General features: G+C 67.7%; 51 protein-coding genes, 9 pseudogenes and 1 riboswitch (2 of these 61 running past the window's edge). Of the genes and pseudogenes, 30 read left to right on the plus strand and 30 right to left on the minus strand.

Annotation, left to right across the window (positions count from 1 at the left end; all coding sequences use genetic code 11):
- Positions 1–628, plus strand: a pseudogene (gene intI1 / locus AAEM63_RS07220) (class 1 integron integrase IntI1); its annotated part reaches 128 nt to the left of the window's first position; the annotation flags it as partial.
- A 54-nt stretch (positions 629–682) separates the two neighbouring features.
- Here the strand turns inward: intI1 and AAEM63_RS07225 are convergent.
- The 9 genes and pseudogenes from AAEM63_RS07225 to AAEM63_RS07265 all read right to left on the minus strand — a co-directional run.
- Positions 683–1,447, minus strand: a complete 765-nt coding sequence (locus tag AAEM63_RS07225; RefSeq protein ID WP_001389365.1) for an IS6-like element IS6100 family transposase — start codon at positions 1,445–1,447, stop codon at positions 683–685.
- Positions 1,448–1,479: 32 nt separating this feature from the next.
- Positions 1,480–1,674 carry a hypothetical protein gene (locus AAEM63_RS07230; RefSeq protein ID WP_341360888.1) on the minus strand — a complete coding sequence of 65 codons (195 nt, stop codon included), beginning with the start codon at positions 1,672–1,674 and terminating at the stop codon, positions 1,480–1,482.
- A 696-nt stretch (positions 1,675–2,370) separates the two neighbouring features.
- Entirely contained in the window at positions 2,371–3,117 is a 747-nt protein-coding gene (locus AAEM63_RS07235; protein ID WP_341360889.1) for a site-specific integrase, read from the minus strand.
- A 76-nt stretch (positions 3,118–3,193) separates the two neighbouring features.
- Positions 3,194–3,364 (minus strand): hypothetical protein, encoded by a 171-nt coding sequence (locus tag AAEM63_RS07240; protein WP_229730356.1) that lies wholly within the window; start codon positions 3,362–3,364, stop codon positions 3,194–3,196.
- 185 nt (positions 3,365–3,549) lie between these two features.
- The gene (locus AAEM63_RS07245; protein ID WP_280802507.1) at positions 3,550–4,818 is read right to left on the minus strand and encodes an MFS transporter; all 1,269 of its coding nucleotides are present in this window, start codon (positions 4,816–4,818) and stop codon (positions 3,550–3,552) included.
- The gene (locus tag AAEM63_RS07250) at positions 4,815–6,470 is read right to left on the minus strand and encodes an ABC-F family ATP-binding cassette domain-containing protein (protein WP_280802508.1); all 1,656 of its coding nucleotides are present in this window, start codon (positions 6,468–6,470) and stop codon (positions 4,815–4,817) included. Before AAEM63_RS07250 ends, AAEM63_RS07245 begins: the two co-directional genes overlap by 4 nt.
- Before the next feature lie 910 nt (positions 6,471–7,380).
- Positions 7,381–7,581 carry a hypothetical protein gene (locus AAEM63_RS07255; RefSeq protein ID WP_341361413.1) on the minus strand — a complete coding sequence of 67 codons (201 nt, stop codon included), beginning with the start codon at positions 7,579–7,581 and terminating at the stop codon, positions 7,381–7,383.
- A gap of 159 nt (positions 7,582–7,740) precedes the next feature.
- Positions 7,741–8,025: pseudogene (locus AAEM63_RS07260) on the minus strand (integrase core domain-containing protein); the annotation flags it as partial.
- A gap of 259 nt (positions 8,026–8,284) precedes the next feature.
- Positions 8,285–8,551, minus strand: a pseudogene (locus AAEM63_RS07265) (leucine zipper domain-containing protein); the annotation flags it as partial.
- Positions 8,552–8,889: 338 nt separating this feature from the next.
- Between AAEM63_RS07265 and AAEM63_RS07270 the strand changes: the two are divergent.
- The 5 genes and pseudogenes from AAEM63_RS07270 to AAEM63_RS07290 all read left to right on the plus strand — a co-directional run.
- The gene (locus AAEM63_RS07270; protein ID WP_341360890.1) at positions 8,890–9,126 is read left to right on the plus strand and encodes a helix-turn-helix domain-containing protein; all 237 of its coding nucleotides are present in this window, start codon (positions 8,890–8,892) and stop codon (positions 9,124–9,126) included.
- Between the two features lie 6 nt (positions 9,127–9,132).
- On the plus strand, positions 9,133–9,936 hold the full coding sequence (locus AAEM63_RS07275; protein WP_341360891.1) for a hypothetical protein: 804 nt from the start codon (positions 9,133–9,135) through the stop codon (positions 9,934–9,936).
- Positions 9,830–12,916 carry a MobF family relaxase gene (mobF, locus tag AAEM63_RS07280; RefSeq protein ID WP_341360892.1) on the plus strand — a complete coding sequence of 1,029 codons (3,087 nt, stop codon included), beginning with the start codon at positions 9,830–9,832 and terminating at the stop codon, positions 12,914–12,916. The genes AAEM63_RS07275 and mobF overlap by 107 nt, the downstream gene beginning before the upstream one ends.
- A gap of 1,375 nt (positions 12,917–14,291) precedes the next feature.
- Positions 14,292–14,510 (plus strand): transposase, encoded by a 219-nt coding sequence (locus tag AAEM63_RS07285; RefSeq protein WP_341360893.1) that lies wholly within the window; start codon positions 14,292–14,294, stop codon positions 14,508–14,510.
- Between the two features lie 349 nt (positions 14,511–14,859).
- A pseudogene (locus AAEM63_RS07290) lies at positions 14,860–15,030 on the plus strand (IS3 family transposase); the annotation flags it as partial.
- A gap of 27 nt (positions 15,031–15,057) precedes the next feature.
- Here the strand turns inward: AAEM63_RS07290 and AAEM63_RS07295 are convergent.
- Positions 15,058–16,272 carry an IS110 family transposase gene (locus AAEM63_RS07295; RefSeq protein ID WP_341360894.1) on the minus strand — a complete coding sequence of 405 codons (1,215 nt, stop codon included), beginning with the start codon at positions 16,270–16,272 and terminating at the stop codon, positions 15,058–15,060.
- Positions 16,273–16,485: 213 nt separating this feature from the next.
- On the minus strand, positions 16,486–16,779 hold the full coding sequence (locus AAEM63_RS07300) for a hypothetical protein (protein ID WP_341360895.1): 294 nt from the start codon (positions 16,777–16,779) through the stop codon (positions 16,486–16,488).
- A 794-nt stretch (positions 16,780–17,573) separates the two neighbouring features.
- Between AAEM63_RS07300 and AAEM63_RS07305 the strand changes: the two genes are divergently transcribed.
- Both AAEM63_RS07305 and AAEM63_RS07310 read left to right on the plus strand, forming a co-directional pair.
- Positions 17,574–18,167, plus strand: a complete 594-nt coding sequence (locus AAEM63_RS07305) for a hypothetical protein (protein ID WP_341360896.1) — start codon at positions 17,574–17,576, stop codon at positions 18,165–18,167.
- Entirely contained in the window at positions 18,164–18,505 is a 342-nt protein-coding gene (locus AAEM63_RS07310) for a hypothetical protein (RefSeq protein ID WP_341360897.1), read from the plus strand. Before AAEM63_RS07305 ends, AAEM63_RS07310 begins: the two co-directional genes overlap by 4 nt.
- A gap of 64 nt (positions 18,506–18,569) precedes the next feature.
- Here the strand turns inward: AAEM63_RS07310 and AAEM63_RS07315 are convergent, their stop codons facing one another.
- Complete coding sequence (locus tag AAEM63_RS07315; protein ID WP_341360898.1) at positions 18,570–19,202, minus strand: hypothetical protein; 633 nt, start codon at positions 19,200–19,202, stop codon at positions 18,570–18,572.
- Positions 19,203–19,500: 298 nt separating this feature from the next.
- Here AAEM63_RS07315 and AAEM63_RS07320 point away from each other — a divergent pair, with 298 nt between their 5' ends.
- Positions 19,501–19,878 (plus strand): GrpB family protein, encoded by a 378-nt coding sequence (locus AAEM63_RS07320; protein ID WP_341360899.1) that lies wholly within the window; start codon positions 19,501–19,503, stop codon positions 19,876–19,878.
- Between the two features lie 188 nt (positions 19,879–20,066).
- Here AAEM63_RS07320 and AAEM63_RS07325 read toward each other — a convergent pair whose 3' ends face one another.
- From AAEM63_RS07325 to AAEM63_RS07340, 4 genes are read right to left on the minus strand one after another with little or no spacing between them, the layout of a single operon-like run.
- Entirely contained in the window at positions 20,067–20,534 is a 468-nt protein-coding gene (locus tag AAEM63_RS07325; RefSeq protein WP_341360900.1) for a hypothetical protein, read from the minus strand.
- Positions 20,531–20,794 carry a hypothetical protein gene (locus AAEM63_RS07330; protein WP_341360901.1) on the minus strand — a complete coding sequence of 88 codons (264 nt, stop codon included), beginning with the start codon at positions 20,792–20,794 and terminating at the stop codon, positions 20,531–20,533. The genes AAEM63_RS07325 and AAEM63_RS07330 overlap by 4 nt, the downstream gene beginning before the upstream one ends.
- On the minus strand, positions 20,758–21,282 hold the full coding sequence (locus tag AAEM63_RS07335; protein ID WP_341360902.1) for a hypothetical protein: 525 nt from the start codon (positions 21,280–21,282) through the stop codon (positions 20,758–20,760). The genes AAEM63_RS07330 and AAEM63_RS07335 overlap by 37 nt, the downstream gene beginning before the upstream one ends.
- A complete protein-coding gene (locus AAEM63_RS07340) occupies positions 21,282–21,611 on the minus strand; it encodes a PadR family transcriptional regulator (protein ID WP_341360903.1) in 330 nt (109 codons plus the stop codon). Before AAEM63_RS07340 ends, AAEM63_RS07335 begins: the two co-directional genes overlap by 1 nt.
- A gap of 608 nt (positions 21,612–22,219) precedes the next feature.
- Between AAEM63_RS07340 and AAEM63_RS07345 the strand changes: the two genes are divergently transcribed.
- The 9 genes and pseudogenes from AAEM63_RS07345 to AAEM63_RS07385 all read left to right on the plus strand — a co-directional run.
- On the plus strand, positions 22,220–22,828 hold the full coding sequence (locus tag AAEM63_RS07345) for a PadR family transcriptional regulator (protein ID WP_341360904.1): 609 nt from the start codon (positions 22,220–22,222) through the stop codon (positions 22,826–22,828).
- 47 nt (positions 22,829–22,875) lie between these two features.
- Complete coding sequence (locus AAEM63_RS07350; RefSeq protein ID WP_341361332.1) at positions 22,876–23,640, plus strand: ABC transporter ATP-binding protein; 765 nt, start codon at positions 22,876–22,878, stop codon at positions 23,638–23,640.
- A complete protein-coding gene (locus AAEM63_RS07355) occupies positions 23,640–26,375 on the plus strand; it encodes an ABC transporter permease (RefSeq protein WP_341360905.1) in 2,736 nt (911 codons plus the stop codon). The genes AAEM63_RS07350 and AAEM63_RS07355 overlap by 1 nt, the downstream gene beginning before the upstream one ends.
- Before the next feature lie 700 nt (positions 26,376–27,075).
- Entirely contained in the window at positions 27,076–28,596 is a 1,521-nt protein-coding gene (locus AAEM63_RS07360) for an IS1634 family transposase (protein WP_211338818.1), read from the plus strand.
- Between the two features lie 973 nt (positions 28,597–29,569).
- Entirely contained in the window at positions 29,570–30,142 is a 573-nt protein-coding gene (locus AAEM63_RS07365) for a hypothetical protein (RefSeq protein ID WP_341360906.1), read from the plus strand.
- Between the two features lie 53 nt (positions 30,143–30,195).
- Positions 30,196–31,227, plus strand: coding sequence for a peptidoglycan-binding domain-containing protein (locus AAEM63_RS07370; RefSeq protein ID WP_341360907.1), 1,032 nt, complete (start codon positions 30,196–30,198; stop codon positions 31,225–31,227).
- Positions 31,218–31,871 (plus strand): ATP-binding cassette domain-containing protein, encoded by a 654-nt coding sequence (locus tag AAEM63_RS07375; protein ID WP_341360908.1) that lies wholly within the window; start codon positions 31,218–31,220, stop codon positions 31,869–31,871. Before AAEM63_RS07370 ends, AAEM63_RS07375 begins: the two co-directional genes overlap by 10 nt.
- Positions 31,868–32,929 (plus strand): hypothetical protein, encoded by a 1,062-nt coding sequence (locus AAEM63_RS07380; protein ID WP_341360909.1) that lies wholly within the window; start codon positions 31,868–31,870, stop codon positions 32,927–32,929. Before AAEM63_RS07375 ends, AAEM63_RS07380 begins: the two co-directional genes overlap by 4 nt.
- Positions 32,930–33,260: 331 nt before the next feature.
- Positions 33,261–34,098: pseudogene (locus tag AAEM63_RS07385) on the plus strand (IS5 family transposase); the annotation flags it as partial.
- A gap of 35 nt (positions 34,099–34,133) precedes the next feature.
- Here AAEM63_RS07385 and AAEM63_RS07390 read toward each other — a convergent pair.
- On the minus strand, positions 34,134–35,771 hold the full coding sequence (locus tag AAEM63_RS07390; protein WP_341359225.1) for an IS1634 family transposase: 1,638 nt from the start codon (positions 35,769–35,771) through the stop codon (positions 34,134–34,136).
- 107 nt (positions 35,772–35,878) lie between these two features.
- Here AAEM63_RS07390 and AAEM63_RS07395 point away from each other — a divergent pair.
- Together AAEM63_RS07395 and AAEM63_RS07400 are read left to right on the plus strand one after the other, a co-directional pair.
- A pseudogene (locus AAEM63_RS07395) lies at positions 35,879–36,040 on the plus strand (transposase); the annotation flags it as partial.
- Positions 36,041–36,112: 72 nt separating this feature from the next.
- Positions 36,113–36,709 carry a hypothetical protein gene (locus tag AAEM63_RS07400; RefSeq protein WP_341360910.1) on the plus strand — a complete coding sequence of 199 codons (597 nt, stop codon included), beginning with the start codon at positions 36,113–36,115 and terminating at the stop codon, positions 36,707–36,709.
- A gap of 280 nt (positions 36,710–36,989) precedes the next feature.
- Here AAEM63_RS07400 and AAEM63_RS07405 read toward each other — a convergent pair.
- Positions 36,990–37,538: pseudogene (locus AAEM63_RS07405) on the minus strand (transposase); the annotation flags it as partial.
- A gap of 55 nt (positions 37,539–37,593) precedes the next feature.
- On the opposite strand from AAEM63_RS07405, the gene AAEM63_RS07410 reads away from it, so the two are divergent.
- The 3 genes from AAEM63_RS07410 to AAEM63_RS07420 all read left to right on the plus strand — a co-directional run bounded on the left by AAEM63_RS07410 (position 37,594) and on the right by AAEM63_RS07420 (position 40,884).
- Positions 37,594–37,905, plus strand: a complete 312-nt coding sequence (locus AAEM63_RS07410; RefSeq protein WP_341360911.1) for a transposase — start codon at positions 37,594–37,596, stop codon at positions 37,903–37,905.
- 316 nt (positions 37,906–38,221) lie between these two features.
- Complete coding sequence (locus AAEM63_RS07415) at positions 38,222–39,484, plus strand: IS110 family transposase (RefSeq protein ID WP_341358670.1); 1,263 nt, start codon at positions 38,222–38,224, stop codon at positions 39,482–39,484.
- Positions 39,485–39,579: 95 nt separating this feature from the next.
- Positions 39,580–40,884 carry an IS256 family transposase gene (locus AAEM63_RS07420; protein ID WP_341360912.1) on the plus strand — a complete coding sequence of 435 codons (1,305 nt, stop codon included), beginning with the start codon at positions 39,580–39,582 and terminating at the stop codon, positions 40,882–40,884.
- A gap of 68 nt (positions 40,885–40,952) precedes the next feature.
- Here AAEM63_RS07420 and AAEM63_RS07425 read toward each other — a convergent pair whose 3' ends face one another.
- Positions 40,953–42,215, minus strand: a complete 1,263-nt coding sequence (locus AAEM63_RS07425; RefSeq protein ID WP_341358670.1) for an IS110 family transposase — start codon at positions 42,213–42,215, stop codon at positions 40,953–40,955.
- Positions 42,216–42,807: 592 nt separating this feature from the next.
- Between AAEM63_RS07425 and AAEM63_RS07430 the strand changes: the two are divergent.
- Both AAEM63_RS07430 and AAEM63_RS07435 read left to right on the plus strand, forming a co-directional pair.
- Positions 42,808–43,459 (plus strand): annotated as a pseudogene (locus tag AAEM63_RS07430) (DDE-type integrase/transposase/recombinase); the annotation flags it as partial.
- 169 nt (positions 43,460–43,628) lie between these two features.
- A pseudogene (locus AAEM63_RS07435) lies at positions 43,629–43,835 on the plus strand (transposase); the annotation flags it as partial.
- Positions 43,836–43,842: 7 nt separating this feature from the next.
- Here AAEM63_RS07435 and AAEM63_RS07440 read toward each other — a convergent pair.
- Positions 43,843–44,325, minus strand: a complete 483-nt coding sequence (locus tag AAEM63_RS07440) for a hypothetical protein (RefSeq protein WP_341360913.1) — start codon at positions 44,323–44,325, stop codon at positions 43,843–43,845.
- A 1,233-nt stretch (positions 44,326–45,558) separates the two neighbouring features.
- Between AAEM63_RS07440 and AAEM63_RS07445 the strand changes: the two genes are divergently transcribed.
- The 3 genes from AAEM63_RS07445 to AAEM63_RS07455 all read left to right on the plus strand — a co-directional run bounded on the left by AAEM63_RS07445 (position 45,559) and on the right by AAEM63_RS07455 (position 47,874).
- Positions 45,559–46,377, plus strand: a complete 819-nt coding sequence (locus AAEM63_RS07445) for an amino acid ABC transporter substrate-binding protein (protein WP_341360914.1) — start codon at positions 45,559–45,561, stop codon at positions 46,375–46,377.
- A 19-nt stretch (positions 46,378–46,396) separates the two neighbouring features.
- A complete protein-coding gene (locus tag AAEM63_RS07450; RefSeq protein WP_341360915.1) occupies positions 46,397–47,062 on the plus strand; it encodes an amino acid ABC transporter permease in 666 nt (221 codons plus the stop codon).
- 62 nt (positions 47,063–47,124) lie between these two features.
- A complete protein-coding gene (locus AAEM63_RS07455; protein ID WP_341360916.1) occupies positions 47,125–47,874 on the plus strand; it encodes an amino acid ABC transporter ATP-binding protein in 750 nt (249 codons plus the stop codon).
- Between the two features lie 55 nt (positions 47,875–47,929).
- Here AAEM63_RS07455 and AAEM63_RS07460 read toward each other — a convergent pair whose 3' ends face one another.
- The 7 genes from AAEM63_RS07460 to AAEM63_RS07490 all read right to left on the minus strand — a co-directional run bounded on the left by AAEM63_RS07460 (position 47,930) and on the right by AAEM63_RS07490 (position 53,666).
- Positions 47,930–48,478, minus strand: a complete 549-nt coding sequence (locus AAEM63_RS07460) for a peroxiredoxin family protein (protein WP_341360917.1) — start codon at positions 48,476–48,478, stop codon at positions 47,930–47,932.
- 62 nt (positions 48,479–48,540) lie between these two features.
- Complete coding sequence (locus tag AAEM63_RS07465; protein WP_341360918.1) at positions 48,541–49,518, minus strand: cytochrome c biogenesis CcdA family protein; 978 nt, start codon at positions 49,516–49,518, stop codon at positions 48,541–48,543.
- Positions 49,519–49,520: 2 nt separating this feature from the next.
- Positions 49,521–49,814, minus strand: coding sequence for a glutaredoxin family protein (locus AAEM63_RS07470; protein ID WP_341360919.1), 294 nt, complete (start codon positions 49,812–49,814; stop codon positions 49,521–49,523).
- A gap of 219 nt (positions 49,815–50,033) precedes the next feature.
- A complete protein-coding gene (locus AAEM63_RS07475; RefSeq protein ID WP_341360920.1) occupies positions 50,034–50,672 on the minus strand; it encodes a DUF3105 domain-containing protein in 639 nt (212 codons plus the stop codon).
- A gap of 64 nt (positions 50,673–50,736) precedes the next feature.
- Positions 50,737–51,420, minus strand: a complete 684-nt coding sequence (locus AAEM63_RS07480) for a C40 family peptidase (RefSeq protein ID WP_341360921.1) — start codon at positions 51,418–51,420, stop codon at positions 50,737–50,739.
- Between the two features lie 129 nt (positions 51,421–51,549).
- Positions 51,550–51,710, minus strand: a riboswitch (cyclic di-AMP (ydaO/yuaA leader).
- Between the two features lie 205 nt (positions 51,711–51,915).
- The gene (locus AAEM63_RS07485) at positions 51,916–53,397 is read right to left on the minus strand and encodes a multicopper oxidase family protein (protein ID WP_341360922.1); all 1,482 of its coding nucleotides are present in this window, start codon (positions 53,395–53,397) and stop codon (positions 51,916–51,918) included.
- A 2-nt stretch (positions 53,398–53,399) separates the two neighbouring features.
- Positions 53,400–53,666: an SHOCT domain-containing protein gene (locus AAEM63_RS07490; RefSeq protein ID WP_341360923.1), complete on the minus strand. Its 267-nt coding sequence runs from the start codon at positions 53,664–53,666 to the stop codon at positions 53,400–53,402.
- Between the two features lie 341 nt (positions 53,667–54,007).
- Here AAEM63_RS07490 and AAEM63_RS07495 point away from each other — a divergent pair, with 341 nt between their 5' ends.
- On the plus strand, positions 54,008–54,724 hold the full coding sequence (locus AAEM63_RS07495) for a response regulator transcription factor (protein ID WP_341361333.1): 717 nt from the start codon (positions 54,008–54,010) through the stop codon (positions 54,722–54,724).
- Positions 54,721–55,854, plus strand: coding sequence for an ATP-binding protein (locus AAEM63_RS07500; protein ID WP_341360924.1), 1,134 nt, complete (start codon positions 54,721–54,723; stop codon positions 55,852–55,854). The genes AAEM63_RS07495 and AAEM63_RS07500 overlap by 4 nt, the downstream gene beginning before the upstream one ends.
- Here AAEM63_RS07500 and AAEM63_RS07505 read toward each other — a convergent pair.
- The 3 genes from AAEM63_RS07505 to AAEM63_RS07515 all read right to left on the minus strand — a co-directional run.
- Complete coding sequence (locus AAEM63_RS07505; RefSeq protein ID WP_341360925.1) at positions 55,838–56,167, minus strand: DUF2933 domain-containing protein; 330 nt, start codon at positions 56,165–56,167, stop codon at positions 55,838–55,840. The two genes, AAEM63_RS07500 and AAEM63_RS07505, sit on opposite strands and share 17 nt — an antisense overlap.
- On the minus strand, positions 56,164–56,340 hold the full coding sequence (locus tag AAEM63_RS07510; RefSeq protein WP_341360926.1) for a hypothetical protein: 177 nt from the start codon (positions 56,338–56,340) through the stop codon (positions 56,164–56,166). Before AAEM63_RS07510 ends, AAEM63_RS07505 begins: the two co-directional genes overlap by 4 nt.
- A gap of 71 nt (positions 56,341–56,411) precedes the next feature.
- A protein-coding gene (locus AAEM63_RS07515) for a prolipoprotein diacylglyceryl transferase family protein (protein ID WP_341361334.1) crosses the window boundary here: on the minus strand, positions 56,412–56,676 show its 3' end. Its footprint extends 515 nt past the window's final position; 265 of the gene's 780 nt are visible here — the last part of the coding sequence; its start codon lies beyond the right edge, outside the window; the stop codon is at positions 56,412–56,414.

The following is a 56,676-nucleotide window of genomic DNA, read 5'->3' on the forward strand; positions in this document are numbered from 1 at the left end:
CTTCATCCGTTTCCACGGTGTGCGTCACCCGGCAACCTTGGGCAGCAGCGAAGTCGAGGCATTTCTGTCCTGGCTGGCGAACGAGCGCAAGGTTTCGGTCTCCACGCATCGTCAGGCATTGGCGGCCTTGCTGTTCTTCTACGGCAAGGTGCTGTGCACGGATCTGCCCTGGCTTCAGGAGATCGGAAGACCTCGGCCGTCGCGGCGCTTGCCGGTGGTGCTGACCCCGGATGAAGTGGTTCGCATCCTCGGTTTTCTGGAAGGCGAGCATCGTTTGTTCGCCCAGCTTCTGTATGGAACGGGCATGCGGATCAGTGAGGGTTTGCAACTGCGGGTCAAGGATCTGGATTTCGATCACGGCACGATCATCGTGCGGGAGGGCAAGGGCTCCAAGGATCGGGCCTTGATGTTACCCGAGAGCTTGGCACCCAGCCTGCGCGAGCAGCTGTCGCGTGCACGGGCATGGTGGCTGAAGGACCAGGCCGAGGGCCGCAGCGGCGTTGCGCTTCCCGACGCCCTTGAGCGGAAGTATCCGCGCGCCGGGCATTCCTGGCCGTGGTTCTGGGTTTTTGCGCAGCACACGCATTCGACCGATCCACGGAGCGGTGTCGTGCGTCGCCATCACATGGGCTCTGTTGCAAAGATTGGCGGCAGTCAGAGGTAGGCTGTCGCTCTGCGCCGATCAGGCGGCTGCTGCGAAATGGTGGTTGAGCATGCCCATGGCCTCCGTCAGCGCCGAGGGCCCAATGCCAAAAGCTCTCTCCACAAGGCGCACCTCGCCCCTGATGCCGGGCTGCAGGCACCAGGGGCGAGCCTGTCCTTTGCGCAGGGCTCGCATGACTTCGAATCCCTTGATCGTGGCATAGGCCGTGGGGATCGATTTGAAACCGCGCACCGGCTTGATCAGTATCTTGAGCTTTCCGTGATCGGCCTCGATCACGTTATTGAGATACTTCACCTGCCGGTGGGCCGTCTCCCGGTCCAGCTTTCCTTCGCGCTTCAATTCGGTGATCGCTGCACCATAGCTCGGCGCTTTGTCGGTATTGAGCGTGGCAGGCTTTTCCCAGTGCTTCAGGCCTCGCAGGGCCTTGCCCAGGAACCGCTTCGCTGCCTTGGCGCTGCGGGTCGGCGACAGGTAGAAATCGATCGTGTCGCCCCGCTTGTCGACTGCCCGGTACAGGTAGGTCCACTTGCCCCGCACCTTGACGTAGGTTTCATCCAGGCGCCAGCTCGGATCAAAGCCACGCCGCCAGAACCAGCGCAGCCGCTTCTCCATCTCCGGGGCGTAGCACTGGACCCAGCGATAGATCGTCGTATGGTCGACCGAAATGCCGCGTTCCGCCAGCATTTCCTCAAGGTCGCGATAGCTGATCGGATAGCGACAATACCAGCGCACCGCCCACAGGATCACATCACCCTGGAAATGGCGCCACTTGAAATCCGTCATCGTTCCGTCCGTCCAATCTCCGCCAAGCATGCTCAAGCTTCACGATTTTTGCAACAGAGCCCGCTGACGAGGCAACCATCCGCATCAAGCACTTCGATGTCCACTACATCGTCCCTGCCTTCAACGCGGATCTGATGCTCGGGATACTGCTCGACGACTTCGATGGCGAGGTGGATGGCATGCGCTTGCTGGTATGCGATCCCGCGAATCGTATCAGTGCCTGCCATATGTCCTCCTGGTTACGACATTACGGGACACCTCTGACAGTGACGGGGTAGCTGCTGGCGAAAACATCGCGAGCGCCAGGTCTCGGAGTTCAGTAAGTTGCGTCACGGTGGTCGAACGAAGTGGGTGGCCGTGGCGCTGACGCTCGTTGAACTCGTGCGCGGGGCGCTCGGGGAATGATTCCGCGAGTCTAAGTAAGCGGACCAATTAGGTAACCAACGCGCTGCAAAACCTGCAAAATCTGACGCGCAGAGCACGCTCCTGAACCATAAAATCACTTGGTCAGGTGAGGTATGAACTTTGTTCCTGTCACTTGGGGGCTAGGGGGACCAAAAGGGGACCAGAACCACGCAAATCCTGCATTTCGTGACGTGCTCTGCATGATCTGATCCGCAGAAACACGCGGTTTTTGATGATATTTGAGCCGTTTGGACGCCTGGGGGTCAGGGGGTCGCAGGTTCAAATCCTGTCAGCCCGACGTAAAAGCCCAGGTGAGAGTAGGTTTCTCGCCTGGGCTTCTTCATGTCCGGGGGTCGTTTTCCGTGGTCCCCCCTCTGGTCCCCCCGGCGCTCTCGCTGGTGGTCGACTGTGGACGAACGGACCGCCCTGGACCTGCTTCCTGTGGATAAGGGGACCAGAAGGGGACCAAAAGGGGACCAGAACGCCTCCGGGAGCACTCCCGCGGGGGTGGGAGCGCATCACAGGCCCCTGGTCGCGGGGCTGCTGCGCCGGGTGTGCTTGCGTTGTCCGGCGGCGGAGAGGAAGGCGTTGGCCTGCTCAGCGGCGGAGGCGAGGTGGCGGTCGTCGGGGTGCAGGTAGCCGCGGGTGGTCTCCATCGACGCGTGCTTGAGGATGTATTGGAGGACGTGCAGCGGGATGCCAGCGTCGGCCATCCAGGTCGCCCCGGTGTGACGTAGCCCGTGCCGGGTGAGGTCGGGCAGGCCGAGCTTCGCGACGATGCCGTCCCAGTTGGTGGCGTCGCGGACGGTCGCGGTGGTGAGGTAGCCGCCCTTCGGGCCGACCAGTAGCGAGTCCTCGGGCTCCTTGCCGTCGGTGAGGCGTTCCAGCACGGGCCGGAGAGGTTCGAGGATCGGCACGCGGCGTTCTTTGCGGCTCTTGGTCGGCTTGGTGACCAGTCCGCCCTTGCCGGGGAACACCTGCCGGCGGATCACCACGAGGTTCTTGTCGAAGTCGACGTCCCCGACCTGCAACCCGGAGACCTCCGAGGATCGGGCCGCGAGCAGCGCGGCGAGCATCACGAAGTCGCTGTAGGACTGATGGACCTTCCCACACGCCCTGGTGAGCCGGTTGAGGGTCTTCATGTCGGGGATCGCGTGCGCCCGCGGGGAGGCGTGTTCGGCGGACTGGCCGCGGAAGGCGTTGCGGTTCAGGCTCCGCTTGGCACGGTTCTTCGCGGGGTTGATCTGGATCAGTCCGTCCCGCACGGCTTCATCGAGCACCCGGACGAGCGGGGCGATGGTGTTCTTGATGGTCGAGGCACCGTGGCGCTGTTCCCACTCATCAATGGTGCGGATCGATGATCCCCGCGGTGATCTGGGTGACCGGCAGATGCCCGAGCGCGGGCAGCACCCGCAGCTTCAGCCCGTACCCGTAGGTCTCACCGGTGGAGGTCGGGTCCAGGCCACGCGCCCACCGGTCGCCGATGGAGGTGACGAACTCCAGCAGCGTCATGGACACTTCCATGCCCTTGGTCGAGGAGCCGCGGACCCAGAGCGGACGATGACAACCTTGATGCAGTCATACGCCACCGGACCGATCGGACGATGCTCGGTCCGGGTCAAGGCCGTGATGGGTGAGCGCAGGCCTTGTTCGTCTGCCTCGAATCCCAACATGTTCTTGACCCGGACAGTCGCGTCTCAGCGTTCGTCCAGTGAGCGTTCCATCTCGCTTTCGCGCATCCGCCCCGCCAGCAGAGCGATCAGCGCAAGGGCGGGTGGCGCGATGCCGGCAATGACGAAGATCACGGGGATGGGCACGAGCAGTGAGAGCGGGCCTGCGATGGCGATCGAGACCGGCATGAAGGCGATCGAGACGAAGAAGTCGAGGCTCGCGACTCGGCCGATCATGTCGAGCGGCACCAGACGTTGCAGCAGGGTTCCCCAGATGACGACACCGGCTCCGGTCGCCGCGCCGACGATGAACAGTGCTGAGAGCATCAGAATCAGGTTGTCGGCGACGCCGATGACCGCAAGGGGGAGGGTTCCGCCGCCCCAGCAAGCGATCATGAATGTGAGGTAGCGGCGCGGGAGTTTCAGCGATGACACAACGAGTGAGCCGATCGCCCCGCCGATGCCGAATGCGGCAAGGAGGAAACCGAACGTCGATTCGGCGTCCTCGAACCTGTCGCGGGTGATGAACGGCAGCAGCACTTCGATCGGTCCCTGGATGATGAGGGCGAGAGAGGAGCCGAAGATCAGAGTCCAGAGCAACCAGCGAGTGCGAGCCACATAGTTGACGCCTGCTCGAAGGTCGCCCCACACACTCGTGCGCTGCTCCGGAGAAGTGACCGTGGTCAGTTCGTCGCGTCGACTGAGGAACAGAGTGAGAATGAACGCGATCGCGTACGACGCTGCGACGATCATGGCCCCGATGGCGGGAAAGAACGTGCCGACGACGATTCCGCCGAGGGCGGGACCGAGGCCTTGCCCCATCGAGGGTCGGAGAGCGCCTTCGAGCCCGTTCGCGGCGAGGAGCTGCTCAGACGGAAGCACCTGGGGCAGATACGCGCTGTAGGCGGGGTAGAAGAACGCGCTTCCTGCGCCCATCGCGAAGGAAGCGGCGCCGACATGCCACAGTTCGATCGTCTCGGTGAGGGACAGGACTGCCACCACGGTCATCACAGCCGCGGTGCATCCCTGCACGGTGATGATGATGCGTCGTTTGGAGAACCGATCGGCGACAACGCCACCCAGGATCGAGAAGGCGAACAGGCCCAAGCTCATCCCTGTTGCGACCGCTGAGAGCGCGAGCGGGCTGTCATCGAGCGCGAGGACTTGGAAGACCATCACGATGGTCCACATCCCGGTGCCGAAGACCTCGATGCCGACTGCGGCGAACAGGAGCCGATAATCCCGCGAACCCAGTGGCCGCAGGGCACGTATCCGGTTGAGGTTCTTCTCGCTCATACCAGCGCCTCGCCTTCGACCATCGAAGTCAGTTCGAGGCTCGGCCATTCGTCAACGTCACGGAGCAGCTGCCGGTCGTGCGTTGACAGGACGACCGCCGCTGCGGTCGCTCCGAGCGCGTCGGTGAGTTCGTCAACGAGCGCGATTGAAAGGTGGTTGGTGGGTTCGTCCAGGAGCAGCACATGCGGGCGCATCGCGAGCACGAGTGCCAGATCGAGCCGGCGCTGTTGCCCCATCGAGAGCTCGCCCACTCGTTTGCCCGCCTCGCGCGGGCGCAGGAGACCAAGCTGGGAGAGGCCGATCGCATCCGATTCCTGCAAGGTACCTTCGGACACGAGCGCGCCGACGTGCGTGGCGTACACCTCGCTCGCTCTCCGATCGGGCGGCAGGGTCGTCTCCTGATGGAGAAAGCCGAGGCGCGTGCTCCGAGGCATCCGAACCGCTCCGGTGTCCGGCGATAGCTCACTACCGACCACGCTCAGCAGTGTGGACTTGCCAGCACCGTTCGGGCCGGTCACAACGAGACGGCCGCGGTGGGAGAGTGAGAACGACACTGGCTGGCTCAGCCGCCCGGCGACGCTGACGTGATCGACGCTGAGGAGAACCGCGCCGGTTCTTGTGGGGAGTTCGGGGAACCGGAAGAGCTGAGGCGGTTCCGGCACGGTGACGGCGTGGGCTTCGAGTGCTTCCTGGCGTCGGTGCACGTTCTGCACAAGCCCGCCGGCCCGGGTGGCGCGCCCATGCTTGTTGGTGCCCTTCTCTGGTCTCCACCCCGAGACGAGTCGGTTCTGCGCGGCGCTGAGACTGTCCTGTAGCCGAGCATGCTCGGCCTGCTGGTGGTCATAGTCCTGTTCCCAGCGTTCCCGCTCGGCCAGACGTCCCTCCCGGTAGCCGGCATAGCCGTTCCCGTACACGCGCGGCCGATCGTCCGGCGTCGGGTCCAGGTCGACGATGGTCTCCGCGATGTCGGACAGCAGCGCGCGATCGTGGCTGACGACGACAACACCCCCGCTCCGCGCTCGGAGCTGCGCGGTCAGGAACTCGAGCCCGCTTCGGTCGAGGTGGTTGGTGGGCTCATCAAGCAGGAGGAAGTCGTGATCGGCGCCCAGGAGGCACGCCAGCCGTACCCGATAACGCTGTCCCACCGAGAGGTCTGCGAGAAGCCTGGTCGAGTCCGTCTCCGCGTCGAGTGCTTCGAGCGCGATCTGCACGCGCCGTTCGGCATCCCACGCATCGAGCGCTTCGGCATGTTCCAACGCGGCCGTGTACTGCTCCTCCGCCCGGTCCGTGTTGTCCGCGAGAGCGAGAGCGGCCGCGTCGAGCGCCGCCAACGCGGCCAGTGGTTCGGCGATCGCCTCTGCGACCGCTTGCCCAACAGTTCGACTGTCAGCGGCGGTCATCTCTTGCTCGGCCACAGCGATCGTGCCAATGCGCTGGACTGTTCCGCTGTCCGGGACCAGGACGCCAGCGAGTACCTGCAGGAGGGTCGATTTCCCTCGCCCGTTCTCTCCCACGATCGCGACACGCGATGAGGAAGTGAGGGTGAGGTCGACATGATGGAGGACGGGTGTGGCTCCGCGCATCAAAGACACGTCGGAAGTGATGAGTTGCGCGCGATGGCGCGCCGGATGACGGTTCGTCGGGGTAAGCATTGAAGTCCTTCGAGACGACGCACCACCAGCCACGGACAGGCAGATAGGTACGCAAATGACGGCGACCCAGAAGGGTCAGAACGAGCGGTCGCCGCAGTCTCGGATTTCTCAACGAGCGCGGTAGGCCTGCTCAACCGTCACAGGAAGTACAAATGCATGGACTCGATTCTACCGCATGACACCGCCGGCTGGCGACTCTGCCTCGCTGCCGACCTCCTCCGCGACACCGGCGCGACGGTCGCCCATCAAGTCGACTCCTCCAACGCGTTCGTCCTCAGTACCGCCTTCGCCCGACAGTTCGGTCACCGGGCTCCGAACACCGACGCCTCCACAAGCGGTATCGATTTTGAGAACGTCAGCGAGAGCGACCTGCGAAGCATCAACCTGCTCGGTGCGATGCTCTATCACGGGGTCAACACCGAGGCAGGCGTGGTGATGCGGATGAGTTCAGTTCCGAGAACGGCAGCTAACTCGCTCGGGGCGGAGTTCGCACAGGGCCACGAACCAGGATCCCTTCGTCCGTCAGAGGCGCGTGAGTTCCTTTCGCAACTGTCTGACGCTGATTGGGGTCGGCACGTTCCGCGCGGGTCAGACCTCGCCGGTTCTGACCTGAGGGACCTGTGGCAAGTGCACTCAGGCAGCACCGCTGATCCCGGCGCTCGGTCTGCGGTTCGCACCGCGGAGCAACCTCGTTCAGGATCTTCGTGATTGATGAGGGGGACCAGAAGGGGACCAGAACCGTGCAAACCATGCATCTCGTGACGTGCTCCGCATGATCTGACGCCCGGAATCACGCGGAATCCGGTCCGGCCGAAGCCGTCTGGACGCCTGGGGGTCAAGGGGTCGCAGGTTCAAATCCTGTCAGCCCGACCGATGTGATGTCGCAAGACATCCGCGACAGGCCGAACCCTCATTTTGAGGGTTCGGCCTTTGTCGTTGTTCGGGGTTGGTAGTCGCGTGTGGGGTCGAGGGTGAGCTTGCGGATGATCTCGCCGGTGTCTTTGGCGGCGATGACGATGTGGCGGTCCTGGATGACGATGACGACGGGGGTTCGGGCGTGGGTTCGTCCGACGCCGATGTGGTGCAGGCGGCCGTTGTAACGCAGGGTCACGGAGCCTTGCCCGTCGACCTTGTCGTGGCGGACGCGGTTGTCCTTGCCGGCGGGTGATCCGATCGGGATGGCTTTGGGTGTGGCGATGTACGCCGCTCGTGGGGTGCGCCCGCCGAGGGAGCGGTGCGGGCGGGTGGTGTTGTAGTAGGTGACGAAGGCGTCGATCTGGGCCTGGAGCTCGGCGATGCTGTCCGCGGGCGCTCTGGTGGCGAGGTGCTTTTTGAGGGTCTGCTGGAAGCGTTCGACCTTGCCCTGGGTCTGGGGGTGGTTGGGGGCGCCGTTCTTCTGGTGGATGCCGAGCTTGTGGAGCAGTCGCTGGAAGCTGTTGCGGGCCTTGAGCGAGTGGGTGGTGTAGACGAGGCCGTTGTCGGTCAGGACGGTGGCGGGTAGGCCGTGCTCGGCGGCGGTGGTCTGGAAGGTGGTGGTGACGGTCTGACCGGTGATGACGGTTGTGGGCGGTGACGGACAGGGCGTAGCGGGAGTGGTCGTCGAGCCAGGTGATGACTTCGGTGTCGGTGCCGCCGGCGAGGCGGACGTGGGTGAAGTCGGACTGCCAGCACTCGTTCGGTGCGGATGCCTGGAACCGGATGTAGGAGGCTTTCGGGCGTTTCTTCGGCTCGGGGCTGATCAGGGCGTGCCGGTTCAGGGTCCGCCAGATCGTCGCCACGGACACGGTGAGGCCGCGGCGGGTCAGGTGCTCGGCGATGGTGGCGGGGCCGGCGTCGTGCCCGGCGGTGGTCAGCTCCTCGCGCAGGGCCAGGATCGCCGTCACCTTCTCCGCGCTGGTCGCTGTGGGGACGGTCTTGGGACGGCGTGAGCGCGGCTCGAGCGCTGCCTCGCCGTCCTGGGCGTACCGGCGCACGAGCCGGTAGACCCACGAACGGTGGACACCGTAGGTCGCGGCGACTTCGGCGACCGGGCGGTTCTGATGGACGACGGCGGTGATGACCAGGCGGGCTGTCGAGGACATGACCGAGCCCTACTGGGTCCGAGCGGTGTCGCGGATGTCTTGAGAGACGTGTCGCGCATGTCTTGAGACATCTGTCGCCTATGTGTTGAAACAGGACACTGTCAGCCCGACCGAGTGAGATGGCCTCGGACTTGCGAACGTGCAGGTCCGGGGCCATATGCGTCTCCCGAGCGGGACTGGTGACCGTGACCGAAAGGTTGCCAGTTTTGATTCATGGGGCATTTATGGGGCATAAACCCCTCGCCCGAGGCCCGCAGTGGCCGCAGGTCCACGCCGCGCTGCGATCGGTGGTCCGAGCAGGGCTGAGCGAGGTGGACGGCGCCGCGCACCTGAGGTGCATGACGACCAACTCCACGCCTGGCGGCGGGCTTGAGCCGCTGATGAGCATCGACGCGCTCTCCGAGCTGCTCGGGGTGCCGGTCAACACGATCAAGGACTGGCGCACCAAGGGTCAGGGACCGGTTGCCTACAAGATCGGCAACCACCTGCGCTACGCCGCCCAAGACGTGCGGGCCTGGTTGGAGCGTTGCCGCGAAGAGTCGGCCGGTGTCGCGCCGCCACCCGGGCGGCGGTGACCGGCGATGGCACGACCGCGCACCCCGATCGGCACCTACGGCGACCCGTACTACGAGGAGACCGACGGCGGCCGGCAGATCGCCGTCGTCAGGTTCCGCGACTTCGACGGCCGCACCCGCAAGATCAAAGCCGTCGGCCGGTCCAAGGCCGAGGCACTGCGCCGGCTCAAGAAGAAGATCGCCAACCACGAGGCGGCCAGCGTCGGCGAGGAGGACCTCACCGCGGACTCGCTGTTCGTCGACCTCGCCGACGCCTGGCTCCAGTCGCTCGACGACACCAAGCGGCTCGCCCCCAGCACCCGCTACCGATACGAGCGTGACCTGCGCACCCTCGTGCTCCCGGCATTCGTTTCGACTTCACACCGGCAGAGGCGGCCCGAAGCGGGCCCGGGGCCGTGGTGGCCACTCGTGGTCCTCACACCTCTGGCACCCGAGGCGCACCTGGTGGGTGTGACGGTCTCGATGCGGGTGGTCTCGGCGGGCAAGGGGTACGGGTACCTGCTGCGGTCGGTCGTGCAGGGCGACGGCGACGCCACGCAGGCGAGCGGGTTCACGCGGTACTTCACCGATGCCGGCACGCCGCCGGGGGTGTGGCTGGGCAAGGGCGTCACGTTCTTCGGGGCGGGGGAGCTGCGCCCGGGCATGACGGCAGGCGGCCCGTGGGTCACAGACGGCGACGGCGGGGTTCGATCTGACGTTCTCGGTGCCCAAGTCGGTGTCGGTGCTGTGGGGTCTGGCGGACGCGAACACTCAGGAGCTGATCGTCGAGGCCCACCACGCCGCCGTCGCGCAGGTGCTGGATTTCTTTGAGCGGGAGGTTGCGGCCACCCGCACCGGGCACGCCGGGATCGCGCAGGTGCCGGTCGTCGGGGTCGCCGCGACGGCGTACGACCATTGGGACTCACGCGCGAACGACCCCCAGCTCCACACCCACGTGGTGGTGTCGAACAAGGTGATGGCCGCCCATGACGGGCGGTGGCGGACCCTGGACTCCCGGGCCGTCCACCACGCGGTCGTGGGCCTGTCCGAGCACTACAACGCCGTCCTCGCCGACCGGCTCACCGGCACGTTCGGGCTGTCGTGGGAGCGGCGCGACCGCGGTGAGGACCGCACCGCACAGTGGGAGATCCGCGGCGTCGGCGAGGACCTGATCGCCGCGTTCTCCAGCCGCGCCCGGGCGATCGACGTCGCCACCGACGCGAAGATCGCCGCCTACGTGACCAAGCACGGCCACCGCCCCACCGGCCGGCGGATCGTGCAGCTGCGCGCCGAGGCCACCCTCGACACCCGCCCCGAGAAGACCATCCGCGCCCTGTCCGACCTGACCGCCGAGTGGCGGACACGCGCCCGCGACCTGGTGGGGGGCGACCCCACGGAGTGGGCACGCACCCTCACCACCAGGCAGCCCGCGCACGCGCTCACCGGGGAGTCCGTACCGATGTACCTGATCGACCAGGCCGCCGCCGACGTCGTGGCCGCGGTGTCGGAGCGGCGGTCGACTTGGCGGCACTGGAACGTGTGGGCCGAGGCCTCGCGCCGCACGATGGGGTGGCGCTTCGTCACCGCCGTCGATCGCGAACAGGTGGTCGCGCTCATCGCCGACGCCGCCATCCGGCGGTCGGTCCGGCTCACCCCGGGCGAGGTCGCCACCACCCCGGCGGGGATGCGGCGGGGCGACGGCACCAGCACTCTGCGGCCCCGGCACTCCACGTACTACTCGAGCGAGCGTCTGCTCGGCGCGGAGGACCGGCTGCTCGCCCTGGCCGAGGACCGCACCACGACGCTCGTCATCCCGCAACGAATCGTAGAGACCGTTCCCGGTTCCCGGGGCGACGGCGTGGTGGTCGACGGCGAGCAGGCCGCCGCCATCACGCAGATCCTCACCTCGGGGCGGCGGCTGGACGTTCTGGTTGGTCCGGCCGGGACGGGGAAGTCCACGGCGATGGCCGGCCTGGCCGGTGCCTGGACCACGGCGCACGGGCCCGGGTCCGTGGTCGGGATGGCGCCGTCAGCCGCCGCCGCCCAGGTCCTCGCCCAGGACATCGGCATCGGGTGCGACAACACCGCCAAGTGGGTCCACGACCACGCCCGCGGCAGGGCGGACTTCCGCCCGGGCCAGCTCATCATCCTCGACGAGGCCACCCTCGCCTCCACTCGCACCCTGGAGACCATCGCCAACCGCGCCGCCGAGGTGGGGGCGAAGGTCGTGCTCGTCGGGGACCCGGCCCAGCTGCAGTCCGTCGACGCCGGCGGTGCGTTCAACATGCTCGTCCAGGCCCGCGGCGGCGACCTGGCCCGGCTGGTGGAGGTGCGGCGCTTCGTCCACGTCTGGGAGAAGGACGCGTCTCTCGCCCTGCGCGACGGCGACCCGACCGCGATCGACGCCTACGCCGGCCGCGGCCGGATCGTTGAGGGGACCACCGAGGCGATGGTCGACGCCGCCTACGTGGCGTGGCAGCACGACCTGCAGACGGGGATTTCGTCCATCCTGGTGACCGAGGCGGCGGAGTCGGTGCGGCAGCTCAACGAGCGGGCCCGCGCCGAACGCATCCAGGCTGGCCTGACCGACACCGGCCGGGAGGTCCGGCTGCGCGAGGGGGCCCGCGCATCGGTGGGTGATGTGGTCATCACGCGCCGCAACGACCGTCGCCTCCGCACCGGCCCCGGCACCTGGGTTCGCAACGGCGACCGCTGGACCGTGACCCACGTCGGAAGCGACGGGACGCTCGACGTCCGCCGGCCCGGCGACGGCGCGAGCGTGAGGCTGCCGGCCCGGTACGTCGTCCGGCACGTCGACCTCGGTTACGCCGTCACCGCGCCCCGCGCGCAGGGCATGACCGTCGACGCCGCCCACGTGGTCGTCTCGCCGTCGACTACCCGCGAGAACCTGTACGTGGCCATGACCCGCGGCCGACGCGCCAACACCGCCTACGTCGCCCTCGACCAGCCCGACCCCCTCCACGGCACCCCCGCCGAGACCGACACCACTGCACGGACCGTGTTGTTCGGTGTGCTCAACCACTCCGGCCTCGAGCTCTCCGCGCACCAGACCATCACCGCCGTGCAAGAGAGCTGGACCGGCATCGCCCAGCTCGCCGCCGAGTACGAGACCATCGCCACCACCGCCCAACGGGGCCGCTGGACCCGGCTCGTCATGGACGCGCTTGTCCGGGCGGGCGGGCTCACGATGTCCGAAGCCGACCAGGTCACCTCGTCCGAGGCCTTCGCCGTCCTCACCGCGGAGCTGCGCCGCGCCGAGGCAAACCACCACGACCTCGACACCCTCCTGCCACGCCTGGCCGCCCAACGCACCCTGCTCGACGCCGACGACATTGCCGCCGTCCTCACCGCCCGCCTCGCCCGAGCCACGGCACGGCCCGCACCCGGCACGACCCCGGACCTCGTCGCCGGACTCATCCCCGCCGCTAGCGGCCCGTTGCCGGCCGACGCCGCCCGCGCGCTGGCCGAACGCCGCCAACTCATCGAGACCCGCGCCCACACCCTCGCCGAGACCGCTGTCCGCGACCGGGCACCCTGGGTGTCCCACATCGGCGAACGGCCGCACAGTGCCGGCGACCGGGAACGTTGGCTGGCCGAGCTGGCCGTCGTCGCCGCCTACCGCGACCGGTACGCCATCACCTCCGCCGCACCACTCGGCGCCTCCCCCCAGACCCACGTCCAGGAACGCGACCGCCACCGAGCCACCGACGCACTGCACCGTGCCCAGGTCACTGCCCAGACCCGCAAGACTGACGCGGCCAGGGGGCGTACCCACGGGCGCAGCATCTAGGACAGGTCTTGGACACGCTCGTGCGCGCCTTCGTTGACACGTCATAACGGGGAAAGGACGCTCGACGCCCCGTTCGAGTTGGGACGTCGAGCGCCTTCCGTGTCTTGTCCACGCGGCCGATCACCGCCCCGTGGCGGCCCTGTGGGAGAACGGTTAGGACTGGTCTTGGGTTTCGGTAGTCCCGCCAATGCCCCTGAAGACCTTCGTGTGCTCGCGAAGGAGCTCCGGTAGTGCTGGGTCAACTCGTGGCTTGTCAATGAGCATGACCATGGGCTGATACCACATGTGCACGCACCAGGAATTGAGGCGGCCGAAGGCGAGTTCGTCCTCGACCGAGAGAGGCTCCCCGTTCACCAATCTAACAAGAGCGTCCCGCGCACGAGCGGACTTGATGATCAACTCGGCGTCGATTCCAGTCGCAACTGGTCCTGATGAGCTCCAATCACGGAGAGGTTCTCCAGGCCGATAGTTCGATGACTCGGATGTGATGCTCAAGACCCTTGCAGCCCCTTCCCTAGAATCAGCAGGTGTCGGTGTCGGAGCCAGTAACCCCGGCAATCTTGGCAGTGATCGTGACACTGGTGGTCCCCGTTCCTGCGTTACCATAGTAGGTACTTGACGACCCGATGCCGTACCGACCGGTTGTCAAGTTGCCAGCGTAGATCCAGTTGAAACTGCCCCCACCTCCGGTTGGGGAGGAATGCTTCCACTGGTAGTAGACGCTGTACGTCGTGTAAGACGAAGCATCCGTCATCGTCGCGTTCCAGGCGTAGCGACCGTCCGATTGGCAGGACACGCTCACAGTCACCTGTGTCGCCTGGATGGAGTACAGATCCTCCACCCTCATGTCTCTGACGGAAGTGGCGCCCGCTGGAACTCCCCCGGCAAGCAGGATCGCGGTCGCCGACAGGACTGCTAGAAGCGACACCCACATCCGGCGAATCGCCGTTTGCTGGCCTCCTCCGGTCCTGGCGTCGGACCGCTGGGTCGTGATTGGCCCATCGCGGAGCGTAACCGAGGGTTCGCTGCTGGACGACATGAGAATCTCCCTTGACTTCCATGTGAAGGACGACGCGTCCAGGCGCCAGATTCAGGTCGCCTCCACGCAAATGTTTGTCTCTTCTAAGTCCCGCCTCGTCAGAATTGATTGGCCGGAAGGTGTCATGGCCCAAAGAGGACAGGTTTGGAGGGTGATGCGGCGACGGAGATATATGACGCCGCTCAGGGTTTCGGTGCCGCCGTTTGAAGAGCGGTGGGTTGTGGTGGCGTAACTGAGGAGCTGTCTCCTCTGATATAGAGGGCCCTGCTGTCAAGCGGGCATGGTGAGGCGCCGCCGGCAGGTCAGGGCACGCAGCGGCGCGCCGACCAGGGGGCCGTGGCCCGCACCGGCGCCGGGGACGAGGCGGTCCGGGCGGCGGTGCAGCGTCATGCGCTGGCGCACCCGGTGTGGGGGCACCGCAAGGTCTGTGCCCTGGTGCGTCACGACGGGATCGCGGTGTCCGAGGCCAGCGTGCTGCGCATCATGCACGAGCTTGGCCTGTGCTGCCGGCCGGACCAGAAGGAGCGGCGCCAGCTAACGACCAAGGGTCGCTAGCCGTCGCGCGCAAGGCCGCCTTCTCTGCCCCGCCGACTGGGCCGGGCCAGGTCTGGCAGCTGGACTTCAGCGAGTTCGAGACCACCAGCGGCGGGGTGTGGCGGATCGCCGCGTGCCGGGACTACTGGTCGAAGTACGAGTACGCCCCGCACGTGTCCCTACGGCGAACCAGCACGACGCGATGGCCGCGGTCGAGGCGGCCCTGGCGGAGTACGAGGTCCTGCACGGGCGCCGGCCCATCGAGGACTGCGACGTTGACGAGGACGGGAACGTCCTCGCGCGCCTGACGCTGGTCACCGACAAAGGCGGCCCGTTCCGCTCGGCGCGGTTCGAGGCCTTCATCGTCGCTCGCCCCGAGCTGCGTCTGGACATCATCGAGCACCGCACGAGCGACGGCAAGCTCTACCTCTGCGCGATCGAGGACGTCTACTCCAACAGGATCGTGGGGTACTCCTTCGACTCGAGGATGAAGTCACGCCTGGCCGTAGCCGCACTGAACAACGCCGTGGCACGCCGCGGTGACACCGGTGGATTCTCACTGACTTTGTCAAGCCGTTTGGGCCATCGGTTCTCGCGAGGGTGGGGCGAGTTCGAAGGGTCGGTTGTCGCGGAGCAGGGCCCATAGGACGTCGACGCGTCGGCGCACCAGGGCGATGAGCGCTTGGACGTGCCCGTGGCCTTGTCCGCGTTTCTTGAGGTAGTAGTCGCGGCTGGGGCCCTCGCGCATCATGGCGGCTGAGGCGGAGAGGTAGAACACTCTGCGAAGCTTGCGCGGGTAGCGCATCGGCCGGTGCAGGTTCCCGGTGCGCCGGCCAGAGTCCCGCGGGACCGGGACGAGCCCGGCGGCCGAGGCGAGTCGTCCGGCGTTCGCATAGGCGGCAAGGTCTCCTGCGGCGGCTACCAGCTCGGCACCGAGGATCGGTCCCATGCCGGGCAGGGACTCGATGATCTCGGCCTGGGGGTGCGCGCGGAAGGTGGTGGTGATCCGGGCGTCGAGGTCGGCGATCCGTGCGCCGATCGCCAGGAGCTGAGCGGCGAGGTCGGCCACGATGCTGGCCGCTACATCCTGTCCGGGCACGACGGTCTGCTGGGCCTTGGCCGCACCCAGTGCAGCTGCAGCGATCTGGTCGGCGCTGCGGACCTTCCGCTTGACCAGCCATGCCCGCAACCGTGACTGACCCGTCCGGCGGATCGCCTGCGGCGTCTGGTAGCCCGTCAGCAGGACCAACGCACCCCGACTATGGGCGTAGTCGAAGGACCGCTCCAGCGCAGGGAAGTAGCCGCTGAGGACGTCGCGGAGCCGGGTGACCATGCGGACCTGGTCACCGACCAGGTCGGTACGGTGGGTCACCAGTAGCCGCAGTTCGGTCACCAGCGCGGTGGCGACCTCGACGTCCTGTAGATCGCCGCGGTGTCGAAGGGTCTCGGCGATGACGTAGGCATCGCGGGCGTCGGTCTTGGCCTCACCGCGGTAGGCGCTGGCCATCTGGTTCACCGTGCGGCCGGGGACGTATCTCACCCGTTGACCGTGGGCTGCCAGCAGTGCCAGCAGCAGTCCCGACATGGTCCCGGTGACGTCGACTCCCCAGACGACCTCGTCGGCGTGGCCAAGGACACCGGCGATCGCGTCGAGGATGGCGGCCTCGTCGTTGACCACCTTCGTCGACCGGACTGTGGTGCCGGCCTCGTCGATCAGGCAGATCCAGTGATGACCCTTACCGACGTCGATACCAGCCCACCCAAGCGCGATCCGTTGCTTCATCAACTCCTCCTTCGAGCACACGAGCGATTGCCATGGCCCGAAGGAACACCCCGCCGACAGATCCGTAAACAGCGACCAGGACGCGCATCTCAATCAGCAGTCAAGGCGCCCCAGGAGGAACCGGGCAGCCAATCCATCGGAGCCATCAACGGGCGATCAAGGCTCAGCCACACCCAGCCCTCCCGGGCCATCTACGAACTTACGGATCAGGGCTCAGGCGAACCGAGGCATGATCACGCCTGTTCCGATGACGTAGATGAGTAGCCCAAGAACACCAGTGGCGGCGATCCCGATCGCGGCGCCGGCCAGCGCTCTTCCGGTTGGCCGCCGTACTCCAACGAGCCCCAGGGCGAGGGCAAGGACGTCGAGAACCAGCACGATCGCCAGGGTGACGACGGGGAAGGTGTAGACGCTGTCGTAGTCGGAGAGGGACACCGCCCGACGCATCGCCCACGGCGTCACGACCACCGACACCCACACGAGCATCGCTCCGAGCACCGCGGTCACCAGCGCTGCCCACGAAACGCCGGAGGGGGTCGAAGGCGAGGTCGACGGCGAGCATGCCTCCAACGGTGCGTCCCTGTGTGTCTGCGGGTCTGCCATACCCCAATTTAACCGCGTCGAGGGCTATTCGGACGTGGTACCCGGTCCGTTATTGTATGGCAGGAAGCGGACATGGCAGGAAGCGGACTTCTCGCCCGCCAAAAACTGGGTCGCCTGGCAAATGCTTCGATGATACGTTCCCCAGATCGGAGCAACGAGGCTCCTGTCCAGATTGAGGCTGCATCATGCGAATAGCGATCAGAGAAGATCCACAGTCCTGCGACGATCAAGGAGTCGTCGGCATGGGTTCGCTAGTGAAGAGGCTCCTGGTGATCGGGGCGAGTGTCATTGCCTTCGGGACAATGATCACCGCTGGCTCCGCCTCAGGAGCCTTCGCCCATGCCGAGACAGGAACGGTCGGGTCTGGCTACACGTATTTCCCGACCGCGTCTCCCTACCATTCCTACGCGTACGTGACCAAGTGTCACAGCGCCAACGGCTCCGCCCCCTTCTATCAGGGGGAAGCAATACTAGGGACCTCCTCGGCCCTTGGTCCGCGTCAAGCCTTTCCGGGTCCCGACAGCACCGTCACCCTGCACAAAATTGGGTCCTACCGCGGCACATGGCACTGCCTGAACGTCGGCTAGACGCGGACGAAGGTGAGTAACTCGCCTTGAGGGGCGGATTTGTTGAATAACACTCGAAATGGGGGCTTGGCAATGCACCGGATAACACGATGTGCGCTTGCGGCGGTTGCTGTGATCGGCTTGTTCTTCGCCGGGATCGTGGCGAACCAGCCCGACGCTGCACAGGCGGGCAGTTCGCCGACGCGGGTGAACGAGACAATGGCAAAGGGGATGCCAGAGCTGATTCAGACGTACCTGGACAGCATGGACCTCACGCCGGCGGAGCGGGGCGTTCTGGAGCGCTCGAAGAAGAACGGCCGTATAGCGCCGGCGGACTACCAAGACGCCCAGTCGCGATACGCGGAGTGTATGGAGAGGAGTGGCTTCACGCCAGAGTTCCGAGAGAGTTTGTACGGCTTCTATGTGCAGTTGCCCTTTCATGACGTCTCGAACCAGAACGCTTTGGATGCCGCGAATGTCAAGTGCTCGCGGGGCATGGCTGCCGTGGACGTTCTGTACCGCACTCAACAGGCCAATCCCAAGTTGCTCGCTGACTCTCGGCTGGTGGCCGTCGAGTGCTTGGAGAGCAGCGGATTCGTAGACGGCGATTACACCGTCGAGCGTTTCGAGCGGGACTGGCTGCACGACGAGTTCCCGTTCGATGCGAGTGAACCAGGCCCCAACGACTGCCTGTGGGGGGCCGGCTACGGATACTTCGAGTCATGATCGGCGCGATGAAGGCCTTGGTCGGCCTCGCCGCAGGGGCGGCGATCGTCGCTGGCTCTGCTACAGCGGCTATCGCAGCGGGTGCCGACCCAGGCACCTACGGAATGGGGCACCGTTACGTGCCGACGGCATCTCCGTACGTCTCCTACACCTACGTGACTGAGTGCCGCGGTTACAGCGGCGGAGCGTACGTCTGGCAGTCGAAGACAGTCATGGGCGACGAAACGGCGCACGGACCGAGGTACACCGTCACTGACGGAGACAGCAAGCTCACGCACAGGCGCATCGGGACCTACTACGGGACCTGGTACTGCTTGAACCTCGCACCAGGCGCGTAGCTCACGACCGCTGGGCACCCGGCGGCGTGAACCTTAGCCCCACCAACTCACCCCCATTTTCGGGTTAGGCAGCCCACTTTCTCGTTCGGCGATGCAGTCCGTGATGGGAAGTGCCGTCTGGAGCCGGTTTCCCTGGGACGGTGAACACGTCGGACACGACGGCACACTCGAGGTCCGCCGAGCCGGCGGCAACAGCGGCGGGCGGGTGAGGTTGCCGGCGGGGTACGTCGCCCGGCACGTCGACCTCGGCTACGCCGTCACCGCCCACCGCGCCCAGGGCATGACCGTCGATACCGCGCACGTTGTCGTCTCGGCTTCGACCACCCGCGACCTGGGGCAGGTCCTCGCGGGAGTCCTTGGACTTGCCCCACGTGCGGAACCCGGCCTTCTTCACCGCCCCGGCCGGCGCCACCTCGCCATCGGCGCCGTCGGCGTCGGCACGTGCCCCCGCAGTGTCCGCCACGACGCGGCCGCCCTCGTCACGCCAGCGGGCCTCGTCGGCGTCGCCGGTCTCGAAGTACGTCGACGTGGTGTCGAAGAACAGCACGTCGACCTCGAGGTTCAGCAGGTCGGTGACCTGGTAGTACACCTGCCTGGCCAGGACCGGCTCGACGTCGTGGAGCCAGTCCATCGCCCGGTAGCAGGCGTCCTCGTCCACCACCGCACAGGTCTGGGCCAGGCGCGGGATGAAACACATCAGAGTTCATCCACTCCGCCGCGGCCAGCTTCGAGCTCGGTGCCAGGGCCCGGCCAGCGACCAGGGAGAACAGCACCCGCTCGGTGGCGGCCAGGTCACGCTTGCGACCGCGCCCCGACTGGCTCCATGACCGTTGAGGTTGTCGCCTACTCGGCCGACTGGGCTCGTCAGTTCGAACTCGTTGCCGCTGGCCTCGGCGCCGCCCTCGAAGGTGTGCCCTCGGCAGTGGTCGAGCACGTCGGCTCAACGGGCAGTGCCTGGTCTCACCGCTAAGCCGATCCTCGATATCGACGTCATCGTGGAGCGGCACGAGGTGGCTGCCGCAGCGCGCGCTCTGGTCTCCATCGGATATGTGCATCGTGGCGATCTGGGGCTCACGGACCGGGAGGCGTTCACTTCACCCGATCACGACCCGCGCCGTCACGTGTACGTGTGCGTTCGCGGAACGCTCCACGTTCGGAGGCACTTGGCGGTCCGGGACGCGCTTCGCGGCAGTGCAGAGCTGCGCGATCGCTACGCACGCGTCAAGATCGACCTCGCTGCGGACCCCGATATCGGCATCGCCCGGTACATAGTCGGCAAGTCGGCGGTGCTGCAAGAAGTGCTCATGGCCTCGGATCTGACGCCGGCGGAGAAGCGCGAAATCTACGAGGTGAACACCAGCCAGGAGCCCTGAATGCCGGTCAGACACTCCGAGTCGGCTCCACCATCGCCGCCCCGTAAGCGAACGTGGGTACAGGAGACTGCGAGTGGTGAGGTGCCGCATGGCCTCTGGTGTCGATCACGTGGCAGCGCGATGCGACCTCCAGAAGGTCGAGTGGAGTCCGACCGCCGACGGTGCTGGCTGCTGGGTGCGGATGCAGGCTACGGCGACCGTCCTTGGGCTCCGATGTAACTATCCCGCGGAGGGAGGTCACGGGGTCGGTTCGCCGCTCGCGTCTTCGGTCGACGCGTCGCTCCCGTGGCTGCGTCTTCGGGGGTGGCAGCGTCGTTGCCCCCGTCCGGCGCGAATCCCGGCACGGGGAACAGCGACCCGGCAGGCCACCGCGGGTCCGCGGCGAGATCGAGGTCGAGCCTCGGCTCACCGGCGTCGGACCACACCGTGCCGTCAGCGTCGACCATGCGGTACGGGTAGACATTGAGGGGGACATCGCCGCTGACCACGCCGGCGGGCACGTCGGTCTCCGTGGCGAGGTAGTCGCCCAGCATCGCCGGGTCCCAGGCGCCACCGGATATCGGGTCCACGAGCACGAACGGGCGCCCGTCCTGGTCGACGAGCTGCGCGCCATCGACCGGTTCAGCGTCGGGGCCGTATACGAACAGGTTGGTCACCCCCGCCACACCACTGGGGCCCCGTAGCCGGGAACGCCGGTGGACTCGGAGCCGTCGGCGTAGCCCTGGTCGTACGACGACCCGTCGAGCGCGTTCTGGTGGGCGCCCGCCGTGACGGCCCAGATCAGGAACGGCAGGACGATGGCGGTGACGAGGCTCGCGAGCCGCCCGACACCGTGCCAGAACCGGCTCTGACCGAGACGGCCGCGACCCCACTGCGTGCTCAGGACCGCGAGGACGACGAAGGCGGCCCAGTCCACGAACCGTACGGCACACCGAGCGGCCAGCTGCCGACGACCCCCTGCACGGCGCAGAACACCACCCACGCGCGCGCCACCCACCACACGGGCCGCAGCGCGCCGAGCACGTCGAGCGTCGCAGCGAACCACCGGTGGCGCTCGGCGATCTCGAGGACGTCGGCCCGCCACCCCGCGGCGGCGTCGACGAAGACATCGCGCACGCGGCGGCGCGAGCGGGATGCGACCGCGGGCAGATCAACACCCGCCGCTTGCCGCAGCTCGTCCGCGTAAGCGTCGGCGGGCCCGAACCGCACGGTCATGTCGTGGATATCGAGTGCGGGGAGGTCGAGTGCAGGATCCTCCGTCGCCTCGTCGACGAGGGCGTCGGCGAGATCTGCCTCAAGCCCTCCGGTGAGCTCATCGAGCGTCTCCGCATCGAGTGCGCACAGGTGGTCGCGGACCGCCTCTACGTAGGCGGTGACGGCGCCCGGTCGGGCGATGGTGGACATCAGGAAGCCTCCGGCATGTCGAGAAGATCGGTCATCGTCGTGGCGAACTCCTGCCACTGTTTCGACTGGTGAGCGAGCGCGGTCCGCCCCTGCGGCGTCACGCCGTAGTACTTGCGGTGCGGTCCGGTGCCCGACGGCACGACATAGCTCGTGAGGGCGCCGGCGGCGTACAACCGCCGCAGCGTCCCGTAGACCGAGGCGTCACCCACCTCGGTGAGCCCGGCGGCCCGCAGTCGCCGGACCACGTCGTACCCGTAGGAGTCCTCGCGCTCGACGACGGCGAGCACCGCCAGGTCCAGCATTCCCTTGAGGAGCTGCGTGGTGTCCATCCACCTCTGCCTTCGTCGCGTGCGGCGCCCGGTGGGAGCAGGCCCCCTCCCCGCTCCCACCGGACCGATGACGACCGTCGTGCGGGATCACCTGCTCGACGTCGCCTCCCATGCACACTAGCGTGCTATGCGCGGTACCGCGGGGATCGCGGTATGGTTTGCGCGTGTCGCTTGGCAGATGCTCTGGTCGCACCCGCTGCGGCGAGCGCGCTGGACTCGAACCTTCTCCCGGGCATACCCGCCGGACGATGGCGGCAGGGTCCCCGCAAGAGCCGTCACGGGACGACGCGCCTACGCCGATACGTGACATGACCGAGGGTTACTCAGTAAGGTGACGTTACTTGGTAACCCCGCAGTCAGAATGGCCTGCCTGGAGGTGCGAACGGTGTCTGATGACGATGTGCCGGCCGATGGTGATGACCGGCAACTGCGGCGCGGCCTGTTCCTGCTTGAGCTGCGCGGGCGGCGTGCCGTTCGGATCGTTCGCAGTGTGGAGGCTCGGCAGGCTTTAAATGAGCTGCGGTTGGCGAGTCGGCGCGTGAGTGAGCGGCCGTGATCGCGCCCCAGCTCCATGCCAGAGGGTCAGTAATCGGTGTTCGTAGGAGGTCATGGTGTCGGTTCGTCTAGGGCTGCTGGCTCTTCTCAGTGAGGTGCCGGCCGGGGTGTACCAGTTACGCAAGGACTTTGAGGCGCGCACCGGGGGGACGTGGCCGCTGAACATCGGGCAGGTCTACACCACCATCCAGCGCCTGGACCGCGACGGTCTGGTCGAGCTGCAGGGCGAGCAGGACGGGGTCGAGCTGTACCGGCTCACCGACGCCGGGACGGCGAAGCTCGCGCAGTGGTGGGCCGGGCCGGTCGAGCGGGGGCACCCGGGACGGGACGAGCTGGCGATCAAGATCGCCCTCGCGGTCAGCGCCCCGAACGTCGACGTCGCTGCCGTGGTGCAGACCCAGCGCACCGAGTCGATGCGGGCGCTGCGTGACTACACCCGGCTCAAGGCACGCGCCGGGACGGCGGACCGCGACGAGCTCGCCTGGTCGCTCGTGCTCGACAACCTCATCTTCGCCACCGAGGCGGAGCTCCGGTGGCTGGACCACATCGAGGCCGCCGTCGTGCGGGCCGCCGCCGGTCGGCAAGACATCACCTCAGATACCAAGCTCCCCACCGAGAGGGTCGACGAACCCCGTACCCGCCGGGAGAGGAGCAGGCGATGAACCGCCACCAGGACCCCGCCATGCCGGCCGAGGACGCCCCGGAGGCAATGCCGACCCACGGCCGCCGTGCAGCCGGACCTCTCGCGGGGGAGCCCGACCCGGTGCTGCTGGCGATGACCGGGCTGAGCCGCGTGCACGGCGAGGGGGCGGCGCGGGTACGGGCTCTGGACGAGGTCGATCTACAGGTCCGTCTCGGCGAGCTTGTGGCGGTCATGGGGCCGTCCGGGTCGGGGAAGTCGACACTGTTGAATCTGGCCGGCGGGCTGGACACGCCGACCTCCGGTGCGGTGGCGCTGGCCGGGGACGTGATCTCGGACCTCGATGCGAGGAAGCGGGCGGCGCTGCGCCGCCGCAAGGTCGGCTATGTCTTTCAGGACTTCAACCTCATCCCGGCCCTGACTGCCGCGGAGAACGTCTCCCTGCCGCGTGAGCTCGACGGTGTCCCGCTGCGCAAGGCCCGGGCCGAGGCCATTGCCGCCCTGTTCGAGGTTGGTGTGGATGACCTCGCCGAGCGGTTCCCCGAGGAGATGTCCGGCGGCCAGCAGCAGCGGGTCGCGATCGCCCGCGCCCTGGCCGGGCCACGGCGTCTGGTGCTTGCTGACGAGCCCACCGGTGCCCTGGACTCGGTGACCGGTGAGGCGGTCATGCGGGTGCTGCGTGCCCGTGTCGACGCCGGCGCCGCCGGGCTGCTGGTCACCCACGAACCACGGTTCGCCGCGTGGGCGGACCGCACGATCTTCCTGCGCGACGGCCGCGTCGTGGACGCCACCGGCGACGACGCCCCCGAGCACCTGCTCTCCCGGAGCCGCTGATGCGCGCCCTTACGCGCTGGGCACCGCCGCTGCGGATCGCCCGCCGCGACGCACGCCGCCACAAGGGCCGCACCGCCCTGATCCTGGTGATGATCGCGCTCCCGATCCTGGCAGCCACCGGGATCATCACCATGATCCGATCGATCGCGCCCACTGACGCCACGTTTACCCAGATGACTCTGGGCGACACGGCCCAGGCGCGGCTGACCGCCGACTGCAACGGCACGATGAAGCAGGACATCCGCGGCGAGATGGGCTCCTGCGGCGGCACAGAAGAGGGGGAGCTGGCCACCGAGGACCACATCGCCGGGCAGCTACCGGCCGGTGACGTCCTGCTCGCCGCCGTGACGTCCGATGTCGCTGCCAACGCCCCCGGCCGAGCGGTGGACGACCTCTGGGTGACCGAGGTCGACATGACCGAGCTGCCGGGGCTGTACGTCACCGTGGACGGAGAGCTCCCCACCCGTCAGGGAGAGATCGCCCTCAGCCGGCCCATGGCGGAGGCGCTCGACGTCACCTCGGGCGAGAACCTGACCGTGCAGTCCCGGGAGGAGGCGAGCGTCGAGGTCCGGATCACCGGCATCTTCGTCGGCCAGAGGCAGGACGCAGCCCTGGCCCTGCCCGGCGCCGTGCCCGGTCTCGCCGACGCCGCGAACCAGTGGGGCAAGGCCTGGTACGTCGTCGGAGATGCGCCCGTCACCTGGGACGACGTCCTGGCCCTGAACGACATCGGAGTCACCGCCGTCAGCCGCGCGGTGCTCGCTGACCCACCGGACCCGGCCGCCATGCCCATCTCCGACCTCGACTTCGGTGGCACGAACTACCAGACCATCGGCATCGTCGCCGCCGTCGTGGGTGTCGGCCTGCTCGAGGTCGTCCTGCTCATCGGCCCCGCCTTCGCCGTCGGCGCCCGGCGCAGCACCCGGCAGCTGGGCCTGGTCGCCGCCAACGGTGGTGCCCCGCGGGACCTGCGCCGGATCGTCCTCGCCTCCGGCCTCGTCCTGGGTCTCTTGGCCGGCCTCGCGGGTGCCGTGCTGGGCGTCGGATCCGCTGGAGCGCTCACGCTGATCCTCCGGGCACGCGACATCGTGATCCCCAACTTCATCGTGCCGTGGGCCGAGGCCGCCGGGATGGTCCTCGTCGCCGTCCTGCTCGGGGCAGCCGCGGCCTGGCTCCCCGCACGTCGTGCAGCCGGTCAGGACGTTTTGGCCGCCCTCGCTGGACACCGCCGCGAGGCCACCCCGCGGCGCGCGGTGCCCTGGGTCGGTCTCGTGCTCGCCGTCGCGGGCCTAGCAGGCGCGACCGCCGGGGCACTGACCAGCCAGGTGACCCTACTGCTCGGCGGTGCCGTGGTGCTCGAGATCGGCCTGATCCTGGCGGCCGGCGGCATCATCATCCTGGTCGGGCGGCTCGCCCCGCGCCTGGGTCCCGCCGGGCGCATCGCTCTGCGTGATGCCGCCCGCCAGCGTGGCCGCACCGCTCCGGCGGTCGCGGCTGTCCTTGCGGCCGTCGCTGGCATGACCGCTGCCGGTGTCTACGTCGTCTCCGACGCCCGCCACTACCAGCAGATGTTCCAACCCTTCCTCGCCCAGGGCCACCTCGAGATCGGGCTGGACACCTCCAGCAGCAACACGCAGGAACGCATGGGCCGTCTCGACGACGCGGTGGCAGCCCTGGGCCAGGAGCTGCCGATCCGGCAGAGCGCTCCCGTTCACGTCGCTGCACTGCCTGACAGCGACGGGGCTTTCCTCTCGATCTATCCCCAGATCCCGCCGGAGAAGGTGTGCCCGATCTGGGAGCTCGGCCGGGCGCCGACAGCAGAGGAGGAGGCCGCCTATGCCGACGACCCACGGTGCGAGATCGGTGAGCCCGCATTCATCTCCTACTCCTCGCGCGCCCGGGCGTGGACCGCGGAGGGGCCCTCCGACACCTACATCGATGACGGCACCTCGGTGCGGCTCTACGGTCTCCCCGGGGCGGAGGAGGCAGCCGACGCCCTGGCCGAGGGCAAGATCCTCGTCACCGATCCTGACTACATCGACGACGACGGCAACGCCCTGGTCGGCACCTCGTCCTACGATCCGTCGACAGGTCAGGAGAGCGAACCGGTCCTGACCGAGTTCCCCGGGGAGTACGTGCCCTGGACCAACCACACCTATCAGGTGATCCTGACGCCTCAGGCGGCCGAGGAGCTCGGGCTGGAACCGGTCGTCGTCGGCATGGTCGCCGTGCCCGAGGAACCTGCGGACGCGGGCGATGTGGCCGCCGCCAACGCGGCCGTGGCCACGGCGGTCGACGATGTCACCGTCCGCGCGGAGCTGCCCCAGGAACGTGCCACCGCAGTGGTGCTCCTCGCCCTGGTCGGTGCCGCCGCCCTGGTCGGCCTCGCCGCCACCTGGGTCAGCGTCGGGCTCGCCGCGGCCGACTCCCGCCCGGACCTCGCCACGCTAGCCGCCGTCGGAGCCGCATCGCGTACCCGCAAGCGGATCGTCGGCGCCCAGGCAGCCGTCATCTCCCTCGTCGGGGTCCCGCTCGGTGTCCTCACCGGCCTCGCCCTGGGAGCCGTGTTCGTGACCTGGCAGGCCAACGTCAACGGCCACGACCCCACCTGGCAGATCCTCATTCCCTGGCCGATGGTCGCCGCCACGCTCGTGACCATCCCGGTGCTCGCGGTACTCGGCTCCATGCTCGTGACCCGGTCTACGCTCCCACTGACCCGGCAGACGGGTCTCTAGAACTCGCTGGGCGGCGCCCGAGGGTGGAGGGCCCCCCGGGCGAGCGCCGCCCAGCGGACCAATGCGCTGCTTCTTATGCCGGTTGGTGCTCCAGGAGCAGGTGGCGCTGCTCGGCGGCCTGAAGACGGCGCAAGCACCGAACAATGCGCGGTGTTCGCCAGCTTCGGCGCGATCGAGGAAGGCGGCGCGGACGACGCCGGCGAGGACCTGGTCGCCGTCAGGTTTGCACCGGGTCCTGGTCTCGGCGATGAGCGGTCGGGGCCGAGAGCGAACCGGGGGTGGTGGCGGTCGAGGTCGGTCAGCTCCTCGGCCAGGTGCGCGTGGCTGTCCGGGGTGGCCGGGGTCCAGCGTTCGTGGACCCAGACGTAAGGTCTCGATCCGGGCGCGCAAGAATTCAGTGTCTGGCACCGCGTCTGCCAGGCCAGACGCGATCGCCAGGGCTGCGCCCACAAACGATCGTTATCTTGAGTCGCTGGCGTGGGCGCTGCGTGACCTGGGAGTTTCCGTCTTGGACGGTGTCCCCATCGAGGCCGTTCATGGTTCTTGAGGCCGACGTACGCAGGACTCGATCGTTACCGAATTGCGTCCCGAAGCTTCCTCCCGACTTCCACAGGTGGTGGCGGGCTGAGCGGTGTTTGTGCTGGTCAGGGCTCTGTGGTGGGTTGATTTGGGGCACTAAGTTGGCGGGTATTCTCAGGATGTGTCGCCCTACATCCGCAAGGTGAAGACCGCCTCTGGGGCGACCGCGGTACAGATCGCGGAGAAGCGCGGTGGGGTGCGCCGGATCGTGGAGCATCTGGGCTCTGCCCGTGACGAGCTCGAGCTGGCGGTGCTGGTCCAGGCCGCCCGAGAGCGTCTCAACGCCGGCCAGGACGAACTCGACCTGGGCCTGGACACCCCGGCCGTGTCTTCTGCGGTGCGTGCCCATGTGGTCGGGACCTCGAGCCGGGTGCTGTGGGAGGTCCTCTCCGACGCCTACCGGGTCCTGGGGTTCGAGTCGTTGAAGGACGAGGCGTTCGCCGCGGTGGTCCTGGCCCGGCTCGTCGAGCCGACGTCCAAGGCCGACACGGTGCGGGTGCTGGAGGAGATCGGGGTCAGCGCCCCGCACCTGAACACGCTCTACGCGGCCCTGCGACGGGCGCAGGGCAGGGACTACCGCGACCGGCTCGCCAAGGCGTGCCTGGCCCATTCCGCCCGCACCAGCGGCACGGCCGCGTTGGTGATGTACGACGTGACCACCCTGCACTTCGAGAACGAGGACGAGGACGACCTGCGCAAGGTCGGGATGAGCAAGGAGCACCGGGTCGACCCCCAGGTCCAGGTCGGGCTCTTGGTCGACCCGGGTGGCTTCCCCCTCGAGGTCCACCTGTTCGAGGGCAACAAGGCCGAGACCACGACGATCGTGCCGGTCCTGCGGGCCTTCCAGGAACGCCACGGCGTGATGGACATGGTCGTCGTCGCTGACGCCGGCATGCTCTCCGCGGCCAATCTCAACGCCCTGGAGGACGCGGGGTTCTCCTTCATCGTCGGCTCGCGGCTGACCAAGGCACCCTACGACCTGGCCGAACACTTCGAACGCAACGGCAACTACTTCGACGACGGGCAGATCCTGGAGTCGACCCGGGTGATGGGCACCGGGACGAATGCCCGGGAGCGGCGGGTGGTCTACCAGTGGTCGTTCAAGCGGAACAAGCGCGATGACCGGGACATCAACTTGATGATCGCCAAGGCGGAGAAGATCGCCGCCGGCACAGCCCCGCTGAGGAAAACCCGGTTCCTAAAGGTCTCCGGCGCCACCAAGGAGCTCGACCAGGCCACCATCGACCGGGCCCGTCAGCTCGCCGGGCTGAAGGGGTATGTGACCAACCTGCCCGTCGAGACGATGACCGGCGCGGCGGTCATCAGCGCATATCACGACCTGTGGCGGGTCGAGCAGTCCTTCCGCATGACCAAGTCCGACCTGCGCGCCCGCCCGGTCTTCCACCACCAACGCGAAGCCATCGAGGCCCACCTCACGGTCGTCTTCGCTGCTCTCGCCATCAGCCGCTACCTCACCACCGCGACCGGCAAATCCTTGAAGAAGATCGTCAACACCCTGCGGCCCCTGCGCTCGGCGACCATCAGCATCAACGGCCACCACATCACCGCAGACCCCGCCATCACCCCCGACGCCCGCGAGATCCTCGACCACCTACCGGCCATCACCACGACGGGGCACTAACCCTGTGGAACTCAGGTCTGGCACCGCGTCTGCCAGGCCAGACGCGATCGCCAGGGCTGCGCCCACAAACGATCGTTATCTTGAGTCGCTGGCGTGGGCGCTGCGTGACCTGGGAGTTTCCGTCTTGGACGGTGTCCCCATCGAGGCCGTTCATGGTTCTTGAGGCCGACGTACGCAGGACTCGATCGTTATCGAATTGCGTCCCGAAGCTTCCTCTAGCCGCGGCATTTGACGCGAGCGGGACGCCCCTGCGCGGTAGACAGACGGAAGCACCACCCAGCGCGACGCTGCGGCCACCCCGAACCCGACGAATCGCCTTGGTCACAGCCCACGTGAAGGACGCGAGGCTATCCACCTGTGGCCGTTTGCGGCCCTGGCAGCAAACGGCCATCTAAATCGACTACCACGTTCTCTCCTGTGTGACACGTTGCAATGGTGAAAGTGCACTTTCCATGAACAACCATCGGAGGACGAAATGCGGATCCGGACAGCCCTAGTTTCACTGGCGGCATCAGTTGTGGTCTCGCTACCACTGGCCGTCACCTCATACGCTGACACCGCGGGAGCTGAATCGTCACCCGAGATGTCAGCGGCGGCGGGATGCACGCCCTATGGATACCTGGCCACCAAGAACTACGGCAACATCCGCTTCTCGGGCGAAGCCAAGTGTTCGGGTCCAACGTTGACGCATCTGACCCTTGAAGGTCAGCGTCAAGGCACGGGATTCTGGGCGCAGATGGTTTTGACAGGATGGCCCTACAACTACACCTACGGAAGTGGAATAAAGTACGCAGAGGCTCTGTGCCGCCACCCCAACTCCACCTATCGGAGCAAGGTAACGTCGAACGAGAGCGGAGCGACCCGTGTAGGCTATTCGAGCGGCCGAACGGTGGCATGCTGATGCTCATCTTTGGTATGTTGTGTGGCGGGGACCCAGTGGTGCGGCCCCACCTGGGCCACGAAGGGTGAAACCGTGCGCCAGTCCGATAGCCGTGGCCACCTGCAACAGGGGCTGCAAGGCCATACTCGATCTCAACTGTGCGCTGTTCTGTTCGGGGCAATTTTCTTCCTGACCGCCTGCAGCGCACCTGGCGCGGAGAACGACCAGGTGACAGAGGCAGAATACCGCGCCGCTGTCCAGGCCACAGCCGATTGTATGAACGAAGGTGGCTGGGAGGTCGGTGAGGTCACCGAGAACCCCGACGGTGTCACCTACGGTTTTGTCATTACGACCGAGGGTGACGATGCAGCGGCCTCTGCAGCTGTTGACGGTGCGTTCAGTTCCTGCGCAGCGAGCCATCTTAATGAGGTGGAGTCCGCGTACCTCAGCGGCCTGCAGTTGTCGGGTGCTGAACGTGACGCCGTCTACGAACAAATGATCACCTGCCTCGAAGCAGCCGGGGTGACCACCGTCGTGTTAGGGGACGACGAAAGCGCCGTCACGTCAAAGATCGATGCTGCGATAGCGACGGGTGAGAACGCCGTCAGTGCCGACGATGCGTGGCGTTGTCAGCAGCGTTACCTTCTTCCGTTGTTTGGAGGGTGATATTGCAGCACGGTGGGAACAGAAGCGGTGCCCGGATCTGGACCATGCCGTGGATGTACACCGTGCTCGTCATTGCGGTGGCTGGTGCCGCGGTGGCCGTAGCCTGGCTCCTCTCACGCAATGTTCCACATTCTTTGTCCTATCTGGAGCCAGACCCCGCCCCCGTCACGGTGAGGGTTGAGGCGGCAACTCTAGACCATCGATCTTCGGCGACTCTGACGGCGACCTATGAAAGCCCTCGCGCTCTACTCGCGTCTGGTCGGTCAGGCACGGTGACGGCCGTAACGGTGGATCACGGGGATGTGCTCTCCACGGGGGATGTGGTCTACGAGGTCGACGGGACTCCCGTCGTCGCCTATGTCAACGATGTGGTCTTCTATCGACCGTTGACGCGCGGCAGCGAGGGCGAGGACGTCGCCGCCGCCCAGGAACTGCTCAACGCGGTCGTCCCAGCGACCTCGCTTGTTGCAGACGGTCGCTTCGGTGTGGCGACTGAGGAGGCCGTACGCATCTATGAGCGATCCCTCGGTATCGAGCGCCCTACAGGCGTGTTCGACCCAGCGTGGTTCGTCCGGGTGCCTCATCTAGAATTCACTATTGCTGACCTCACCCTGATCGCGGGCCAGCCTGCTCCCGGTCGGGCTGACCAGATCGGCACGGGGGCGCCGGTATTGGCCAGTGTCGCGATTGTTACGACCACCAGCCCGCCGGACGGCGCTTACCAGTTCACTCACCAAGGACGTGCGCTGCCGGTGACTAGGGCGGACGGGGCGTGGGGTGTCGACGTCGCAGACGCCGGGGCCTTATTGGGCGCCACGCCACCGGAAGCTGGCACCGCAGACATTGACGGTGTTGTCCGCCTCGTCGACGGTCTTCCGGGACAGGCAGTTCCGCCTTCGGCTCTTATCGACGACGCCGAATCCAGCTCGTGCGTGGCCATCGTGGAGGGGCGGGGCTTCAAACTTCGCGAAGTCCAGGTGTTGACCTCCGACACTGCAGGTGCCGCGTTGATCCACCCTGAACTGCCGCCTGATGCCGAGGTCCTGGTCAACCCGCACGCCATCGGAGAGCGTTCGTGTCCGTAGAGTTACGCGGGGTATCGTTCAGCTACCCAGGCGCCGATAAGAAGGTCCTTGACGGCGCTGAACTGACGGTGGGAGAGGCCGAATCTGTTGCGGTCATGGCCCCATCGGGTCAGGGTAAATCGACTCTGCTCGCACTCGCCGGCCTGCTACTGAAACCGTCGGCAGGTGAGGTGCGGATCAATGGTGTTGTGCCCGCTCCCCAGGAGGCCACGCGTTTGCTCGGCCGTGCCATCCAATGGATCCCTCAGTCCGTCAACCTCATCCCGCGTCGCAGCGTCACAGATAACTTGCTTCTCCCTGCCCTGGCGCAGGGGATGACGCGTGGGGTGGCCATTAGCAGAGCACAGGACCTGATGATGGCCGCCGGACTCGACGTCGAGGGCACGCGGCAGGCGCGAACGCTCTCCGGGGGGCAGGCGCAGCGTGTCGCTGTTGCGCGCGCACTGATGTCGGATCCCTTAGTCATTCTGGCCGACGAGCCCACCGCTAACCTCGATGCGATAACGGCACGGTCAATCGCCAGGGCGATGTTTTCCGCTGCCGCCACCACCACCGTGCTTGTCGCCACCCATGATCTGCAAGTCGCGGAGCTGGCGGACAGAATCGTGCGGCTCAAGAGTGGGAAGGTCGTGCCATCAGGATGACCTGGCATCTGCGCGAGCTTGCACATGAGGCGTGGGCGAACCAGGGCCCACGCCAACTGATCCTTGCTCTCATCGCCCTGGGCACGCTGGCGGGTATCGCGATCCTCACTGGCCTTCAGGCCATCCGTGCGATCGATCAAGAGTCCGCTCGGCGTGAGGGCGGTTCCCTGGTGTGGATGGCGATCGCCGACGAGGATGCTGCGCTCGACTCTGTGGTTTGTGATGATCTCAACGACGGGCGTGGAGTGGCCGCGGCCGGGGGCGTATTCGCCGCCATGCCGCCAACGCTTACGGCATTCTCAGGAGGCCCCCCGGTGCCGACCGCGTACGTGACACCTCGGGCGACCACGGTATGGACCCCGCACGACCTCTCGGGGCAGGTAGTCCTGGGCCGAGACCTGGCCAAGACCCGCAGCGTCGGGGTGGGCTCGGCGCTACGTACAGCCGATGGTGCGAGCACAGTCATCGTCGACGCTCAGACAACTGGTGCCGTTGCCCATGCCGGGGCACGCTCCCGGGTGCTAATTCCCCGGGCACCGGGTGGGCTTCTCACGGAGTGCTGGGTCCGCATGGAGCCAGGGGCGATCAACTCCGGTGAGAACCTTCTACGGTTCGCCTTCGCCGGCGAACACGCCGACATCGTGCCGTTCACCCCTGCGATCTCTGGCGTGCTCTCACCGAGCCAGCAATGGCGGGCATTCGCTGCAACCTACCCCTGGGTTGCCGGCGGCGTAGTCCTTGGTCTTGTGGGGGTGCTCCTCGCCTGGAGCCGCAGGTCCGAGTTAGCGGTCTATCGCACATTTGGCACTACCCGGGCAGAAGTCGCCCTCATGCTGTGGATCGAGGCAGCGATCGCCATGGTCCCGGCGGCATTTCTCGCAGCAACCGCGGCAATGCTGTACCTCAGTGCTATCGAGGGCGGCCCGGTGCTGCGAGAGGTACTTGTCGTTCTCGCGCGAACGATCGGCGCTGCCGCTGCCATCGCTCTGGCACTCATCCCACCGGGGGCGGTCGTCGCGATGCGGGGTCGACTTGTCGACCAGCTTAAGGACCGCTAGCCGACCGCTAGCTAGTCGGTGCTAACCCGGAGAACGACGTGAGCCCCCACCACCGCACTGACCACACGGGCCCCCGGGAGGCAGCGACCTTCGGCAAGATCACTCGCCTCCTGCGATGGGTAACCCTCGCCGTGGTGAGTGCCGAACTGGTGCTGCTGTTCACCGGACACATCAGTCTCGGTGGCGCCATCGGAATCCTTCTCGTTGTCGAAGCCGCACTGCTGGCAGTGATCGTGACTGTGGCGTGGCGCATGACCGCACATCCCACAGACCCGAGACCCCTAGGGCGTGTCTCCCAATAGTCGAGCTGGTGGGTTGACACGCTGCGGTCGTGTCGCGTACTTCCGTGCTAACGGATGCTCAGTGGGAGTTGATCGAGCCGTTGATGCCGTCCTCGGAGGGCCGTCGGGGACGGCGGTTCCGGGACCACCGGGCGGTGGTGGAGGGCATCGTCTACCGCTACCGCACCGGGATCGCGTGGCGTGACTTGCCCGAGTGCTTCGGGCCGTGGCAGACGGTGTGGAAGCGGCACCGCCGCTTCAGCGGCGATGGGACCTGGGACAAGGTCCTCACCGTCCTGCTCGCCCGGGCGGATGCGGCCGTGTCAACGCCGCCTGAATACTGACCCCCAGGTGCCAGGGGGTCAAAATTCGACCGGCGTTGACAGGCCGGGCTGATCGACTGGGAGGTGTCGGTGGACTCGACGGTCAACCGTGCTCACCAGCACACCACGAACCTGCCCCGGGACACGGGGGGACCTGTCGAATTACATGAAACTGGGCGAGGAGCCGCCTGATCACGCCATCGGTCGCTCCCGCGGCGGGCTGTCCACGAAGATCCATCACCTGTGTGACGGGAACATGCGCCCGCTGGTGATGCTGCTCGGGCCCGGGCAGGGCGGGGACTCCCCGATGTTCGAGCACGTCATGAACTCCGTGCGCGTTCCCCGGCTCGGTCCGGGACGTGCCCGGACCACGCCGGTGCGGGCGCTGGCCGACAAGGCGTACTCCTCCCGAGCGAACCGTAAGCTGCTGCGCCGGCGCGGCATCCAGGCCGTCATTCCCGAACGCTCTGACCAGGTCGCCAACCGCAAGCGCCGCGGGTCCCGGGGCGGCCGGCCGGTCACCTATGACCAAGAGGCCTACAAGCGCCGCAACGTCGTCGAGCGCTCCTTCAACGTTTTCACCTGAGTTGGCTCATTCGCTTAGTGCGTGAGTTGCCCGCTGTGGATCGCGTCGAGGATGGCTTGCTGCTCGGTGGGGATGGCGGGGGCGAAGGTCTGGGTGGCGCCGTTGATCGCGATCGTGGCGGAGCGCAGCGGCCGGAGCTGGCGGATGACGTTGCGGATGGCCAGGCTGGTGCGGGCTTGGACCTCGCGGGAGACCGCCAGTGCGGTGAACACGATGGTCAGGTGGGCCTCGATCGCGTCGCGGGTGCGGTGGAACATGGGGCGGGCGCGTAGGTCGGTCTTGCTCATCCGGAAGGACTGCTCCACGTGCCACAGGTCGTGGTAGGAGCCGATGACCTCACCCGCCGGCATCACTGGCGCGGGGATGTTGGTGACGTAGCCCTTGAGCCCGACCAGTCGCCGGGCCCGTGCCAGGGCGGTCTCGTCCAGGCGGTGCCCGTCGCCGCTGGTCTTGACGAATCGCGGGGTGCGGGCGGCCTTCTCCCCGGCGATGACCGCGCGGGCCCGGTTCTCCTGGAGGGTGAGCGTCTTGTTGTCCCTCGCCGCGCGTTTGGCGGAGTAGGCCCAGACCGCCCGCCACGAGCCAGGGTGAAGGTCGCGGTCCCAGACCGGCTCGGCCCGATGAGCCGGGTCGTTCTCGTTGCGCCGCCCGGTCCTGGGGGTGAGGGTGTCGATGACCTGCCCGTCGGCGAAGGCGTCACCGTGCCAGCGGAAGTGCGAGGCCAGGTCCAGCGGTGCCTTGGTCACCCGGGAGCCGACGATGAACCGCAGGTTCGCCTCGTCTAGCTCGCGCAGGTTGGTCGCGGAGAGCATGCCGGCGTCGGCGACGACGACCATGTCCTCGATGTCGTGACGGGTCTGGAACTGCTTGACGATCGGGATGATCGTGGCGGTCTCTGCCTTGTTGCCCTCGTAGCAGCCGATCTCGAGGGGGAAGCCGTGCCGGTCGACCAGGAGCCCGACGACGATCTGGGGGTCGACGCGGCGTTCCTTGGAGTAGCCGACCTTGCGCAGGTCGTCCTCCTTCTCGGCCTCGAAGTACAACGTGGTCACGTCGTAGAGCACCAGGGAGACGTCACCGCTGCTCACGGCGTGCTCGAAGCACAAGGTGGCGATCTGGTCGCGATACGACCCGCCGACCGCGGCGCGGGCGAGGGTGCGTTTCATCGTGGCGTAGCTGGCCGGGACCCGGCCCAGGTCCGTCAGCACTCGCCCGGTGTCCAGCAGCGAGGTCGGCTCCACGATCCGGGCGATGACCAGGTCGCGGAACACCGCATCGCCGACCGTGTCGAACCCCAGCGCGGTGAACACCTCGGCAAGGGCGTCGAACAGCAGCCGCGAGTCCGTCGAGATGACCCGGCCCGGGCCGTCCCGGCCCCGGTCCGGCGCCGCCTGCGGCGCGTGGAACAGCTCGGCCTCGCGAACTGGTGGGGCCAGCGGTGTCACCGGCGGCGTCGGCTCGATCCCGAGATCGAGCACCCCCTGGGCGGGGTTCGCCAGCAGCTCACGGGCCTGCTCCAGCAGGACACCGAGCTCGGCCTCGGTGTGTGCTGAACCGACATGCCTCACGATGCGCTGACGCCCGTCGGCGTACTCCGCGATCTGCACCGCCGTCGCACCCGACGCCGTGCGCACCCGCCTGATAAACGCCACCCCGCGAGGTTAGAGCGCACCCGCTTAGTGCGTGAAACCGCACTAAACCAACAACATCGCAGCAGGTCAGGGCCCTACTGCCCCTCGGGACGCCCACCCGTGAGCCAAGTCAGGTCGAGCGCTCCTTCAACGTTTTCAAGCAGTGGCGGGCGCTGGCTACCCGGTATGACAAGCTCGCGCTGACCTACCGTGGTGGCGTCGTCCTCCGCGCCATCGTCATCTGGGTTGTCGCCCTCCAGAAGGCGGTCCGCTGGCGGGGCATGAGGTGAGATGGCACCTACGAAGTTCTATCTGCCTCGGGAGCCGTGGAGCAGTCGAGGCCGTCAATATGGGAGCGTCGCATGAGGGAGATGGGCCGGCTGTCACCGGATGCAGTCAAGGCCTTGGTGTCTTCGCAGATCGAGCAGTACGAGCAGCTGGCCGGGCGCATCTACGGCCTCAGCAGCACTTGGACGGGATTCCGGTACCTCGGTGGCTTCGAACGCACCGGAACCGAGACCCACGGGAGGACCATCCGCAGAGACTGGTCCTGCACACTCGGACACATCGACGGGCCCTACCATCTCGGGGCAGCCAACAACGGTGCGGGCACTCAGCCCTACGTCTCCATCATCACCACGACGGAACCCGGCCAGTCCCTGGCCTGGCACCTCGCCCGCTCCCTGCGGATCGCGCCTGGCCCGCCGCGCCCGGAACTCCTTGGGACAGATCAGGAAGCCGCTCCCGTCACCATTCCGGTGGATGGGACCGACGTAACCTTTACCGTGCTGACCCGAGACCACTACTTCGCGGCGAAGGTCGAGGTGGGCGAGATGCGCATTGTCGCCATCGGCGCAGGCATGACTCTCGCGGACATCGGGCTCGAGCGTGTCGACGACCTGACCGCGTACATCGACGGCTTCAAACACATCGCACGCGAGAACGGACTCGAACTCTGACGGCCTCCCAGGTGTCGCACTGCCGGTCACCCCACCCGCCAGGCCGCGGATCTCACTGCTTTTCGGTCCCCAGCAATCTCGACTGCCCCTCATTGGGAGACACGCCCTAGGAGACTGCTGAACAAGGCGGTGTTCTTGTTCGGTGTTTGTGGGCGGGCAGGTCGCCTGTGGGCAGTCTGGTGGCGGTCACAGCAGGTGGCTGGATTTGAGGTCGGGCCTGCCCCACTTGCCGCGGTGATGTGCTGGGCCGGGGTGCTGGACCAGGGCGCGGCGGCCCTCTTCAGGCCGGCGCGATCGCCCAGGTCCCGGCGGTGCGCTGGAGGCCGATGGTAAGCAGTCGTCGGAGGTTGACCGCGGCGGCGCGGTGGTGGAGCCAGTGGTCGTTCTTGGTGATCCCGCGGTAGCGGACCTTGCGGTTGCCGCGGGTGAGCCAGGCGATAGAACGTTCGACCATCGGCCGGAAGGTGCGGTAGCTCTCCTGGAAGCCGGGGTCCTGCGCGTTGGCGCGGTGAGCCCGCTGGAGCGCGTCGTGGGGGTGCAGGTCGAGCTTGCGGCCGCGGGCGGCGGTGGTACAGCGCTCGCGTAGCGGGCACTCGCGGCAGGCGGCCCCGAAGGTGACCTTGCGCTTGGCGGTAATCCTCTGGGTCAGCCCGTTCGGGCAGGTCACGGTCCCGGCGGTCTCGTCGACGGTGAAGTCCTCGATCGTGAACCCGCCCGGGATGGCCGGGCGCAGCGGCCAGGGCTTGATGATCGCGGTGTGCCCAGCCTTCTCCAGGGCGGCCAGTGCCTCACCGGTGCCATAGGCGGAGTCGGCGAGCACCTCGACCGGGACCTTGAACCGTCACGGCTTCGTTGCCGCTTCCTTTTGAGTGAAGGATGGCGACATGCCCAAGAAGTACGACCAGGAGTTCAAGGACCGTGCGGTGCGCATGGTGGTGGATCACCGTGATGACTACGGCTCGTTGACGAAGGCGACGATCGCGGTGGGCTCTCAGCTCAACATCCCGCGCGAGACGCTGCGCCGCTGGGTCTCCCAGGCCCGCGTCGACGCCGGGGACAGGCCCGGCGTGAGCACGCAGGAGAACGAGGAGATCAGGGCGCTCAAGCGGGAGAACAAGCGCCTGCGCGATGCCAACGAGATCCTGCGGTCAGCAGCGGTTTTCTTCGCCGGGGAGCTCGACCCCCGCAACCGCTGATCTGCGAGTTCATCGACTCCCAGCGAGCGGCCGGCTTCGCGGTCGGGACTGCTGATCTGCCGGGCGTGTCGGAACTTCTGTGTAAGTCCTTCTGCTCCCTGGCGTGAGCGCCCTGGCGGGCTGAGAATGGTGCTCCGGTCGCCCGTTGACGTCGTCATCCCATGGCCCCTTGAGACCGTGTGTAAGTCGGGCGCGGGGGCTGTGCTGTGGGCCCTTCACTGTCGCTTCGAGCACGAGGACTAGTTTCCTTCTCCCCTTCAGCTCCCACGGGCGACCGGTTCAGCACGGGTACTGGGAGCCTGGGGAGGTGGCGGCAATGGAGATCGCGGCCGATGAGGACGAGATCATCGAACGAGTCGCGGCGCTCGATATCGGCAAGGCCGAAGTGGTGTGCTGCGTGCGGGTACCAGCCCCGGGTCGGCGCCGCAGGCAAGAGGTGCGCCGGTACTCCACCATGACCGAGCAGCTGCTCGCGCTGGGCGACTGGCTGACTGAGGTCGGCGTGACCCGGGTGGTGATGGAAGCGACGTCGGACTACTGGAAGGCGCCGTTCTACCTGCTCGAGCAGACCGGGATGCAGACATGGCTGGTCAACGCCCGCGATGTCAAGCACCTGCCCGGGCGACCCAAGACCGACAGGCTCGATGCGGTCTGGTTGTGCAAGGTCGCCGAACGCCAGATGCTGCGCCCCTCATTCGTCCCGCCGGTGGAGATCCGTCAGCTGCGTGATCTGACCCGATACCGGGTCGACCTAATCGAGGCACGCACCGCGGAGAAGCAACGCGCCGAGAAGCTCCTCGAGGACGCCCAGATCAAGGTCTCGGTCGTCGTCTCCGACCTCTTCGGAGTCTCCGGGCGGGCGATGATGGCCGCGCTGATCGCCGGCCAGCGCGACCCCGCCGTGCTCGCCGACCTCGCCCGCGGACCGATGCGCCGCAAGACCGCTCAGCTCCAAGAGGCCCTGACCGGGCACTTCACCGACCACCACGCCTTCCTGCTGGCCAAGATGCTCCACCGGGTCCAGACCATTGACGCCGACATCGCCGAGGTCGAGAAGAAGATCGCCGAACACCTGGCCCCGTTCGTCGGCGACACCCTCCAACGGCTGGACGAGATCCCCGGGATCGGGATCGCGGCCGCCTGCGCGCTCATCGCCGAGATTGGCCTGGACATGGCCAGGTTCCCCACCCCAGGACACCTTGTCTCCTGGGCGAAGTTCGCCCCCGGAGTCAACGTCTCCGCCGGGAAGATCGTTGGCACCACCAGAACCGGGCGCGGCAACCGATACCTCGCCCGGGTCCTCGGTGAGATCGCCGTCGCGGTCGGCCGCACCAAGACCTTCCTCGGTGCCCGCTACCGCCGACTGGCACGCCGAATAGGCAAGAAGAAGGCAATCGTCGCGATCGCAAGGTCGATCCTGGTGATCATCTGGCACCTGCTCGCCGATCCAACCACCCGCTTCCGAGACCTCGGCGTCGACTATTACGACACCCACATCAACAACAACCGCCGCGTTCGCAGCCACGTCCGCGACCTTGAATCCCTCGGCTACAAAGTCACCCTCGAACCCGCCGCCTGAACCACCGGCTAGCCACCCGCGCGAAGTCACCACATTCTCGGACTAGTGCGTGACCTCGAGGCTGGGCCGTGGGAGCGGCCCGGGGAGGACACGTGATGAGCGATATGACCGAGACTGCACGGGTGGGACGTCGTGGTCGTGAGCCTGACCCTGAGCGTGGGGAGGGACTCGTCGACGCCGCGTTGGCGGAGGAGCTGGTGGCCCGGGCCCGTGAGCAGGGGGTGGAGCTCCTCGGGGAGAACGGGCTGCTGCGGCAGATGACCAAGGCGGTGCTGGAGCGGGGCTTGGCCGAGGAGCTGACCGAGCACCTGGGCTACGAGCCGCACGAGCGGGCCGGGGCGGGCAACGCCCGCAACGGCACGACGCCGAAGCGGCTGCACTCCGAGGCCGGCACGATCGACCTGGACGTCCCGCGCGACCGGGTGGGGTCCTTCGAGCCGCGGCTGGTGCGGAAGGGGCAGCGGCGCCTGGACGGCATCGACAAGATCGTGATCGGCCTCTACGCGCGCGGGATGACCGTGCGGGACATCCGGGCCCACCTGGTCGAGATCTACGACGTGGAGGTCTCCGCGGACCTGATCTCCACGATCACCGACGCGGTCCTGGAGGAGGTCCGCGACTGGCAGGCCCGCCCGCTCGACCGCGTCTACCCGGTGATCTTCCTCGACGCGCTTATCTGCAAGGTCCGCAGCGAGGGCACCGTGCGCAACAAGGCCGCGCACCTGGCCGTCGGCGTCGATGTCGACGGCCGCAAGGAGGTCCTGGGCATCTGGGTCGAGCACACCGAGGGCGCGAAGTTCTGGCTGCGGGTGATGAACGACCTCAAGGCCCGCGGCGTCGAGGACGTCCTGATCGTCGTGTGCGACGGGCTCACCGGCCTGCCCGCCGCGGTCACGGCCGTGTGGCCGGACGCGATCGTGCAGACCTGCGTGGTCCACCTCGTGCGGGCCTCGATGCGCTGGGTGAACTACAAGGACCGCAAGAAGGTCGCCGCCCAGCTCCGCTCGATCTACGCCGCCCCCACCGAGGCCGCCGCCCGGGACGCCCTGGACGCCTGGACCGAGTCCGACATCGGCCGGCAGTACCCGGCGATCAAACGCCAGTGGGAGGCCGCCTGGGAACAGGTCATCCCGTTCTTCGCCTTCCCCCCGGAGGTCCGCAAGGTCATCTACACCACCAACATGATCGAGTCGATCAACTACCAGCTCCGCAAGATCACCAAGACGCGCGGACACTTCCCGACCGACGAGGCCCTGATCAAGCTGCTCTACCTCGGCTGCAAAGACCTCGGCGTCGAACACACCCGCAACACCGCCGGCCGCAGCCTGGCCACCGGCTCCTGGCGAGCCGCCCTGAACCAGTTCGACCTGATGTTCCCCGGCCGCCTGGACCGGGTCTGACACCATGAACACACGTCACGCACTAGTCCGAGAATGTGGTGACTTCGCGCGGGTGGCTAGCCGGTGGTTCAGGCGGCGGGTTCGAGGGTGACTTTGTAGCCGAGGGATTCAAGGTCGCGGACGTGGCTGCGAACGCGGCGGTTGTTGTTGATGTGGGTGTCGTAATAGTCGACGCCGAGGTCTCGGAAGCGGGTGGTTGGATCGGCGAGCAGGTGCCAGATGATCACCAGGATCGACCTTGCGATCGCGACGATTGCCTTCTTCTTGCCTATTCGGCGTGCCAGTCGGCGGTAGCGGGCACCGAGGAAGGTCTTGGTGCGGCCGACCGCGACGGCGATCTCACCGAGGACCCGGGCGAGGTATCGGTTGCCGCGCCCGGTTCTGGTGGTGCCAACGATCTTCCCGGCGGAGACGTTGACTCCGGGGGCGAACTTCGCCCAGGAGACAAGGTGTCCTGGGGTGGGGAACCTGGCCATGTCCAGGCCAATCTCGGCGATGAGCGCGCAGGCGGCCGCGATCCCGATCCCGGGGATCTCGTCCAGCCGTTGGAGGGTGTCGCCGACGAACGGGGCCAGGTGTTCGGCGATCTTCTTCTCGACCTCGGCGATGTCGGCGTCAATGGTCTGGACCCGGTGGAGCATCTTGGCCAGCAGGAAGGCGTGGTGGTCGGTGAAGTGCCCGGTCAGGGCCTCTTGGAGCTGAGCGGTCTTGCGGCGCATCGGTCCGCGGGCGAGGTCGGCGAGCACGGCGGGGTCGCGCTGGCCGGCGATCAGCGCGGCCATCATCGCCCGCCCGGAGACTCCGAAGAGGTCGGAGACGACGACCGAGACCTTGATCTGGGCGTCCTCGAGGAGCTTCTCGGCGCGTTGCTTCTCCGCGGTGCGTGCCTCGATTAGGTCGACCCGGTATCGGGTCAGATCACGCAGCTGACGGATCTCCACCGGCGGGACGAATGAGGGGCGCAGCATCTGGCGTTCGGCGACCTTGCACAACCAGACCGCATCGAGCCTGTCGGTCTTGGGTCGCCCGGGCAGGTGCTTGACATCGCGGGCGTTGACCAGCCATGTCTGCATCCCGGTCTGCTCGAGCAGGTAGAACGGCGCCTTCCAGTAGTCCGACGTCGCTTCCATCACCACCCGGGTCACGCCGACCTCAGTCAGCCAGTCGCCCAGCGCGAGCAGCTGCTCGGTCATGGTGGAGTACCGGCGCACCTCTTGCCTGCGGCGCCGACCCGGGGCTGGTACCCGCACGCAGCACACCACTTCGGCCTTGCCGATATCGAGCGCCGCGACTCGTTCGATGATCTCGTCCTCATCGGCCGCGATCTCCATTGCCGCCACCTCCCCAGGCTCCCAGTACCCGTGCTGAACCGGTCGCCCGTGGGAGCTGAAGGGGAGAAGGAAACTAGTCCTCGTGCTCGAAGCGACAGTGAAGGGCCCACAGCACAGCCCCCGCGCCCGACTTACACACGGTCTCAAGGGGCCATGGGATGACGACGTCAACGGGCGACCGGAGCACCATTCTCAGCCCGCCAGGGCGCTCACGCCAGGGAGCAGAAGGACTTACACAGATCAACGGACAGGCCCGATCTGCCAGGTCCTGCGCGAGCAGGGCTGCCAGGTCACCGCAAGGACCTACAGGTCATGGAAACGTCCCAACCGGGCGGTCGCGGCCCGTACCGTCACCGACGCCGTCGTGGTCGACGCGCTGCGCGCCACCGCGGGCCGGCCTGAGTCGCTGTACGGCCGGCGGAAGATGACCGCCTACCTGCGCCGGCAGGGCGTGCCGGTGGCCCACTGCACGATCGACCGGCTCATGCGCCAGGAGGGCATGAACGGTGTTGTACGGACCGGCAGGCACCGCACCACGATCCCGGGGACCGGGCCGGACACCCGGCCGGACCTAGTCGACCGAGACTTCACCGCGACCGCCCCGAACCAGCTCTGGGTCGCGGACATCACCAAGCTGCACGGCCCAGCGAAGTGGACCTATTACTACCTGTACTCGATCATCGACATCTTCTCCCGGTACACCGTGGGCTGGATGGTCGCCACGAGAGAGTCCGCACCGCTGGCCGAGCGGCTGCTGATGGAGACCATCAACAAGCAGGGCGTCGACCGCGGCCGGCTCAGCATCCACGCCGACAACGGCTCCTCGATGGCCTCCAAACCGGTCGCGTTCCTCCTGGCCGACCTGGGCGTGACGAAAGTCGCACAGCCGCCCGCACGTCTCCAACGACAACCCCTACTCCGAGGCCCAGTTCAAGACCCTGAAGTACCGCCCGGAGTTTCCCCGCCAGTTCGGCTCGATCGAGGACGCCCGCGCGTTCTTCGCCGAGTTCTACAACTGGTACAACACCGAGCACCGCCACTCCGGGATCGGCATGCATCGGCCCATCGACGTCCACCACGGCCGGGCCGCCACCGTCCAGGACCACCGCACCCAGGTCCTGACCGGCGCCTACGCCGCCCATCCCGAACGCTTCGTCCGCCACCCGCCCGCCCCACTGGCCCTGCCCGAGACAGCATGGATCAACCGGCCCGCGCCGACAGAGACGGCAAACTCAACGAATTAAGACCGCTACTGGCTCAAACAGGTTGACAGGTTCCGCAACCCCTCGCCGCTTGACGAAGGAGATAGGGGCACCCCCCGCGCGAGAGAGAGGGCGCAGCGGAACCCCACACACCCGAGAGTGGGGCCAAATCAAGACAGCACAGCGGGGCCAGATGGGGTTGTCATTCCCACTCGGTCGCACCCTCAAGAAGCGGGCCGCCGACGTCCTGGCCTAATTCGACCGCCCCGGCACGTCCAACGGACCCACGGAGGCGATCAACGGCCGGCTCGAGCACCTGCGCGGCTCCGCGCTGGGATTCCGCAACCTCACCAACTACATCGCCCGCTCACTGCTTGAGGCCGGCGGATTCAGACCCCGCCTACACCCTCATCTGTGAAGAGCCTTCAAAGACCCCGTAAGCCCGTGCCGTCGCGCACGGAAACTGCTATGCGGTCGCCCTGCTCATGCAGTGGAGTGATGTGGCCGAACCAGCCGGCCTCGGATATCGGAAGAACCTTCGAGACGCCCGTGTAGGTGGCCATCACCTCGATGGCGCCCTTTGGGGCTCGCCCAACCGCCCACGCCCAGTGTGGAGACCCGGGCTCCGGCCACCACGCGGCGCCCTCCGCAAAGTAGTTGTCTCGGTCGACCCGGACCACGGAAAGCAGTTCATGTGGCGTCGGACGACCGCCACGAGGGGTGATCATCGCGACTAAAGCCCAACTCGATGCGGCACCTTCGAGCGGCACGAGCCCCAGGTAGGCGTCGTCCCGGCGCACTTCTAGGAGTTCCGATGGTGTACGCCGCCCGGCGAACGACTCGACCGCCAGGTCCAGGGCGTTCTGGACCTGGCGGTCGTTCCATCGTTGTCTCATGGGAGAGATCATCTCGCCGAAGGTTCAGGCCGTAAAGACCTGACCGGGCCCGTACCAGTCGTTCGAGCCCCAGTTGCCATGGAAGGCCTCGCGATGAATACGTCCTCGGTATTGCCAAGTCCCAGGCTTCAGTGTCGCCCCATCGGACAGAATGAGAGTGCGTGCAGTCGAGGACGTAGACGTGACATTCCCGTAATTGCGCCACGCCCCGTTCTCGTAGATCTGAACGGTGATGTACGTGTTTGCCACGTCGACTGAGCCTGTGCATTCGACGGCGCCGCTGACGCTGACGGCATTGCCACTTCTAGTCGGCGGGTTGACGTCTCCAGTGCATGTGACGTTGTGCATGATCGTGACGTCACCGGATGCGGCAGCGGGGCTGGTAGCAACCAGGGCGTTCGCAGGCGCCAGAGTGAGCAGGGGTATGAGTATGGCGAGGCCGAGGGCCGACAGGATTCGCCTCATTGCTTTCCTTCCATCGAAGTGGTCCGCCGAGCAGGCAGGTGCGCTAATCGCACAACTCGACATTGGCAGGAATACTCGGCGAGCGTGACAATCTCGTATGGACACAAGTGGACATGGCACTTTCCGGCCACAAACTCTCATGTGAGCGTCAGGCACGTCGAGGTCTTCCGGATGGGCGGCGTGAGAAGACTCCATGATCGGAAGACCTCGGCCCTCTACCCGGCCGCCGTCACGCTGCCCCCGACACTCACGCTGCCCGCGACGCCGGATACACCTTCAACTGCGAAGAGCCACAAATTGACCAAATGACTTCATATCTCGGCCTCGACGTCCTCGCTGAGTCACGCCTCAGCCACCAGCCCCCAACCCGAAGGAGGTCACCACCAAACCCCTCGCCGCCCTCCGCGCCGAACGCCCGGGAAAAGGGAACCGCCGAGCCCGTACACCACTTCAGTGGCCTTGACCCGCACGGTTTCACCGAACGTTCGTTGAACTTGAACCAAACGAAGATCGTGACCTGCCTTGCCGGCAGGTCATTCGCAGAGCCTGAGCCGAATTTTGGGCAGGCCGGACCGACGGGCTAGAGTCGGTCCTATGGCCGTGCTCCTTCTGTGTTGTTGAGCGATCCCGCTCCGACCTGCACGACCCCGCGATGCGCCGAACGCGCCGCATAGCCCCCTCGAGGCTCATACCCGAGAAGAGCGCCGTTGACCGTTTCAGTCGCCGGCGGATTCCACCCAGAACGGGCCGACCGGTCCGCCCCACAGAGGAGAAGGACGTATGAACCGAGCAACTTTCTTGATCGGCCTGGCGACGGCGCTGACAGCGGGTCTCGCCGCCTGCTCAGGGGGATCGCCCTCGGGGGATTCTGCGACGACGACGACGGCGGCGGGGGAGGACGCTCTCGCTCAGATCCAGGAGTCCGGGGTGCTGAGGGTGGGCACCGAGGGGACCTACTCGCCCTTCACGTTCCACGACCCACAGACGAACGAACTGACGGGCTACGACGTCGAGGTGGTCACTGCCGTCGCGGAGCAGCTCGGCGTGGAGGCGGAGTTCAGCGAGACGCAGTTCGACGCGATCTTCGCGGGGCTGGAGGCGGGCCGCTACGACGTCATCGCAAACCAGGTGACCATCAACGAGGAGCGTCAGGCGAAGTACGACCTCTCCGATCCTTACACGGTGTCCACTGGTGTCGTCGTCACCCGGGCCGACGACACCGAGATCACCTCAATCGAGGACGTCGAGGGTCGCACGGCGGCGCAGTCCGCGACGTCGAACTGGCACACGCTCGCCACGGAGGCGGGTGCGCAGGTTGAGACGGTCGAGGGGCTGAGCCAGTCGCTGGCGTTGGTGGAGCAGGGCAGGATCGACCTGACCTTCAACGACAACCTGGCCGTGCTCGACTACCTGAGGACCACCGGCGACACCGATGTCAAGATCGCGTTCGAGGTCGACGAGGGTGGCGAGCAGGCACTCGCCATGCGTAAGGACTCCGGCCTCCTCGACGCCGTGAATGGGGCCCTGGAGGAGCTGCGCGCGAACGGGACCCTGACCGAGATCTCCGAGAAGTGGTTCGGGCAGGACGTCTCCCAGTGACCGCGCGGGCCGGCGCACGGTGAACGAGCGGATCCAGCTCGTCCTCGACTCGGTGGTCCCGCTGCTGACCGGCGCCGTCGCGGGCACGATCCCCCTGACGCTGATCTCCTTCACCGTCGGGCTGGTTATCGCGCTCGTCGTCGCTCTGATGCGGCTCTCGCGTCGGCGGCTGGTCTCTGGGGCGGCCCGGGCGTACGTGTCGGTGGTGCGCGGGACTCCGCTGCTCGTGCAGCTGTTCATCATCTTCTACGCGATGCCGTCGTTCGGTGTGGTCCTGGACCCGTTCCCGTCGGCGGTCATCGCCTTCTCCATCAACGTCGGCGGATACGCCTCCGAGGCCATCCGGGCGGCGATCCTCGCCGTGCCGCGTGGGCAGTGGGAGGCCGCGCAGACGGTCGGGATGGGCTACCGGATGACGATGCGGCGGGTCGTGCTGCCGCAGGCTCTGCGGGTGGCCGTGCCGTCGCTGTCGAACACCTTCATCTCGCTGGTCAAGGACACGTCGCTGGCCTCGACCATCCTGGTGACCGAGATGATGCGCAAGGCCCAGGAGATCGCTGCGCCGTCGTTCGCGTTCCTGGAGCTCTACACGCTCGCGGCGGCGATCTACTGGGCGATCTGCTTCGTGCTCTCGGCCGGGCAGTCCCGTCTGGAGCGGCGCCTCTCGCGGTACGTGACAGTATGAGTGGCCCGGAGCCCGCGAACGAGCCGACGGCGGCGCCCGGCCGGCCGGAGCTGGAGGGACGGATGAGCCTGCTCGAGCTGCGGGGACTGCACAAGGCATTCGGTTCCCACGAAGTGCTGCGCGGCATCGACCTCGACGTCGCACCCGGCAGCGTCACCGTCCTGATCGGTCCCTCCGGCTCCGGCAAGACGACGATGCTGCGCTGCCTCAACGCGCTGGAGGTACCGGAGCGAGGCACGGTGCGCATCGGTGACGTGACGGTGGACTTCGCCACCCGGCCGGGGCCGGCGGCGCTGCGCCGGCTGCGGGCCCGGTCCGGCATGGTGTTCCAGGCACACAATCTCTTCCCGCACCGCACGGCGCTGGAGAACGTCGTCGAGGGCCCGGTCTACGTCCAGGGGCGTCCGCGTGACGAGGCGGTGGCGGCGGCTCACGCGCTCCTGGCCAAGGTGGGGCTCGCGGATAAGGCCGACGCGTACCCCTACCAGCTCTCCGGCGGGCAACAGCAGCGCGTCGGCATCGCCCGCGCACTGGCGATCCGGCCGGCGCTGATGCTTTTCGACGAGCCCACGTCGGCGCTCGACCCGGAGATCGTGGGCGACGTCCTGCGGGTCATGCGTGACCTGGCGGGCGAGGGCTGGACGATGGTTGTCGTCACGCACGAGATCCGGTTCGCCCAGCAGGTGGCCGACCACGTCGTCTTCCTCGACGGCGGCGTGATCGTGGAGGAGGGGCCACCCCGCGAGGTCTTGACGGCGCCGGCGCACGAGCGCACCCGGCAGTTCCTGCGCCGAATCCTCGACCCGATCTGAGTGGCGTGCGGCGCGCACGAGTTCTGACTCCTGCGTGGCTGCTAGATAGGTCGCCTCACAGGCGTGAGGTGACCTCCTGGAGGAGATCTGTCGGCTCGAGCCACATGGAGGGGTACTCGCCCTGCCAGAGCTGGACGCCGTCGGCGTCGATGAGGACGAAACCGTGGCCCGGAAGTCCGGCGTGCATGCCGGTGCCGAGCGTCCCGTATGCATCGGAGACTCTGCCGTCGTCGATTAGGTAGGGGGTGGTGGCGCCGTAGCGCTGCATGTCGGGGAGGATCTGCTCGGCGGTGTTCATGACGATCGGCAGGACGGTGATTCCTGCCTCGGCGAAGCCGGTCTGCTTCTCGATCTCGGCCATCTGGACGGTGCAGGCGGCGCAGCCGGCTCCTTCGTTGAAGTAGAGCAGGACGGGGCTGCCGCGCAGCTCCGAGAGGGTGACGGATGCTCCATCGGTCGTGGGAAGGGTGAAGTCCGGGGCCAGCCGGGTGTCGGTGGAGGCGCCGGGTCGGGAGGTGATGAGCCCGAAGGTCACAGCGGCGACGATGACGAGCAGGCCGACGAGCCAGGCGATGCGCTGGCGACGGAGGCGTGCTTCCTGCAAGGCGCGGGGGCTCCTGGGTGCTGCGTTTCGGCTCTTGGTGGGAGCGGCGCTGGTCCGGGCGGTCATCGGGTCAGTCCTTCGTGAGTGGTGGTGTCGTGGTCGTGCGTCGAGGCACCCTCGGCCGTGTCGGTGGTGCCGATCGTGGTGTCGCTGCGCGTTGCCGAGCCGTCGGCTGCGCGCCTGCCCCGGTCGCGCAGCGTCGAGAGGACGAAGACGGCAGCCAGCGCGAGCAGCGCCAGCCCGAGCAGCGGTTCGGGCACGGGGCTGAGCCATGTCTGTATGCGTCCGAAGATCTCTGCGAGGCCTTCGCCCGTGGCGGCCTGGGCTGCGGTGCCGCCGGTCATGTCGGGGCTGCCGGCGAGCGCGATGACGAAGATGCCCATGATCGTGAAGGCGATCGCGACGGCGAGGTTCAGCGTGTTGGTCACGACGGTCCGTGCGCCGAGGCGGATCTTGACGAGCCGGGCGCGGAACAGCTTCCGCTCGCCCAGGCGTGCCCTGTCCCAGAGCAGTGCCATGACGAAGAGCGGGAAGACCATGCCGAAGACGTAGGCCAGGCCCAGGACCACACCGCCGGCGGGGGAGCCGGACAGGGCCGACAGGGTCATGACGCCGGCGAGGACCGGGGCGCAGCAGGACGACGCGATGCCGGAGAAGACGCCGAGGGCGAAGAAGCTCGCGGTGTCACCGCGTGAGGTGTCCGGGGCCCTCAGGAAGCTGGGCAGGGACCACATCCGGCCGGAGACGGCGAGGGCCGCCAGGGCGATCATGAGGAGGCCGCCGGCCCAGTACAGGGGCTGGTGGTACTGGGCGATCGCCCCTGCCACGAGGCTCATGCCCAGGGTGATGGGCACAAGAACCAGGGCGAGCCCCGCGGCGAAGACGAACGTGAGCGGCAGCAGGCGCCAGCGCCGGTTCTTCACCGCCCCGGCGAGGTAACTGGGAGCGAGAAAGACGATGCAGCACGGAGCGAACAGGGCAACCCCGCCGGCGAAGAACGCGGCCAGCACGCTACCCGTGGCTAGGAGCTCGCTGCCCACGGCTACCGCCCCGCCGGTCGGGCCGACACGACCGGAACGGCCCGCGCAAGCAGCTTCTCCAGCTTGCGGCGGGGGAGTCGCCCGGAGCTGAAGAACGACCCGTCGACCAGGACCAGCGGGTTCATCGCCGGCCGGTGCGCGGCGACGAGGCGCTGGCCCTCGGCGGAGTCGATGTCGACGGTGTCGACGTCCAGGGGGAAACGCTCGGCAAGCGTGTCCAGCGCTCGCTCGGCGTCCTCGCAGAAGTGGCACGCCGGTGCGTGCACCACGGTCACCCGCACGACGGCGGTCGGCATCGCGTCATCATCGGCGCTCGGCGGGGTCTGTTGAGTTTCGGGCACCAGGACAGCGTGTCCGAGTCGACCCCGCGCCGTGACGAGCGTGCGGTCAAGAATCGATGAAGTTCCTGGACCGGGGCGCCGGCGCGACGGCGCCGGCCTGCGCGCCGCGCGAACCGCCGTTGGTTGTGGAGCTCTGCGGAGTCACCCCATGCGCCCGGGTGTGGGCATCGCCCGTCAGAGAGGGGTGCCGTTGCCGCCGGTGCAGGAGGCGCCCGGCTCGGGGGTTTGCTCGCCCTGCAGGTACTTGGTGAGGAAGGTAGGGATCCGCTCGTCGCCGGCGTCGTCGAGCTCGAGCTGGACCCCCCAGGCGGTGAGGACGACGGGGGCCGCGAGGTCGGGGTAGGGGCTCAGCAGTGCGTAGGCCTCGCCCTCGACGAGTTCCCGCAGCGTGGCGAGCTCGTCCGCCGGTAGGTCGGGCTGGTACGTGACCCACACGGCGCCGTGCTCGAGGGAGTGCACAGCGTTAGCGGTGGGGACCGGATCGTCGTAGGTGCCGCAGTTCTGCCACACGGGGTCGTGGTCGCCGCCGAGCGGGGGCCGCGCTGAGGGGGCGATCGCGGCCTCGACGTGGTTGGCGGAGAGGTCCGTGGTCTCCTCGACGTCGGGGATGGGTTGCTCGGCAGCGGCCTCCACGGCCGCCTGCTCGGTGCGCGCGCCGAGGATCACCGCGGTGGTCGTCCCGACGAGGGCCAGGATCACGACGGCGACCGCCGCGACGATGACGAGCTGCCGACGGCGTTCCCTGCGGACCTGTTCGGCCCGCAGGGCTGCCACCTTCGCCAAGCGGTCGGCCCGCTGCTTGGGGTTGCTCACACTTCTCCATGAGTTTCAGGTGTCCACCGAGGAGTATCCGCGACCGGAGTCGTCGGTCGAGTGGTCAGGTGACGCGGATGAACGTCGGGTTCGAGTTGTAGATCGGCCCCTCGGTCAGCGGAGTGCCGGGCTGGCGGGCGGCGATGTTGTTGCCGTTGCCGGTGTACACGCCCACATGGCCGGGCCAGGTGACGAGGTCCCCGGGACGGGCGTCTGCTGCGGAGACCCGAGTACCGACAGTGGCCTGCGCCGAGGACGTCCGGGGCAGGGAGACGCCGAAACGGGCGTACACGTACTGGGTGAAACCCGAGCAGTCGAAGCCTGCGGGGGTGGTGCCGCCCCAGACGTACGGCACCCCGAGGAAGGTCCGGGCATAGTCCACGATCGCCTGCCCGGACACGGTCGCGGTCAGGGCCGGTGCGGCGGCGACCGGCGTGTCAGGTGCCGGCGGAGCCGGTGCGGCCTCGGGTCGCGCCGCGCTCCGCGAGGCTGCCGGGACGGTGCGGTCGACGGCAGACTCCGGCTCCGGCTCAGCCGGCGCCGGCGCCGGCGCCGGCGCCGTCACGGGTTCGGGCCGGGGTGTCGCCTGCACCGTGGCAATTGCGTCGAGGTTCCAGCTGACGTCGGCCGGGACCTTGACCGTGGGGGTGGTGATGATCGCCGTCAGGGCCTCACGCGTGGCCGCTCCGGCGTCGACGTTGGGAAGCGCTCCGCCGGAGGGGACCGCGGTGGCCGACGTCGCGGCCATGGTGATCACCAGACCGGAGGAGGCGATAACGGCGAGTGACCGATGCGCGGGGAGCCCGGCGAGGGCCAGTGTCAGAGGCGTGGAGGGATGACGGGGGGCGCGGTGGCGCCCACGGGACCCAGGTCGGGACATGTCGCTCCTTGCGCCTGCGGGGTGAGCTGTCGGGTTCGGGCGGGAGTGCACCCGGTCAGGCCTGCGTGAGAAGGCCTGGCTTCACCCCTAGGGCACGGTTGGCCGTGCCCGTACACACTGGTTCCCCCGTCCCCGCCGAGGTCTGCCAGACGCGGACGGCAGCGGGGCTCGACGCCCGTCCGGGCTCCCAGGCAGCGTGCCGGGGAACGCTGCCACGCTATGGGGGCGGTCGCGGCGCTGTCACGTTCCGGTAACAGGGTTGATCGAACCTTCATGGAAACTGTCGTGAATACCCGTGCCGATTGGGTCGGGATGTCGGTGCTCCGCGAACCAGTCCGTCGGGCAGAACTCGTGGTCGGACCCCTACCGGGCCGGGCGGACATCCACCACCCCCATCATCCCGGCGTCCTCGTGGTCGAGGATGTGGCAGTGATACACGGACCGGCCCGCGAAGTCGTCGAAGGCGATCCGCACCACCCGGCTGCCCCCGGCCGGGACCTCGACGACGTCGCGCCACATCGGGTCCGCGACCGCCTCGCCGTCCGACTCCACCACCTGCATCGGCCAGACGTGGAGGTGGAATGGGTGGTCCATGGGGGTGGGGTTGTCCAGCGTCCACTCCTCCACCGTGCCGGCGACGATCTCCTGGTCGGTGCGGGCTGGGTCGAAGGACCGGTCGTCGAAGCCGAACGACATGCCGCCGCCCATGCCCATGCCCATGGTGAACGTGATGAGCCGACGCCGAGCGGGTTCCACCGTCCGGAGATCGGCCGGAGCGGTCGCGGCCGGCAACGGCGGCGGCTCGACCGTCGCGCCGCTCACCTCCAGTATGGCCAGGTCGGCCGAATCAGGGCCCGGGGCGCCCCCCATCCCCATCCCCATTCCCATCCCCATGCCGCCGCGGTCATAAGGGAGAGCCCGCCACGGTGCCCGTCCGGCACGGGGGGTGACGAGGAGGTCGGCCCGGTTGCCGGGAGCGAGGAGCACCCCCTCGGCCGCACGCAGAGAGGCGGAGCGTCCGAGGTCGACACCGAGCAGGTCGACGGGCTGGTCCGCCAGGTCCAGCAGAAGATGCCGAGAGGTGCAGGCGTTGATCACCCGCCATCGCTGCCGTTCGCCGGGTGCGGCGGTGACCCGGGGCCGGACCTGGCCGTTGACGAGGACGATGCTGCCCTCGCGGCCCATCATCTGGTCCTGCATCGTGGGTCGGGAGACGCTGCCGTCCGCCTCGAGGGAGAGGTCGGAGACGATGAGGATCCGCTCCCGGCTCATCGGGAGGTCGTCCTCCACGACGATCGCGCCGTACAGCCCGCCGAAGATCTGGTCGGCGACGTGGCCGTGGCGGTGCGGGTGGTACCAGAACGTCCCGGTGGGATGGTCGGCACGCAGCACGAACTCGTAGTCGAAGGCCTCGCCCGGCTCGATGCTCAGGAACGGGTTGTCACCGTTGCCCTCGGGGGAGACGTGCAGACCGTGCACATGGAGGTTCGTGGGCGCGTCGAGCTGGTTCACCAGCCGTACCTGGAGCGTGTCCCCGGGGCGCAGACGCAAGGTAGGCCCTGGCACGGTGCCGTTGTACGTGAGCAGCCGCGCCCGGCGGCCCCCCACGTCGACCTCTGCCTCCGCCATCGTCAGCTCGACCCGGAGGCGGCCGCCCGTACTGGAGAGCTCCTCGGGTTCCACGAGGTCGGCGCCGCCGGCCAGACGCGGGGTCGAGTCGTCTCCGGGGCCTGTTCCGGAGCCCCCCGGCGCGCCGGCGCGTGCGAGCCCCAGGGCACCGGCGACCACACCGCCGGTGCCGAGTGCACCCAGCAGCAGGGCCTGTCGCCTGCTGATCGGTTCCATCATCACCTGCCCCGGAGCCGTCGGAGGCGGTCCTCGTACTCCTCTGCGCCGATCTCGCCACGTGAGTACCGTTCGGCGAGGATCTGCTCCGCATGGGGGGTGCCCGGCCCCGGGTCGAGTGCCCGGCCGCCCTGCCCTCTGAGGTCGGGTGTGCGGTCTGACCGCCCGCTCCGAAGGAGGGCGACGACGAGGACAACAGCGCCGGCGACGAGCAGCACCACGACGAGCCCCCCCACGCCCGCGCCCATCCCGTACCCGTCCCACATCATCGAACCACCCTTCCTCGCTCCGCTCGTATCCCCGGCGAGATACCCATCGGGGTATAGCCAGTTTAGGTGTACGACGTCCGGTCGTCCCCTCGTGAGCGACCGGTTCAGGGATTCTTCATGAAGCCTTCACCGCCCCGACCTGAGGAGTGTGTGGATGGGCCTTCGGGCATGACGGCTCCAAGGCTCCGTTCTTCGACGTGGTCGGTTCGGGAGTCCGGGTGGTGGCGGATGCCCGTGCGCGGCAGATCCGGACGAGAGCCGCCCATGAAGATCCGGTGAAGACGGCGAGCAGCGGCCTGCTGCTGCCGTCGGCGCCGCTGAGCGGACCGCACAATGGGTCCATGCAAGCGCTGAACCCGGACAGACCGAACCTGCCACGAGTGATGATCGTCGATGACGAGGCGCCACTCGCACAGCTGGTGGCGGGCTACTTCGAGCGGGAGGGCTTCGAGGTCGCCGTCGCAGGCGACGGGGAGACGGCGATCGCGCAGATGCGGCAGTGGGACCCGGGGATCCTGGTGCTGGACCTCGGCCTGCCGGGGGTGGACGGGGTCGAGGTCTGCCGAGCCGTCCGGACGTTCTCGGACTGCTACATCATTATGCTGACCGCCCGGGTGGAGGAGGTCGACAAGCTCATCGGGCTGTCCGTCGGGGCGGATGACTACATGACCAAGCCGTTCAGCCCACGTGAGCTGATGGCTCGGGTTCGAGCCATGCTGCGCCGGCCCCGCCGCCATGTCCAGGCGGACCAGGCGGTTGCCTCGTTCGGTCGTCTGACCCTCGATGCCGCTGCGCGGGAGGTCTCCGTCGACGGCCGACTTGTCGATCTGACACGGACGGAGTTCGACGTCCTCGCGGCACTGGCGTCACGTCCCCGGATGGTCCTGACCCGCCGGGCACTGATCGATGAGGTGTGGGGCGACGGGTGGGTCGGCGACGAGCATCTCGTGGACGTCCATGTCGGGCACCTGCGACGCAAGCTGGGGGACGACCCGACCGAGCCGGTGTTCGTCCGGACGGTGCGCGGGGTCGGGTACCGGATGGGCCCCGGAGAATGAGCCCGGTCAGGCCGGAGCGGTGGGGCCTGGCCGCCCGGCTCCTGGCGGCCACGATGGCGGTGGTCCTCGTCGCCGCCGGGACGGCGTGGGCGGTGGCGATCGCCATCGGGCCGGCGGTCTTCCACGACCACATGATCGACACGGGTCTGAGTGACCCTGCCGGGGTCGAACATGCGGAGCGAGCCTTCCGCACCGCCTCGGCCGTCTCGTTGGCCCTGGCGCTGGTGACCGCGCTGGCCGCTGCGGTGGCCGTGAGCCTGTTCCTGTCACGGCGCGTCACCCGCTCGCTCCAGCTCGCGACCACGGCATCGCAGCGGGTGGCCGCCGGCGACCACTCCGTCCGCATGCCTCATGTGGGGATGGGACGCGAGTTCGACGACATGGGCGCGGCCTTCAACACCATGGCGGCCGAGCTCAGTGCGGTGGAAGCCAGCCGCACCCGGATGCTCGGCGATCTGGCGCACGAGATGCGCACGCCGGTCGCGACGCTGGACGGCTATCTCGAGGCGATCATCGACGGTGTCGAGCGGCCGGACGAGAAGACCTTGACCATGCTGCGCACCCAGGTCGGGCGGTTGGCCCGGCTCGCCGAGGACGTCGCACTGGTGACGACCGCCGAGGAGGGCCGGCTGGGCATGCGGCGTGAGCCTGTGGAGGTGGCCGCGCTGGTCCGGTCGGCCGGAGATCTGGCCGCGGTACGTTTCGCGGCGCGTGGGGTCGACCTGGACACGACGATCGACGTCGCGGCCACGGGCGCCGTCGTCGTGGCCGATCGTGACCGCCTCGGTCAGGTGCTGACCAACCTTCTCGACAACGCGCTCAGACACACCCCGCAGGGTGGCCGCGTCCGGCTCCTCGCGCGTCAGGACGGTTCCACGGTTGTCATCGCGGTCTCCGACTCCGGGGAGGGGATCCCCGATGAGCACCTGCCGCACCTGTTCGAGCGGTTCTACCGCGTCGACACCGCGCGTGACCGGGCGCACGGCGGCTCCGGGGTGGGACTGGCGATCGTGCGGGCCATCGTCCATGCCCACGACGGCGCCGTCACCGCCGCGAGCGACGGCCCAGGGAGGGGTTCGACGTTCACCGTGACACTTCCCGTTCGGGGGAGCGTCACGGCCGGCCGGTGACCTCCGGTTCGGCGACATCCGGTCGTCCGGACACCTCTGTCAGGCGCTCGACGACCGGCCGGTCGTCGGTCTCGGCATGGCACGAACCTCCCTGGCTACCCGACCCGTGTGCGCCGTGGCTGCTGCCCCGGCCCATCATGAACAGCATGCCGATCATCATCAGCGGGCAGGCGAGGAGGGCGGCCAGCGGCAGCGCCTCGCCGAAGGATCTGCCGGCGGCGAGCAGGACGGCCAGGGCGACCAGTCCGGCGGCCAGCATGCCCAGCAGGTGGGACTTGCCCGAGTGGTTGTGGCCGGCAGGGGGCGTTGTCATCGGTGAGGCTCCTTCTCGGTGAGTGTCACGGGCATGTCGTCCGGGACGGTTTCGTCGTCCTTCAGGGCCGGGAAGATCGCCGAGATCGCCCACACGCCGAGCGCGATGTAGACGAGGCAGGCCAGGAGCAGCAGGAACAAGGCGCCCAGCTCCATCGTGATGCTCCCTCCCATCGACCGTTCTGTTGAGTCTGCGGCTCGGACCGAAGCAGCCCCGTGCAGAACCGGTGAATCTTTCCTGAACCTCAGGTCCGGACGCTGGTCGCTTGGCGACCAGCGCTCTCCCGCGACCTCGGGCTCGGATCCGACGTGACGCGTTCTGCCCGCAGGACGAGCAGGACGCCGGCGACGACACTGGCGAGGGCCCACAGCTGCGGCGGGGTCAGGCCCAGCACGGCGGCGTCGTTGAGGCGCAGGAACTCGACGAGGAACCGGGACAGGCCGCTGAGGACCAGATAGACGCCGAATACCGCCAGGGGGGACAGCCGGCCGGCCAGTCGCCACAGGGCG

The organism is Georgenia sp. M64 (assembly GCF_038049925.1).
GTDB lineage: Bacteria > Actinomycetota > Actinomycetes > Actinomycetales > Actinomycetaceae > Georgenia.

Excerpts from the sequence above, each read along its gene's own strand:
- AAEM63_RS07225 (WP_001389365.1), bottom strand. The coding sequence starts at position 1,447 with ATGACGGATTTCAAGTGGCGCCATTTCCAGGGTGATGTGATCCTGTGG.
- AAEM63_RS07230 (WP_341360888.1), bottom strand. The coding sequence starts at position 1,674 with ATGGCAGGCACTGATACGATTCGCGGGATCGCATACCAGCAAGCGCAT.
- AAEM63_RS07240 (WP_229730356.1), bottom strand. The coding sequence starts at position 3,364 with ATGACGCTGCTGGAGTTCGTCACCTCCATCGGCGACCGGTGGGCGCGT.
- AAEM63_RS07245 (WP_280802507.1), bottom strand. The coding sequence starts at position 4,818 with ATGAGCGAGAAGAACCTCAACCGGATACGTGCCCTGCGGCCACTGGGT.
- AAEM63_RS07250 (WP_280802508.1), bottom strand. The coding sequence starts at position 6,470 with ATGCTTACCCCGACGAACCGTCATCCGGCGCGCCATCGCGCGCAACTC.
- AAEM63_RS07270 (WP_341360890.1), top strand. The coding sequence starts at position 8,890 with ATGACGACCAACTCCACGCCTGGCGGCGGGCTTGAGCCGCTGATGAGC.
- AAEM63_RS07275 (WP_341360891.1), top strand. The coding sequence starts at position 9,133 with ATGGCACGACCGCGCACCCCGATCGGCACCTACGGCGACCCGTACTAC.
- AAEM63_RS07295 (WP_341360894.1), bottom strand. The coding sequence starts at position 16,272 with ATGAAGCAACGGATCGCGCTTGGGTGGGCTGGTATCGACGTCGGTAAG.
- AAEM63_RS07310 (WP_341360897.1), top strand. The coding sequence starts at position 18,164 with ATGATCGGCGCGATGAAGGCCTTGGTCGGCCTCGCCGCAGGGGCGGCG.
- AAEM63_RS07315 (WP_341360898.1), bottom strand. The coding sequence starts at position 19,202 with ATGTGTTTCATCCCGCGCCTGGCCCAGACCTGTGCGGTGGTGGACGAG.
- AAEM63_RS07335 (WP_341360902.1), bottom strand. The coding sequence starts at position 21,282 with ATGTCCACCATCGCCCGACCGGGCGCCGTCACCGCCTACGTAGAGGCG.
- AAEM63_RS07340 (WP_341360903.1), bottom strand. The coding sequence starts at position 21,611 with ATGGACACCACGCAGCTCCTCAAGGGAATGCTGGACCTGGCGGTGCTC.
- AAEM63_RS07345 (WP_341360904.1), top strand. The coding sequence starts at position 22,220 with ATGGTGTCGGTTCGTCTAGGGCTGCTGGCTCTTCTCAGTGAGGTGCCG.
- AAEM63_RS07350 (WP_341361332.1), top strand. The coding sequence starts at position 22,876 with ATGCCGACCCACGGCCGCCGTGCAGCCGGACCTCTCGCGGGGGAGCCC.
- AAEM63_RS07355 (WP_341360905.1), top strand. The coding sequence starts at position 23,640 with ATGCGCGCCCTTACGCGCTGGGCACCGCCGCTGCGGATCGCCCGCCGC.
- AAEM63_RS07370 (WP_341360907.1), top strand. The coding sequence starts at position 30,196 with ATGTACACCGTGCTCGTCATTGCGGTGGCTGGTGCCGCGGTGGCCGTA.
- AAEM63_RS07380 (WP_341360909.1), top strand. The coding sequence starts at position 31,868 with ATGACCTGGCATCTGCGCGAGCTTGCACATGAGGCGTGGGCGAACCAG.
- AAEM63_RS07400 (WP_341360910.1), top strand. The coding sequence starts at position 36,113 with ATGAGGGAGATGGGCCGGCTGTCACCGGATGCAGTCAAGGCCTTGGTG.
- AAEM63_RS07410 (WP_341360911.1), top strand. The coding sequence starts at position 37,594 with ATGCCCAAGAAGTACGACCAGGAGTTCAAGGACCGTGCGGTGCGCATG.
- AAEM63_RS07415 (WP_341358670.1), top strand. The coding sequence starts at position 38,222 with ATGGAGATCGCGGCCGATGAGGACGAGATCATCGAACGAGTCGCGGCG.
- AAEM63_RS07420 (WP_341360912.1), top strand. The coding sequence starts at position 39,580 with ATGAGCGATATGACCGAGACTGCACGGGTGGGACGTCGTGGTCGTGAG.
- AAEM63_RS07425 (WP_341358670.1), bottom strand. The coding sequence starts at position 42,215 with ATGGAGATCGCGGCCGATGAGGACGAGATCATCGAACGAGTCGCGGCG.
- AAEM63_RS07440 (WP_341360913.1), bottom strand. The coding sequence starts at position 44,325 with ATGATCTCTCCCATGAGACAACGATGGAACGACCGCCAGGTCCAGAAC.
- AAEM63_RS07445 (WP_341360914.1), top strand. The coding sequence starts at position 45,559 with ATGAACCGAGCAACTTTCTTGATCGGCCTGGCGACGGCGCTGACAGCG.
- AAEM63_RS07455 (WP_341360916.1), top strand. The coding sequence starts at position 47,125 with ATGAGCCTGCTCGAGCTGCGGGGACTGCACAAGGCATTCGGTTCCCAC.
- AAEM63_RS07470 (WP_341360919.1), bottom strand. The coding sequence starts at position 49,814 with ATGCCGACCGCCGTCGTGCGGGTGACCGTGGTGCACGCACCGGCGTGC.
- AAEM63_RS07480 (WP_341360921.1), bottom strand. The coding sequence starts at position 51,420 with ATGGCCGCGACGTCGGCCACCGCGGTCCCCTCCGGCGGAGCGCTTCCC.
- AAEM63_RS07485 (WP_341360922.1), bottom strand. The coding sequence starts at position 53,397 with ATGGAACCGATCAGCAGGCGACAGGCCCTGCTGCTGGGTGCACTCGGC.
- AAEM63_RS07490 (WP_341360923.1), bottom strand. The coding sequence starts at position 53,666 with ATGATGTGGGACGGGTACGGGATGGGCGCGGGCGTGGGGGGGCTCGTC.
- AAEM63_RS07495 (WP_341361333.1), top strand. The coding sequence starts at position 54,008 with ATGCAAGCGCTGAACCCGGACAGACCGAACCTGCCACGAGTGATGATC.
- AAEM63_RS07500 (WP_341360924.1), top strand. The coding sequence starts at position 54,721 with ATGAGCCCGGTCAGGCCGGAGCGGTGGGGCCTGGCCGCCCGGCTCCTG.
- AAEM63_RS07505 (WP_341360925.1), bottom strand. The coding sequence starts at position 56,167 with ATGACAACGCCCCCTGCCGGCCACAACCACTCGGGCAAGTCCCACCTG.
- AAEM63_RS07510 (WP_341360926.1), bottom strand. The coding sequence starts at position 56,340 with ATGGGAGGGAGCATCACGATGGAGCTGGGCGCCTTGTTCCTGCTGCTC.